The sequence below is a fragment of the Providencia sp. PROV189 genome, from assembly GCF_028480065.1.
Taxonomy (GTDB): Bacteria; Pseudomonadota; Gammaproteobacteria; order Enterobacterales; family Enterobacteriaceae; genus Providencia; species Providencia stuartii.
Genome location: NZ_JAMPOG010000010.1, coordinates 1 through 57,671, shown reverse-complemented (window position 1 = coordinate 57,671; position 57,671 = coordinate 1). Strand labels below are relative to the sequence as shown.

Below are 57,671 nucleotides of genomic sequence, written 5' to 3'. Positions count from 1 at the left end.
TCAAAAGCATGTTCTTCAAAGGCTTGTATGGCAAATTCATTAAATGCAGTTAGAAAGACAATATAAGGCCTATCTTCAGGGTCGAGCATGCGTACCATTTCAAGGCCCGTAATACGTGGCATCTGAATATCAAGAAACACGACATCGGGCTTCTTTTTATGGATAACACTGATCGCCTCAATGGCATTGGCACACTCATCCATAATTTCAATATCATCATGCTCTTCCAACAAACAGCGTACATTTTCCCGCGCAAGTGGTTCATCATCAACAATCAATACATTCATAGAAATTTAATCATTTTATTCTGTTAGCCTATAAGGCAGACGTAATTGCACTCGCGTAAACTGTTCAGGTTCATATTCCACGCTAACGCCATATTGTTCGCCATATTTTAGGCGTAGACGTTTATCAACTAGGCTCATGCCTAATCCATCGTTCTGAGCTGTGGGTTGATAAAGACCTGCATTATCTTCTATCTCAATATAAACCTGTTCACAGCGTATATAACTTCTAATTGTAATATATCCAGTGTCTAATAACTGTGAGGTGCCGTGTTTAATTGCATTTTCAACGATCGGTTGTAGGGAAAAGGCAGGTAACTCTACTTGTCTTAATGCTTCAGGGATATCCAGCTCTATCTGTAATTTCTCACAAAAGCGTGCTTTCTCAATTTGTAAGTAAGCATTTACATGCTCTAACTCTTCGCCAAGCGTTGCATTTTGTTCCGGACGCTTAAGGTTATTACGAAAGAAGGTGGAAATATATTGCACTAGCTGACCCGCTTGTTGGCTGTCTCTGCGAATAACGGCTTGTAGCGTATTGAGGACATTAAATAAGAAGTGAGGGTTTACTTGCGCGTGAAGTAGCTTCACTTCGGATTGTAGTAATGATTGTTTATTGCGTTCATATTGCCCAGCAAGGATTTGTGCCGAAAATAGACTCGCAATGCCTTCACCCAATGTACGGTTGATAGAGCTAAATAAACGGTTTTTGGCCTCATACAGTTTAATTGTACCAATAACGCGTTCGTTCTCTCCCCTAAGTGGGATCACCAGTGCAGACCCGAGCTTACATGTTGGGCTTAACGAACATTTATAGGGGGTTTCATTACCATCGGCATACACCACCTCGTTATTATCAATTGCTCGGCGCGATTGTTCTGAAGCTATGGGGGTTCCGGGGCAATGGTGATCGGCTCCTATCCCAATAAAAGCTAATATTTTTTCTCTATCGGTGATGGCGACCGCACCAATTTCTAGCTCTTGATAGATAATTTTAGCCACTTTCATACTGTTATCGGTATTGAAACCTTTACGTAAAATACCATCTGTGCAGAGGGCTATTTTTAGGGCCTGTGCGGAGAATGCGGTTGTGTATTTTTCTACGATAGCGCGGCGATCGAGTAAAATCCGAATAAACATCGCGGCACCAATCGTGTTGGCAATGACCATCGGGGCGGCAATACTTTTGACCAGTTCCAGTGCTTCGCCGAAAGGGCGGGCAAGTAATAGGATGATCAGCATCTGAATAATTTCGGCCACAAAGGTAACGCAACTGGCGGTGAGAGGATTAAATATTTTATTGATCTGACCGCGTTTCATATAGTAGCGGTGGACTAAGCCACCAATTAGCCCTTCCACGATGGTGGAGACCATACAACTGAAGGCGGTCATGCCGCCGAGTGAGTAACGGTGTAATCCTCCCGTGAAGCCAACAGCAAACCCAACCGCGGGGCCACCAAGTAATCCACCAAGGACAGAGCCAATGGCGCGTGTATTTGCTATTGAGTCGTTAATGTGTAACCCAAAATAGGTTCCCATGATGCAGAAAACCGAGAAAATGAGATAGCACATCACTTTATGGGGTAAGCGAATGGTCACTTTTAATAATGGAATAACAAGGGGGGTTTTACTGAGCGCCCATGCAATGACCAAATAAACGCACATCTGCTGTAGTAGTAGCAGAATGAGATCAAACTCGTACATAAAGGTTTCCAGTTGGTGGCGTCTTAACAGGGCAATTGTAACGTAAGCGGCTGATTTGATAATAGCGATTTGGTCAAAGTTAACTTTTCTTTATTTGACATAAGGGGCAAGTCACTTCAATATTATATATCCCCCTTCTATTTGTGACCTTGCGCACAAATTTATTAACGCTGTATCGGCAATTACTGCGATAATTTTATAGCCATAGTTTCCTCCGTGATTATTTAGGGTTTTACTAATAATGAAAAAAAGAACAATAGCACTGATTTTGTTGATGCTGATTTTGATAGCGGCGGCACTTTTCCATTCTCACAATCAATTTTTGCTATTACAAGGTGAAGTTGATGCACCCGAAGTCATGGTCACATCTAAGGCTAAAGGTCGTGTTATTGAGCGTCATGTTGAGCGTGGGGATGATGTTAAAAAGGGGCAGTTATTATTGACCTTAGAAAGCCCTGAGCTAACAGCGCAATACGCTGCCTTGAAAGCCGCAAGAGATCAAGCAAAGGCACAGTTAGCACAATCGCTCCATGGCACTCGCGAAGAGACGATCCGTCACCTGCAAGCCTCATTGGCACAAGCCAATTCACAATACCAAAATGCGTCTCGTGAATACCAACGCTTAAGTAATTTATCGGCTAAAGGCTATGTTTCAGCCAATGAGCTTGATAATGCGCGTAAAGCGAAAGAAGTTGCTTTTCAGCAAGTTCAAGGGGCAAAAGCGCAGCTTGAAGAAGCTAAGAATGGTGATCGCATTGAATTGCGTCAAAAATATGAGGCGGCGCTGAATGAAGCTGAACAAAAACTCGCGGAGCTTCAAGTCCAATTAGATGATTTACAAGTGAAAGCGCCAGTGGATGGGGAAATCGGTCCAATTCCCGCAGAAGTAGGGGAAATTTTCAATGCGGGCAGCCCGCTTTTGACCATGGTGCGTATACCGCAGTCTTACTTTATCTATAACTTACGTGAAGACATTCTTGTCGATGTGAAAAAAGGCGATAGAGTTCAGCTTGATGTGCCTGCATTAGGCGATAAAAAAATCGAAGCTGAGGTGCGTTATATTGCGCCAAAAGGGGATTACGCAACAAAAAGGGCAACACGTGCAACAGGGGATTTTGACTTGAAAACCTTTGAGGTTCGTTTGTATCCAGTAGAGCCTGTTGACGGCTTAAGGCCTGGAATGAGCGTGCTATGGCGCTGGGATAAATAAAAGGCGCGAGTATGAGATTAAAATTCGCTTGGCATGGTTTTGAGCATGCATTCAGTCGAGAAACACAAGCCGCTATTCGTAGTCCGGTTTTTCACTGGTTAAGCTGGTTGTTTCCATTAATGTTATTCACGTTAGTTAGTGCTAACTTCTCAGAAGGAACGTTGATGGATTTGCCTGTTTCAGTGGTGGATAATGACAGAAGCCCCGTTTCCCGACAAATTATCCGGGATCTCAATGCTGGACCCCATGCTGACGTTAAAGCGATTGATAATAATCTTAATACATCGTTAAAACGATTAGCCAGTGCACAGGATTATGCGCTGCTGTACGTGCCGACTAATTTTGAGGCCGATGCATTACGGGGGCGTCAACCTGAGCTACGCATGTACTATAACGCGCTGTTTTATGCGTCAGGGAGCTATGCAATCCAAGACTTTAGTGGGCTGGTGGCTGAGCTAAATGCCAAATATCGAACTCAGTTGGCAGGTTCGATGGGGAAAGCATTACCACCGCTCGCTCAAGTGACCCTCTCTTATGACAGTTTATTTAACCCTAGTGGTAGTTATATTTATTATCAGCAATTTGCGGCTACCATTCATATGCTACAACTGTTTGTGGTGACCTGTACGATTTACACATTATCACGTAGTTCTATCTTACAAAGCGTGAAGCCTTTCGGTATGGCGGTCTTAGGGAAAATGGCTCCTTATACGCTATTTTTTACGACACTGTTAGTGGTTGAACTTGCGGCTTTGGTCAGTATTTTTGATGCTAAGGTTGTGGGGAATCCCCTCTATATGATAATGGTGGGCTTTTTCTATGTAATAGCGGCACAAAGTATTGGGCTACTGCTATTTAGCTTTACTTCAAGTGCGATTATGGCTTACAGCTTGATAGGGATGCTAGTGAGTATTGCACTCGCTTTCTCCGGTATGGCTGTACCGGAATTATCCATGATTTTACCTGCGCAGATTATTTCCAATATCGAGCCATTAACTCATACACTCAATGCGATGTTTGATATTTTCCTACGTGAGATCTCATTTAAACGTATTGTGGAAGTGTGTCTATTTTTGCTGATTTATCCAATAGTGACGGCATTTTTGATCCGTAAGCGCTTGCCGAAACGTATTGCGGCACAAGGAGGGGAGCTGTAATGCAAATGTATTTTGCGACTTTCCGTAAGGTGCTGATTGGCATGTTAGATAAGCCAATGTGGTTATTATTGATCGTTTCACTGTGTGTGATGAGTTTGGTGTATGCGAAACCCGTCTTGTGGGATCTGCCTGTTGCAGTCATCGATCAGGATCATAGTGTGGCAAGTCGGGCACTTATCCGCGATTTGGATGCGGCGCCTAAAGTTAAATTACACAGCTATGACAATTTGGAACAAGCTCGTAAGGATATGATTAATCGGCAGCTTTTTGCCATTATTATTATCCCGACAGACTTTGAAAAATTCCTGCTAAATGGGAAAAATATCACTATCCCCGTTTATGGTGATGCGACAAACCGTTTAGCAAGTGGTCAGATCCAGCAAGAGCTAATGAGTGCGTATCAAACGTTATTAAATAGCTATAACACCCAATTACTCATCAACTCAGGATTTAGTCAAGAGCAAGCGAACGTCATTATTACACCAATACGTAGTTTAACAGAGCCGTTATATAACCCGGGTGTAAGCTTTGCCGCGATTGTGTTTCCTGGGTTGTTAGTGATGTTGTTACAACACTCCTTGCTGATTGCTTGTGTTCGCGTGAGTATTGCTATCCGCGGTACACCGAAAGGTAAACCACCATTAGCGGTGTATTTGGGGGCGCTATCGGCCTTGATACCGATCTGGCTATTTTTATCGACCGTCTTTTTTGCATTATGGCCGTGGATCTTAGGCTATCGTCAAGAGGCGCCATTGTATCAATTGTGGATGCTCACTTTTCCCTTCTTGCTTGCCGTAATTGGGTTAGGGAAGTTGGTCACTGAGTGTTTGCGTAGTGTCGAGATGATTTATCTGACATTAGCGTTTATTACAACACCTGTCTTTTACATGTCCGGTACGATATGGCCCTTACAAGCCATGCCTGAATGGGTACGAATGATTGCTTCGGCTTTACCATCAACATGGGCAACGAGTGCCATGGCGGGTATCAATCAAATGGGGCTACCTTTTAGTGGCGTCTTGATGGATATTGTGATGATGTTAGTGCTCGGTGTGATTTATACCGTAATTGGTGTCTTAATTGGCATGTTGCGTGATGGTGAATTACGTCAGATTTCTCATATTATTCATCGTTGGCGTAAACAACATCATAATTAATATTATTCTTCTGGCGTGTTTGATTGTCAGAAAATAAAAAACGATGGCAGTTGGTGGTAGCCAGCTGCAACACCACTAATCATTTTGCTCTCAATATTATTATCTTTATCTGTTTGGTATTCTTACTTAAATATAAGTATTTTTAACATTAGATAAGAAAAATCCATTATTGGTTTATTCGTGACAGGATTGTCATCATCAATTAATCGTTTAGACCTCATGCAGTTATTCTATTATTAATAAAGCGACTTATTTGATACTACTACTCTATCATGCTCAGTAAAAAATGAATCATTAGATCATAGTCTCTAGATAAAAGTAAAATGCACTGAATTATTTATAATCTCTTTATTTTTGAAAAAGGTTAAGCTACATTTATTCCTTTTTCACGGAAATATAATTTCATGGATTTTACAGCTATACTTTCTGCTCTACTCTCCTTTATTAGTTATTTTGCAATTGGTGCTGTTATGGTACTTGCATTCCTCTTTATTTATACACGTATATCGCGTCATAATGAATGGGTATTAATTAAACAGAATAATACCGCCGCTGGCCTTGCATTTATTGGTGCGATGCTAGGTTATATCACTCCGTTATCGAGTGCGATTTCTCATTCTATTAGTATTCTTGACTGTATAATATGGGGTGTTATTGCATTATTAGTTCAATTGCTTGTTCTTGGCGCAACAAAAATCTATATGCCAAAAATCAGTGAAAAAATAGAGCAAAATAATATATCCGCAGGCCTCTTTTTAGGTGGAACATCACTTGGATTTGGTATTTTGAATGCAGTAAGCATGAGCTATTAATGAATAATGATGTTCTATGAAAAATAAAAATAAAATCAAAAGAAAACAGCGTAAGTATAATAAGGCTCAAGAGGGGCCTGAATTAAAGCGTATTGGCCTTGATGTAAAAGATGAACCACGCAAAGGCGCTAATATACTTACGTTGGCAATTATGGGAGGAGCCGTTTTTTTGGGGTTACGCAGTTGCAGTGACGAATCACCAACACCCAAAATAACGATTTTCAAGGGGCTTAATGATTGTGAGCTTGCAGGTTATACCAACTCTTTTTGTAAACAAAAACAAGAAGAAGCACAACAAGAATTGAATAGAAGCATGGCGATTTACAATCGATTAGTTGATTGTGAATATCATTATGGGAAAGATAACTGTGTTTTAGTTCATCGTGCCCTTAATATAAGAGAATATCAGCAATGCTTATTACAATCAAAGCCAGAATATTGCGATAGCATACAGCGTGATGTTTATGGCCCCAAATTGGCTGGTTTTGCGCTTAATGAATTTCCGCAGCCAGCAAGTAGTAGTCATACAACCAGCTCTTACTCAGGCTCTCATTACTATTTTTCACGAGTTCGTCCATTTTATCGCGCTAAAAATGAACCGAATATTTATCATGAGCTAGGTTCATCCGATAAATGGGTTGCTGATGGTTCGAATAGGCTAAAGCCTGCGAAATATAGTAATAATTCGACTAAAACAACATCAAGAGGGGGCTTTGGGCATAAATCGGGGAGTAGAGGTGGTTAATTATGTTACGAATACCTGTAAAGCCACGCGAAGATTTAGTGCGAATTACGCAAGATTATGGTTTTGACTTCCATATTATCGACAATGAAATTTATTGGGATGAATCGCATGCTTATTGTTTTACATTAGCGCAAATTGAATCTGGCATCGAAGACCCAACCGAAGAGTTGCACCAAATGTGCTTAGAAGTAGTCAATTCTGCTATCAATGATGAACGTATTTTAGAAGCATTAGCCATACCTGAATTATATTGGGATGCGATTGCAAATAGTTGGCGAAATAATAAATCATCACTGTATGGGCGAATGGATTTTTCATGGAATGGATATCAGCCTGCAAAGTTGCTGGAATATAATGCAGATACCCCGACATCACTTTATGAATCGGCATTTTTTCAATGGCAATGGTTATCTGACATGACAGATAGAGGTATGCTTCCTGCAAATGCCGATCAATTTAATTCGATACAGGAAAAGCTTATCCAGCGTTTTTTATTGTGGCGCAATGAGCACCCTTTTTATTTTTGTTGCTGTGAAGGCTCCATTGAAGATAGAGGAACTGTTTTATATTTGGAAGATTGTGCGCGTCAAGCAGGGCTACAGACACAATTTATTTATGTGGAAGACATCGGATTAGGCTTAGGTGGTGTTTTTACGGATTTACAAGATCAAATTATTCACCAAGGCTTTAAATTATATCCATATGAATGGATGTTCCAAGATGATTATGGTCCGGTACTACGTAGTGAACGAACAGAATGGGTAGAACCTTTATGGAAATCCATTTTAAGTAATAAAGGACTATTACCGTTATTATGGCGTTTTTTTCCTAATCACCCTAACTTACTTCCTGCCTATTTTGCGGATGAGCAGAGCGATATTGTGGGAAAATTAAAACAGGATATGGGGAAAGCGTGGCAAGGGTTTACGACAAAGCCATTATTTTCACGGGAAGGCGCTAATGTTTCATTATTTTTTAATAATGAGCAAGAAGTGATCACGCAAGAATTAGGGATGTATGCTCAGGAGCCTAGAATTTATCAGGCGAGTGCTTTTTTGCCTAAATTCGGTAATGACTACACTTTAATTGGGAGCTGGGTGGTGGGGGATGCCCCAGCAGGGATAGGTATACGTGAAGATAACTCTTTAATCACAAAAGATACTTCTAGGTTTGTTCCTCACTATATTATGAATGAGTGAGTGTGAGGTAATGCTGTGAACCGTGCAATTTATTCATTTTTCAAAAATAAAATCAATGAGATGCTTTAGGATGAATACACAGCGGGAAGCTGGTGTTTGCTCCCGCTTTTTATCCAATGGCGCTGATTGATATTGCGGCTAAGGCAGCATTTCTAATCCTGCCACTTGCCTCCAATAACCATTACAACTCTTGTCATTGATGACCAGTGGCGCTTCTCCGGTTTGATTCGCTTTAAATTGCTCCAATATGTCTAGAGACTCAATGTTCTCCGGCGAAATACGTACAATATCAACCAAATCAATCATAGATGTTTGCTCATTACCTAGGTTGTAGCAATAGCCACTTTGTGTCTGTAACCCGTTGAGAGTAAACACTTGCTGTTGTTCTTGAGAGAACACCTTTCGCCCCTGAGGATAGTGAATGCAGCAAGTTTCACAATCATCTTTGGCACGATTTTCTGAACGGGCAGTAAAACAGCGAGCAGAGTAGGCCAGCGGTAAATGACCATAACTCATCACTTCTACTTCAAATTTGCCACGTATCCCCAATTCATCGCATTGATTGAGTAAATTGATCAACCAGTCACGAGAAAGCTCTACAGGCATACACCAACGCTGCATGCCTTGGCGTAATAATATATTGAGGGTCTGTGCGTTATAACAATTCAAACCATGACCAGCAATAAAAGGAAGATGGCGCTCAGTGAGCATATTGACGACACCAAAGTCATGGGCTTCAACCAAAAAATCGCCATTATCAACGAGTTTACTCATTTCTTTAAGTTCGGAAGGTGCCTGCAATAGCGCTAATGTACTTAAGATAATCTGCTTGCCACTTAGCGCTAGCGTTTTTGCTAATTCAATCCAATCAGCCGGCTTCATTTCACGGCGCTTGCTACAAACCGTCTCACCAAGATAAATAATATCGGCTTCACTTTGTGCTGCTTGCTGATAAAAATCATATAGCTCTTGTTTAGGCCAGTAATAAAGAACTGACCCTAATGCATACTTCATCATCTATTCCTTATTATTGCCATTTACGATGATAAGCGCCTAATGTGGTTTGGCTGCCTTCAGAAAGCCCACCCAGTACTTTTATCCATTGTGGATCTGCAATAAATTGCTCTGGGTTTGCATGATATGTATCGATAGCTTTTCGCCAGATGCGTGTCACTTCGGTGACGTAAGCAGGGCTGCGCTGGCGGCCTTCAATTTTGACCGAGGCGATATTCGCCGCCATTAGGTCTGGTAGTAATTCGATGGTATTGAGGCTAGTTGGCTCTTCGAGTACATGATATCGATGGTCATCCACCAAATAACGCCCTTTACAGAGAGTGGGGTAGCCTGCATTTTCATGACTTTGGTAGCGATCAATAAGCACTTCATTTAAGCGTGACTCCATGCCATGAGGCGTTTGTTGCCAACGAACGAAACGCGCGGGCGAGCATGCCCCAACAGTATTGGGGGATTCACCCGTTAAATAGGAAGAGAGATAGCAGCGTCCTTCCGCCATAATACATAGGCTACCAAAAGCAAAGACTTCTAAGGGGACAGGGCTACTTTTAGCGAGTTGTTTGACTTGATGAATAGATAGAACCCGAGGCAGTACAATCCGATGAACATTAAAATTGCGGGCATAAAAGCGAATCGCTTCGGTGTTGGTTGCTGAAGCTTGAACGGAGACATGACGTTCAATATGAGGGTATCGGTGTGCAGCATACTCAAGCATCGCGAGATCGGCAAGGATCAGGGCATCAGCCCCTAGCGAAGCCGCAAGATCGACCGAATCTTTCCAACGTTGAAAGCCATCTGGGTGAGCAAATGTATTGATAGCAATATGAAGTTTACGCTGATGTTGATGTATGTAGCGCTCTGCTTCTTGCAATTTTTTTTCAGTAAAGTTGAGTCCAGCAAAATGGCGTGCGTTAGTATCATTTTTCAAGCCAATATAAACCGCATCGGCACCGTTATCGACAGCGGCTTTAAGGGCCGGTAAGTTGCCTGCTGGGCAGAGTAATTCCATGGTATCTGTTCCAGTTTAAATTTTCGACAACTTAGCATTCTAGTCAACTCATGCGATGTAAATTTTGATTTAAGGCATTGAATTGGCTGTTGGCTATCTGTTTTTGTGGCTTATGAGGTCATGACTCCATGAGCTTTTTGGCATAATAAAAAATAAATGCTGGCGAGAAGTGTAAACCTTGATATAGGATCAAGTGAGTACTTATTTTCTCTGGCATGATAGGACTATTCTATTATTGAGTATGTCGATATAAATGCCTGTTCTAATACTGATTTGCTACCGAGAGGCCGTAGCTGATGCTGGGGTGTGTATTTAACGGGCAGGCAATTGATACGGGAGTCAGTGCTGTGTTAGCTAAAATTCGTTCTCAACTTATTTCAAAAGGGCCTTCATTATTGAAGTTACCTTTAAAAGTGACCCCATTTGCAGTGCAGCGTCAAGTACTTGAGCAGTTACTGAGCTGGCAGTTTCGTGAATCGGTCAAAGAAGGGGAATTGGATTTTCTCGAAGGGAAATGGCTGAAAGTTGAAGTCAGTGACCTTGATTTAGTCTGGTTCATTAGTTTGCAAAATGGCATGTTAATTGTGCGTAATCAAGAGCAAGCCGATGTCAGTGTCTGTGCTACAGCCAATGACTTGATCCTTATCGCGGCGCGTAAAGAAGATCCTGATACGCTGTTTTTTCAGCGCCGTTTGGTCATTGAAGGTGACACCGAATTAGGGCTGTATGTAAAAAACCTTATGGATGCTTTTGAGCTAGACAATATGCCGACACCCCTGCGTTTTGCATTACTACAATTGGCCGACTTGATTAAAACGACTCAACAAAATGAGGACACAGAGCATAAAGGCTCCGTGGTTGCCTCATGCTAATTCGTGTTGAAATTCCTGTCGATGCTATGGGGATCGATAAGTTACTGCGTGACACTTTCCCGACGGAAGCAGAAGCCGATCTGGTACAAAAGCTACGAGAAGACGGCTTATTGACTCTGGGTGTTGTTGCCACGAATGACAACGGCGAAGTGATCGGTTATGTCGGCTTTACACCTGTCGATGTCAACAATGAAGACGTTCAATGGGTTGGCCTTGCACCGCTTGCAGTGAGTAAAGCGCACCAAAAACAAGGCATTGGTGGGCAACTTATTTATGAAGGGCTAGATAGTCTTAATGAGTTTGGCTATGGTGCGGTTGTGGTATTAGGAGATAGCAACTATTACCGCCGTTTTGGCTTTGAACCTGCCTCAAAATATGAAGTTTTCAGCCAGTGGCCTGAATTGCAAGAGCATTTTATGATTTGTGGGCTAGAAAATGGCAGCTTGAGTGATCACAAAGGGCAGGTGACTTACTCTTCACACTTTGATGTATTCTGATGCATTAAGTAATCAAGGATATTAATGGGCTGGTCAATAACCAGCCTTTCTTTGGCGGCTTTACTCAGTTGTTTTATCTGATATTCCAATCTTGACGCGGTAGCGCGATCCCCGGCTAAACAATCAAATACTAGCGTGAGCGGCATTTTCCCCTTCAATGCTTTTGCGCCTTTTCCCTCTTTATGTTGGGTAAAGCGGCGCGAGACATCTGTGGTGATTCCACAATATAACCTGTTATTTTTCTCTCTAATTAGGTAAATGTACCAGTTTTTCTGCGTAGACATTTTATTTTGTTGCCCTATTTTTGACTTTCTGTGCTGAAATTTAAGGGGAAATAATTCATAAATAGACTAAAAATCTCGCGAACAAGGATAGCCATAACTTATTAAATTATAAATAAAAAATGACACATTAAAGTCATAAATTTGTAACCTAAAGCGTGGTTTTGATTCAAAATATTTGAACTATAACAGCAAAATTAGCTAATTTTCATCGTAACTAAAAGAGCATAATATGATCCATATCACAGGGGGAGAACAAAAATCCCTGATAAAAATGAATATACAATGAGGAAAACATTATGAAAAAATCAACATTAGTCGCTGCAACTTTGGCTTTAAGTGCTATTTCATTTGGTTCAATGGCTGCTGAAGAAGTTCAACATTCTAGCCAACCAGCTGCGGGTTATGTTTCTGTATCAGGTGCTGTTAGTGTTAATGACCTGACTGAAAAGTTAGCCAAAAAAGCTGATGAAGCTGGTGCAACTTCATTCCGTGTTATCTCAGCTGGCGGTGAAAACTCAATGAATGGTGTTGCTGCAATCTATAAATAATTTATAGTACCTAGCAAATGTAATACCAAACGTTCAGAACAGCTTAAGCACGCTCAGCGATAGGATGTACATATTCAAAGAGCGTGTTCTGAACGGTCAATATGGGCTTTTGCTATGAATGATGAACACGCCTTACAACATATCCAACGTTACTTTTCTCGCCAACACGTCTTTTCTCTATTTACTTGCCACGGCAATGATATCTGGCCTGCCAGTTGTTATTATGCATTTGATGCTAAGTCGATGAGTTTATTCTTTATGACCGATCCTGCTTCACGCCATGGTCAACTGATGACTGAAAATCCTCACGTCGCAGGGACTGTCTCTGCCCAAACGAAAGTGGTTAGCCAAATCCAAGGGCTACAATTTATTGGGCAAGTGATAGCGCTGGATGGGAGCTTACGACAGCAAGCCCATCAATTTTATTGTCGTCGCTTCCCTGTGGCATTGACGGCAAAACTGCCTGTATGGCGTTTGGAGTTACAAGAAGTCAAAATGGTCAATAATAAATTGGGTTTTGGCAGCAAGCTCTATTGGTCTAGAAATCGCTAGCGTAATTTATGGATCACTTGATTACTGCTTCCTCGCCAAAGTAACGCGGGGTCATGCAGCGCTTTTACAAATTTCCCATCAACCAGTACATTGATCAAACTCACCACCTTATGTTGCTCGGCGGTCAGTTCGGCAAATTGATAGCCTGTCCATAGCCAAATGTCTTTATCTGGACAAACGGTTTTTACACGTTTAACCAACTGAAAGATCGCTGATAAGTTAGCGGGATGTAGTGGATCCCCGCCGGAAAGGGATAAACCTTGCCGACGGATACGGGTATCTTGTAAGTCTTGAATGATCCTATCTTCCATTTCCTGAGTGAATGGAATACCGGAATCGAGGCGCCATGTGCTTTGGTTATAACATCCTCGGCATTGATGAACACATCCTGAGACGAACAGTGTGCAACGCGTGCCTGGACCATTCACGACATCAACAGGGTAATATTGATGATAATTCATACTATTAACCTAACTGCCCATTACCTAGGTGTTTGATACGTCGCTTCACTTCTTCTTGCTTGCCTGCATTAAATGGGCGTGCATCAGGGCTGCCAAGGTAACCACATACTCGGCGGATCACTGAGACACGGTTAGTATCATGGTTACCACAACGAGGGCAAACAAAGCCTTTACTGGTACAGTTAAACTCACCCGTAAATCCACACTCATAACATTCGTCTATGGGCGTATTTGTTCCATAATATGGAACATGCTCATAACTGTAATCCCAAACATCTTCGAGCGCTTTGAGGTTATGCTGCAAATTAGGATACTCGCCATAGCAGATAAAGCCCCCATTTGCGATGGCAGGGTAAGGCTGTTCAAAGTCTATTTTGTCGTATGGGTTCACGCGTTTTTCAACATCAAGATGGAAGCTATTTGTGTAGTAGCCTTTGTCTGTCACACCAGCTATTACGCCAAATTCAGCAGTATCAAGGCGGCAAAAACGATCACATAAGTTTTCACTAGGTGTACTGTACAGGCTAAAACCATAGCCAGTTTCTGCTTTCCACTCATCTGTTGCTTGGCGTAGGCGGTTAACAATCGCGATGGCTTTTTCCCTTAAGTGCTCACTGTCGTAAACATGGTTTTGCGTACCAAATAGTGCATTGATGGTCTCATGTAGCCCGATATAGCCGAGCGAAATTGAGGCTCGACCCTTTTTAAAGATTTCTGCAACGCTATCATCAGCGGCTAATCTTACACCGCAAGCCCCCTCCATATAGAGAATTGGCGCGACACGTGCTTTGACGTTTTCAAGGCGTGCGATCCGTGTCATAAGGGCTTTTTTAGCAATAGATAAACGTGCTTCTAACAGTTGCCAAAATGCGTCTTCATTGCCTTGTGCTTCAATGGCAATGCGAGGCAAATTAAGGCTGATCACCCCTAAATTATTGCGACCATCATGAATTTGTTGCCCCGCTTCTTCGTAGACCCCTAAGAAGCTACGGCAGCCCATGGGGGTTTTAAACGATCCGGTCACTTTAACAACTTGGTCATAATTAAGGATATCGGGGTACATGCGCTTGCTAGCACATTCAAGGGCTAACTGTTTGATATCATAGTTAGGATCACCAAATTGGTGGTTTAACCCTTTTTTAATAGCAAAGACCAATTTAGGGAATACGGCTGTTTTACGATTTTTGCCTAAACCTGCAATACGATTTTTCAAGATGGATTGTTGGATTAAGCGCGCTTCTTTCGAGGTGCCAAGACCAAAACCAAAGGTGACAAAGGGGGTTTGCCCATTCGCGGTATGCAATGTATTGACTTCATATTCTAGGGATTGGAAAGCATCATAGCACTCTTTTTCTGTTTGGCAGTCAGCATAACCTTGAGCATCATTGATCCCCCACGTTTCAGCCGTTTTAAGATGTTTTTCATAGCTGATGCGTACATAAGGAGCCAGAATTTCATCGATGCGATTAATCGTCGTACCACCATAAATATGGCTAGCAACTTGCGCAATGATTTGTGCAGTCACGGCGGTTGCTGTTGAAATTGATTTTGGTGGTTCGATCTCTGCATTGCCCATTTTAAACCCTTGCGTAAGCATGCCTTCAAGATCGATCAACATACAGTTAAACATCGGGAAAAAGGGGGCATAATCAAGGTCGTGATAGTGTATTTCTCCTCGTTCATGAGCGATAACGACATCACGAGGCAAAATATGTTGTTTGGCATAGTGCTTAGCCACAATACCAGCAAGTAAATCACGTTGAGTCGGGATCACTTTACTGTCTTTATTGGCATTTTCATTAAGCAGTGAAACGTTGCTTTGTTCGATAAGGCCGCGAATATCATGGGTAAGCTGGCTGCGTTTTTCGCGAGCACTATCCCTATCATGGCGATATTCAATATAGGCTCGAGCGAGGTCTTTATAAGGGCCTGACATTAGTTGATTTTCAACGGCGTCTTGGATCTCTCGAATATCGACTTTTTCACGGTTGCCAAGTTGCTCTGTGACCGTTGTAGCAACTTGAAGGCAATAGTCATCATCCTGAATATTCACAGCCGCTGATGCACGTTTTATTGCCTCTTGAATTCTTTGGAAGTCAAAGTTCACTTGGCAACCATCTCGTTTAATCACAACCGTTTTCACTGAAATGCTCCTTGTTGAGTTATCCACAACCTTAAACCTAGCGATAAGTTTCCGCTGCATGTGCGAAGGGAATGTGGATAAAACTGTGAATAAATACTATATGTAGTGTTTGATTATGTAATTAAAGCACAATATATAGTTTATTGCTCTTTTTTAGCTATCGATAATTTGATCCACAACAAGGAAAAAAATAAATTGTATGAATATCAAAAGCGGAGGAGATGAAAAATAAAAACGCCCCTAATTATTTAGGATGATGGCAACCTTGAGCACGTGATAGGTTTTCGAACAAATGGTTCTTTCCAACAGCGAGATATATCGAACGGTGACCTAAGTTGTGTCATTACTGCAATTGGCAACTTAAATGAGACTCTCCTATGCCATCATCATTGGATGAATGGAATATCACGCTCCCCCTGAACTGGCTTATGCTCTTTCCCGCGGAAGAAGCCATATTTCCCACTTTTTGCCGTTCAAGAGCTAGCGCATTTCTGACAAGATTTGGCGGGTTATATAGGCAAAGTGGCCAGCAAAACTGCGGGCCAAATTATTTTGTTGACCATTATCAGAGCATAGGCGTGGCTCTGGATATTAATATCCAGTTGATAATCGATTAGTCGTATTGTCGATGGAGGATTTGAGTCGGTGAAGATTTTGAGGATAGGGCTTTGATAAGGGTATTGTTGGCATTTAAAGAGCGCTGATATGCGATGATGAGTAATATTTTTATTTCACTGTTAAAAAACAATAAATTATCATTAAATAAATTTAATAGCGAAAATCGATAACGCATTTAATGAGTAATTAAGGTGAGTTATATTGTATTTAATGGGTTACACCTATGTTTATTATGGGTGTTCTTAGAGTGTGTCTAAGTTTATGAGTATTTTTTCTATTTTTTAATGGCGCCAAAAAATAAGCAATATTGAGGTTTTTTGTTTTATTATTGAAAAAAATAAAGCTATATCTCTTATAAAAATATCAAAATAATTAAATATGTAACAAAATGAAAATAGCGTTAAATAAAATCAACATACTCTCATTAAGAATAAGACATTGTTTGGAGATTTATATGATTTTGATTATCATGATTTATTGTAATCCATTGATATATAGGAACCAAATTAATATTTGGTTATGTCGATGCCATTAATAACAAATATTTAATAGTTATCACCTATCGAAATATGGAGACTTATCGTTAAAAACGTATTTACTCTAAATGGGGTTGGTTCTATATTCGCCATCAATTTATTATTTCAAAAATATCAAAATAATAGTTTTATTTTATGAATTTTTATTTGAGAAACTAAATTTAATATGGCAATAAAAATTCATTAAATATAAATATTGAGATTGTTTAAATAAAATAAGTTAGTGTAATTATTTCACGGAATGTTAATAATTAAATGTTAGATGTTTCTCCTATTTTAAGCCGATGAAATCAGTAATTAATATTTTAATTCCGGATACTATGCTCAACATTTTCGGGGAAATCTAACAGAATTTATTCTGTTCAGTCATGGTTAACTATGACGGCAAAATGTCAAATTAATTAATTCTATTTTAAGATTATATATAAATAAATTATATGGGTTAGCCTTAGCCTATAAGGAACTATTTGTCTCTTAGATATGGATAAGGGATAGGTAGCAGCAGGGACGGTGTTTTTATTAATGATGTAACCTTTGCTTTATCAACAAAAAATGAAATTAACACTCTTCAATTTATGTGTGGTGACTGGTTTCTATTGTCTTTTTACTAGAAAGGAAAAATAAATGAAATTAACAAAATTAGCAGTTGCAACTGTATTTGCGGCGTCTGTTGTGTCATTTAGCGCAATGGCGGATAACACCGGAACGATTAACTTTGTGGGTACAGTTGTGAACACGCCTTGTAATATCGAGCAGTCTTCTCTGAAACAAACCGTTGATTTCGGTCAGCTGTCTCGTAAAGCGTTGGAAAGTGGTAAGCCTGCGGAAGCAGAGTTCGAGATCAAATTCACCGGTTGTGACTTTGCTAACTTTGGTAAAGATACTGAAGGTAACCCTGTTGCGGTGAAATCAATGGAACTCGTGTTTACTGGCCAAAGCTATGCAGATAAAGGCAACACGCTGCTGGCAACTTCCGCGGGGAATTCGAACAACCTCGGTATTTTGATTGATGGTTTTGAGTTCGGTAAAGCCACAGACGTTCTCCCTCGTATTGCCAACACAAATGGTGAAAATACTTTAATTTTTAAAGCATTGGCGAAAGCGGTTGATACCACTAAAGATGTTGCGGAAGGGCGATTCAGCGCCATCTCTAACTTCCGTATCACGTACCAGTAAGTCGATACATTGACCGTCAGTGAACGCTGGCGGCCAAGGGGCTCACGAAGAGGGGTAAAGTGCAATCTCGCCCTCTTCGTCTTCTCAATCGAAAGTCAATAAATTGATTTTCTTCATGGAGTTAACAACCTCTAACGACTGCCGTCAAACAGTATTTGTTTGTTAACAGTCATAACACAGGTGGATTTTTTTACTGTCTGCAAGGGAGAAACGGGTGGCTGTTTATCAACGCATGAGTTTGCAAACAACAGGGATCCTCTTTTCGCTGATTTTGGGGGGCACATCGGCTTTTGGCGCCAACGAGGTGGGCATGCGCCATGAAGGTGTCACTCAACTGGTTGGCAGTGTGATCTCAACACCATGCTCGATTGTGATGTCAAATCGCGACCAAACGGTCGATTTTTCGTCGTTAACGTTGACGATGCTCTCAACCGCCGTGGCGCGTGAACAACAAACACGCCCTTTTGACATTGAGCTTCGTGACTGTGGCAGTGTGTACAGCACCCTTGACAGTAAAACATGGACAATACGTTTTGACGGGCAAGGGGCCGATAATATCGACGCATTTGCCTTGCAAGGGCCTTCTCAGGGGTTGGGCGTATCCGTGCTGGATAACACGAAAAATATCGTGATCCCTGGGGAAACCTATCCTTTGTTTGACAGTGTGTTACGGCAAGGTCAATCGGGGCAAACCCTCTTTTTGCGCTATTTTTTACGGCTCGAGCTGACAGGAAAGCCGCTACAAGCAGGACGTTATCACGGGCTGGTTCGTTTTTTTATCGATTATCAATAAAGCACAGAAGCACGTCTTCAATGATGACATTGAGGAGGCATTCTTGCTGTCTTTGGGATGGTACAGAGCATGATGTTCAAACTTAGCAAAGTCAGGCAGGCCGTTTTATTGGCGGTGAGCGTCAGTGCATGCACGGTGTCTGCAACAGAGTTCAATACTGACGTATTGGATGCGGAAGATATGCAAAACGTCGATATGAGCCAATTTTCCGTTGCGGGTTATGTACCTCCCGGAGACTATGTGTTAACCGTGTTTGTTAACGGCCAGCGCTTAGGGGCGCCTCGTGATATCACGGTCTTAGCACAACATGCCATTTGCATACCGGCGAACTTACTGGATCTGATTGGCCTGAAAGATTCGGCAAAACAAAAAGTCACCCTTTCCGAGGCGGGGCAGTGCCTTGATTTTTCCGCGTTAACTGGGGTGAAATCGACGGTTGAATTGTCCACACTCTCACTGAAAATCACCATTCCCCAGTTATGGATGGAATACCGTGATCCAAACTGGACACCCCCGGCGTTATGGGAAGAGGGGGTGAATGGTGCCTTTGTGGATTATAGCGCCAATGCGTCTGTCATCGAAGAAAGTCGCGGGAGCAAACGGGTCTATTTATCCACCAATGGTACAACAGGTCTTAACCTCGGTGCTTGGCGTTTTCGTGGTGACTATAACGCGAACTACCAAAAACAGCACGGTGGCAGCAACCCCCAAGAAACCCACCGTTTTGATTTTAGCCGGCTGTATGCGTTTACCTCCTTGAAGAAATTAGCCTCTATTTTGACCATTGGGGAAAACTACTTCTATTCTGATGTGTTTGAGTCATGGCAATACAGTGGTATCGCCCTCGAAAGTGACGACCGCATGTTACCGCCTAAATTGGTGGGGTACGCGCCGGAAATTATTGGCGTGGCGAACACGAATGCCACGGTGATTGTGCGTAGCCAAGACCGCGTGATCTTAGAAACCACGGTGCCCCCGGGGCCGTTTCGCATTCAGACCTTGGACAGCGGCGTACGAGGGGTGCTCGATGTCACTGTGCGTGAAGAAAATGGCGAAGAGAAAACATTTAGTCTCAACACCGCCTCACTGCCTTATTTAACCCGCCCGGGGCGCATTATTTATAAGTTAGTGGCGGGTAAAACGCGCTATGACGGTCATCGCCTAACTGGTAAGCCGGTGATCAGCGGCGAGTTGTCTTATGGGTTATCTAATGCGTGGTCACTGTATGGGGGGACGCAACTGAATGGGGATTACCAAACCGCAGCGATAGGGATTGGACGAGACTTGTTTGCATTTGGGGCATTGTCACTCGATATGACGCAGTCTTTTGCCCGCTTTACCCATCACACGCTGCAAGGCCGCTCCTATCGCCTCAACTATGCAAAGTCATTTGATGAGTTACGCACGGATATTACCTTTGCAGGGTATCGATTTGCCGATAGAGATTACCGCACATTAAGCCAATTTATAGATCAAAGCCGTAGCGGTCATGTGGCGCGTGTGGCAAAAGAAAACTACCAAATCTATCTGAACAAGTATTTTGATAATTTCAGTTTATCGTTGAATTATCAATACAGTACTTATTGGCAAGATAAACCGCAAACGCAATATGGTTTATACGCCAGTACCAATATCAGCATACCTAGGCTATCGCAGCAAGATGCCAATATTTCATTATCGGCGACGCGTACCGAGCGTGATAACGGCTATAAAGATGATGCTATCAACCTGTATTTAACGGTTCCTCTGTATCGCGGGCACAATATCACCTTCTCCGAACGCTATTCACGTGCCGGTGAGTATAACCAATATAGCCACAGTGTCGGGTATAGCGGCTATAGCGATCGTGATAATTACAGCCTGAATGTGGGGTATAACCACGGACAGCATATGCAGAGTCAGTCGAGTTTCAGTGGCTATTATTCACGGGATCTGTCGCAGGCTAACTTATCCACGAACGTCAGTTATGTGCCACAACAATATCGCAGTTTTGGCGCCTCGATTAACAGTGGGATCACGGCGACGGCTCACGGGATAGCACTGCACCGTTCAGCAAATGGCGATACCCGCTTAATGATTGAAACACCGGGGGTGGGGGATGTGCCACTGGACAGTGGCGTCATCAAAACCAACCGTTTTGGGATTGCGGTTATTCCTAACGTGAACAGTTACCGTAAATCGACGGCGTCGATTAACACCAGTCAGCTGCCAGAGAATTTAGAAACGTTACAGTCAACGACCGACATTACCTTAACCAAAGGCGCGATAGGTTACCGCCGTTTATCGGTGATGAAAGGGGAAAAACTGTTCGCCATCGTATCGTTGAGTGATGGCAAAAATCCCCCGTTTGGGGCCAGTGTGCGCAATGCTGACAACCGTGAATTGGGCATTGTGGGTGAAGAGGGGGTGACGTGGTTGGTCGGTATTTCCCCTCAAGAAATCCTGTCTGTTTATTGGGCCGGAAAGAAGCAGTGTGAATTACGCATGCCTGACAATGTCACGTCATTATCCAGCATGTTATTGCTGCCTTGCGCTGCGCCCGCGCTGTCAACGGCAAATGTAACGCCAGCAAAATAAGTCTTTTATTCGTTTTATGAGGTCAATGATGTTGAATTTAGGTCAAAGATTATGCCATATGTGGGTGGGTATCGCGGTATTTGTCTCAATGAGTGCCTACAGCGCAGTCACATTAGATAGAACACGCATCATTTTTCCGGGAACGGAAAAATCGATTAACGTCACCATTTCGAACGATAACCCTGAAGAAGCTTACTTAGCCCAAAGTTGGATTGAAGATTTACAGGGGAATAAGCTCACCAAAGGGGCTATTTTGGCGACGCCGCCGTTGCAACGCATTGAGCCCATGAGCAACAGTTTAGTGCGTTTAAGCACGACGCCGGCACTGAGCCAATTGCCACAAGATCGTGAGTCGGTGTTTTACTTCAATTTGCGTGAAGTGCCCCCTAAATCCACCGATGGCAATACCTTACAAATTGCCTTGCAATCACGGGTCAAACTGTTTTATCGACCGGCCAGTATTTTACCTGAATCGGACACTAAGTGGGCGCATCAAGTCACATTAACAAAGATAGCGAAAGGTTATCGCATCAATAATACCACGCCATTTCACTTAACGGTGATTGGGCTAGGGAACAGTCAAGCCGCGGCTGAGCACAATTCATTTGATGTGGTTATGGTGCCGCCTAAGTCAACACAGGATGTGGTATCCCCCGCACTGTCCACACCGTATCTGACGTACATCAATGATTATGGTGGTAAGCCCACGCTGGCATTTCGTTGCCAAGGTGAGACTTGCACGGTAACGGGTGAGCCGTAATTTTCAGCGTATGAGCGAACGGGAAAGGACGATGCGTAAACACAACATGTTCATCAAAACAGCCGGGTACAACGCGGTACTGTTTGTTCTTGGCAGTGTCTTGAGCCAATGGGCGATGGCTAATAGCCCTGTGGCGAATACACCGGTTAATCAATCGGACTACGAACCGCAGCATCAAGGCCAAATACAGGTGAGTGCCACGCTATTTAATGCCCCCTGCAATTTGTCGTTAGATAACACGCTGCGTTTGATTGGGTGTGGCGCGGGAAACAAGTACCAAGAAATGGCGGTGTTTAATGCAGCAGCCAATACCCCAGCGAGTGTGCGGCTTTACGATGTACAACGCGGGGTGTTTTCAGTGCGTTACCCGCTGTCTTTGCTAAATGGGGATAATCCAATCGACCTACCGACATGGATGAAAGATGGGCACACGGTGCGTTTAGAGGTGAGCTATGAATAGGGCAGCAAAGTATATTTGGCTGTTTTCGGTGGCGCTTTTCGGGGGAGCTTCTCAGGTACGCGCGGCCAATAGCTTAGATATTGAGTTGAGTGGTGAGCTGGTCAACACGGCATGCCAAGTGGCAGCCGGCTCTCTCCATCAGAAAATCACACTGTATAACTTGCGTTGGCAATTGATTAATGAAAATGGCACCAGCGCGGTGACGCCCTTTACCATTGCCATCGATAAGTGTAGTGCAACGGATTTACAAAAAAGTATTCAATTAACGTGGAAAAGCAGCGAATTAGTCACGATTGGCGGTGAGAGTTTTTTAACCACCAAAGGCGACAGTGGGGTCGTCTTGGGGCTGGTCGATCATGATGAAAAACCCCTTGTGTGGAATAAGCCGATGACGATGGGTGATGTCAGTGTGGTTGACGGCTTACAACAATTTGATTTTGGTGTTTTTGTCCGTAAACCCGCCACTGGCGAAGCTAATGTGGGCGATTTTTCCGGGATCGTGACCTTTCAGGTGGAGTACGAATAGTGATAAGACTGAATAAGCTCAAACAGCCTCTCGGGTTACTCCTGTTATTGACCGTATTAGAGAGCCACGCTGACGTTTTGGTGGATGTGACCGCTACCATGGTAGATCCCGCTTGTAATATTCGCAGTGAAAACAGCAGCTCACCGCTGAAAATTGGTTTCGGCACACTTAACCCAAACTCACTGAATACATCGGCGGCAGTGAACGATTTTTCACTCTATATCACGGGGTGTAATTTCAACAATACGTTAGCTATCGTGTTGAGCCCTAAAGGGGACAGCAGCGTGTTATATAACGGGAAAAATATTTTAGCGACCAGTATCAATGGGCTGGGTATTGATTTTAAAGAGGTGACGGGCGGCACGGTGCGTGCATTGGAAGTGAGTAAAAAGCAACGAATTTACCCCGAACGGGTGGACGCGACATTGTACCGCATGGATTTACAAGCGCAATTAGTGAGTACGGTGCCGATCAATCAATTGGCTCTGGGGAAATTTACGTCAACCGTCACCCTTTCTGTGACTTATCATTAGTAGGATCATGATTATGTTGAACTTAAAAGGCATTATTCTTACACACGGGTTGCAGTCTTTTAAAAAAAAGAAAATCGGCTGGGGGGGCATTGCATCAGGCGGTTTATTACTTCCCTCGATTGCCCTAGCAAACTATGCACCGATGATCCAAAACCCAAATGATGGCTATTTGATCACACTGGCGAGTAATAGCGCAATCGTTTCGACGCCTGTCACCGGCTCTGATGGTAAAAATTATTATCGTGTGGGGGAGCCGATAGTGATTAGTAGCATTGACTCAGCGGTTAAAGCAACGGGAGCGGCAAAATGTATTGGTAGAACTTGGGGGGGAACAAGTACGAGGATTATTGGTAGTGATAGTGCTTACCACAGGCTATTCATGTATGTCCCTGAAGCCGCTACGATAGAAGGCAAACCAGGTTATCGCATCAATAGTAACGTCGTGATGACCGTTGAGAGTAGAATGCTTAATTGGATCAATATTACGGGAGCTGGAGTTTGTGCGAATGCTTCGAGTACAGCGATGATAGCGTCGGCATCTAATTTTGGAGTACAGTTTCCCATCACCGTAACATTTTATATTAATGAGCGCATTATTGATGGTCAGGTGATGATTGCTGCTATGCCTCTTGGGGGGTATGTACGTGCATTTATGAACCCTAAAGTACCGCCAATCTATACATCTTGGCCATTAGAGGAAACAACGGTTCCAATGCGCTTACTCTCTTCAACATTAAATGTGGGCTCATCGTGTAATACCACCACGACCACTGGGCAAGCGGGGACAGTAAACTTACGGCATGGACACTTAAACACATTAAATTACGATAGTGTTGTCACTGAACAAGTGACTTATAACTGCAAGTTCGCTATTCCAACAAATGTCAGGTTACGCCTTGATTATGCAACAGACAATGACCCACAGAAACGTTTACCAATGACGAGTAGCCAAAATAGTAATCATAAAATCTACAGTAACTTGACCATGACCGATGAAACAACGGGTCAAACGGGTAAAGATTTTAAAATTGAGATTAAAGACCTAAGAACAATTAAAATTACGAGTCATATCCAAGGAACAAATGCCGCCGCGGGGGATTATAAAGGTTCGGCTTGGTTGATAGCGACATTTGATTAATTGTTTATGTTTTTTCTCGATAAGATAAAAGTAAGTTAATAAACGGCCTTGATAAAATATCAAAGCCGTTTATTGACAGGGGCAGGAAATGAGAAAATCTTCCTTAGCTAATTTTGAATATTTCATCAATATCAGCCCCCTAAGGGGATAACTGTTTTTTTTTCAGCGCTAATTAATAGCCAGTCATCACTGACTGTTAATTGCCAATTCATCAAGAGTACTATTTAACTATTGTAACTTTACCATCAATAATGGATAGATAAGGCGTTGTTGTAAAGATTTCACCATCTGCATATTTTTATAATTATAAAATGCAATATTTAACTTGGTGATAGTTTTAGTCTAGAAAGAACAATGGGTTATCAATAATTAATAGCTTCCTACAACTGTGTATTACTGATTAATTCTTTTTGAATTTTGCTATTTTTAGCATTGGATTTAAACTAACCCTCTTTAACAGTTGTCTCTTGCTCTGCTAATAATGTCTATTCTTCATTAATGGGGAGGGAGTGGACATGGGTCTATCATCATTTGTGTAGGGCCATGTTTAACATGGCCCGAGTTTGAATTACTAATGAGGCTTATTGATGTTTAAAGTATTATTATCTAGAAATAATAAATTTTTCACCATCAAAGCGTAATTTCGGATTAATACCAATAGACTGACCAGACTCTAAATCTTTAAAAGCGATTGGTGACTTAAAAACTGAAATAACACGATTATCAAGGTATTTAGAGATCTTACTATTACTAGAAATATTGAGTGGTTTTAACTGATACTGCTCTTTGTCGAAAAGCTCAGAAAAACCAAGGGAGTTATAATATGATTCAACGCTCCCTCCATCTGCGGAACTTGACTCTTCTAACATCTCATTAAACAATAATTTTATTTTTTTCTCATCTTGTCGGTTAAAAGCATCCCATATTTCGGTATAAATCTCTTTTAATTTAGCTTGCTGTTCAAGAGGGAGGTCATTAAAAAATTTAATGTTATCATTAAATTGGTATGATGTAGTCCACTTCCAAGCTGGAAAGTCTTCTCTGATATTAAATTGTTGAGTCATTCTATAGTACTTATTATTCTTATCAACGAATTCAACCTTTAAATCATCCGCTAGTTCTCCCCAGTTAATGTTCGAATTTTTATAGTGAGATGCTTTTTTTATGTTAAAATCAATATCTTCGTTTGGTCTGTAACTAATAAGTGAAATATGGTTTAACTTATCACTTTCAAATCTATCTCTAGCTAGAAACTCAAAATTACACTCGGTACCTGTAGTGAAGATTTCGCGATTTTTATTTAGTGAAAGTAATACGATTCTGATTTTGTTGTTTTTTTCTTTAAGAAAGGAGCCAATACCAAATGTAGTATTGAATTTATTCATATCAGAATTATATATCAGCATTACATCATTAACATATAGTTCCATCCCACATTGATTTAAATCAATACCTATTTTATAGTCATATTTTTTTAGTTCATTATCATGCATTTTTGTGGCAGCAACATTAGATGAAATGAAGATCAACATTAATAATAGTATTTTCTTAATCATAATTTACCCGTTAAAATGATAAATAGGTATCGTACCTTCAGCCTTAGGAGCGAGAACTATATCTTCTGGGAGAAATTCCCATTTAAATTTATTGGTAGTAGAACCTGTTAATTGACTTGTTCATTTCCCACTATACCAGCTTTAACCTCAAATTTATAATTGAATTTAAGTTACGGTTAAACCGATCCTATTTTTATCCACCACTAACCTAAAGTTAATACTGCCACTAAATTCCCCTTCTAATTTAGAAGTGAGCTTCATTTCATTATCAAAAGTTAGTTTTAATCCGCTGTCTAAGAGCCGAGCTTCAATGAAAAGGCCTTGTATAGCCATTCAAGTCTGGCTTATTGCGTGATTCCTCTTTTTCTTCCATATGCAGACAGAACTTACGCCATTTTTCTCCAGTTCCTGTACGAGTGAAAACAACATTAATAATATCAATTCATAATCCTAAACCAATAAGTGGTCCGAAGGAGAAGTCAAAGGGGTTGTTGTTAGCATTGTAATTAATATCGCTAATAGATATTTTCTAATGCTCGATTATATTTTAATACATTGATATATAAGTGAATTATTTTTAGATAATCAAGGGTGACTCTAAAGATAAACCTCAATAGCATATTATTTGAGCAATACTTATTATCCTTTGTGATGGCTTTAATTGCCAATCCCATTGAATACAAAAAGACCCCCAATAATTGGTTGCCCAGTTATTGGAGGTCACTTCAAGTCACGCCTTTAAATCAAAAGGGTTATTGTTTGATTAAATCAAACTTAGCTAAATACTCCCCCCAATCAGCTAGGCCTTGAAATTCAAACCCGACACTCTGATAAAAGTGGTGTGCACCCACGTTATCGGTGTGATAGCCAATCATAATGGCAGGAATATTATCCTTATTTGATGACTTTATCTCATCAATTAATAAAAGCATGGCCTGCAAACCATAGCCTTGACGCTGATGAGATTCATCTATCATAAAGCGATAAATCCAATAATTCCCATCGTCAGGGTCAATGCCATACATGACTAACCCAACGAGTGTTTCTTGATGCTGGATCCCTTTAACGATAAACCGTGGTAAGAATTGGACTTCGGCAATTGAATATAAATTGGAAGCAATAAATTGTGATTGTTCCTCTGATACTTGCAAATCAGCACAATCTTCCCAGTTATCTTGATTCAGCTCAACAAGTGTTACCATTAACTTCTCCTTTTTAGAGAAGTAAACCTTCTCTAAATTATGAATGAATAGAATATGCAGTGAATTTATTTAGATTGTTTTTACGCATGGTAACCCCCTTAGTGAAATTGATGGCATAGCCGAATTGGCAATTTAAAATGCGGCTCAAATATGCCGGAATGGTGATGAAATAACAAGATAGTGCACAAAATATTTTATTGTGCTGGTAGGAAATACATTGGGGCATTGATAAAAAAACCTGCCAATTTTATTTAGCAGGTTTTCCAATGATAGATAAATTATTTACGAACAGCGATCGCTTCGATCTCGATTTTTACATCTTTCGGTAAACGGGCAACTTCAACGCAAGAGCGCGCTGGGAATGGTGCATTATGCTGCTTGAAAAACTCTTCATAAGTTGCATTTACGGTTGCGAAATCGTTCAAATCTTTCACAAATACCGTGGTTTTCACGATATTGGCAGCGCTAAGGCCTGCTTTTTCTAAGATAGCTGCCACGTTTGCGAGTGATTGACGAGTTTGTGCCGCGATATCTTCAGGCACTTCACCTGTTTTTGGATCAACAGGGATCTGGCCAGATGTAATGACCATACTGCCTAAGTCAACACCTTGAACATAAGGGCCAATAGCTGCCGGTGCGTTTTCTGTACTGATTTCGTATGACATAAATACTCCGTTTAATCAGGTAAAAAAGTGGTAACTTTCGCTTATAGAAGTTCAGTATAAAGCTTTGAAGCTCACATACAAAGCCGTGGCCACACGAATCTCATTTATTGGTTATTAATAACGGCGTCTCTGTCGAACTCTTTTTCACAAAATTTACAGGTTAGCGCCACTTCTTTGCCCATTTTTTTCACCTTAAAGCTACTAGACACCGGCTCATTATGGCTAATACAGTTACTATTTGGGCAAATCAATACATTGTCGATATATTCAGGTAATCGTAACTCTAATTTTTCAACCACTTGGTAGTCTTCGATACGATTAACGGTTGCTTCTGGTGCATACATCGCTAATTGGTTGGCTTGCTCTGGTGTCAAAAAAGTATTTTCGATTTTGATTAAATCTTTTTTCCCCAAGTTATTCGAGGGTAAATTTAAACCGATGGTAATGCGCTCATCTGTTAAGGTGAGTTTAAATAGACTCAATAGCTTAAAACCAATTTGAGCAGGAATATGGTCGATGACAGTGCCACAACTAATTGCTTCAACTTGTAATTTATGATCGTGTGTCATGATGTGTTTCTCCTCAGATGGTCAATTCTTTATTTAAAACCAGAGACAACAAAGCTTGCCTTGCGAAAATGCCGTTACCCGCTTGTTGGAAATAGTAGGCGTAAGGGGTCTTATCAACATCAACAGTGATTTCATCAACGCGCGGTAATGGGTGTAAAACTTTAAGATTGGGTTTGGCATCTTGTAAATCTGTGGCACGGAGTACAAATTGCGCTTTGACATTGGCATATTCAGACGGGTCTAAACGTTCTTTCTGTACTCGTGTCATATAAAGGATATCCAACTCAGGCAGCACTTCATCAATATTGTTATGTAAGCTGTATGTGGAGCCTTTTTCTTCAAGAAGATGCAGGATATGGATTGGCATAGATAGCGCTTCTGGCGCAATAAAATAAAAGTGATTGCCTTCAAATTTAGAGAGGGCTTGTGTCAGTGAATGGACTGTTCTGCCGTATTTTAAATCACCCACCATTGCGACTTGTAGGTTTTCAAGACGACCTTGGGTTTCTTGGATAGTAAAGAGGTCGAGTAGTGTTTGTGTTGGATGTTGGTTTGAACCATCACCAGCATTGATAATGGGAATTTCCCCCGCAAATTGGCTGGCTAAGCGTGCAGCACCTTCTTGTGGGTGGCGCATCACGATAGCATCGACATATTGGCTGATCACCGAAATGGTATCTGCGAGTGTTTCACCTTTTTTCCCCAGTGACGTGTTGGTGCTGTCAGAAAACCCCACAACAGATGCTCCTAGGCGGTGAATTGCGGTCTCAAAGGATAAACGTGTGCGAGTCGACGCTTCGAAGAAACAACTGGCGATGACTTTATGTTTTAAAAATTCTGGCTGAGGTTGCTGTTTTAGGGAGGCAGCCACTTTGAGCACAAGTTCAAGGTCGGTGCGATCTAAATCATTAATTGAGATTATGTCGCGTAGGTATAGAGGGTTCGGCATCGTTGTTCTCCTGTGTCAGCAAGACGTATAAGGTGAAAGGCCAAAAAAAAGCCCCTCAATGAGGGGCTTTTCTTGAAATACGGAGGGGAAAAACAGGCTGTCCAGACCGCCAGAAGGCAGTGCAGTGGAGGTGTTCTTTGAAACAAATAGAGCAACAGCGTTCATGTTTTCTCCCGGCAAATTGTGGCGCATTATACGCGTGTCTTTTCATGACGCAAGCGTTTGCATACAGAAAAATAGATTTTTTTGCGTCTAAGTCCACTTACGTTTCCAGTTATTTTGTATAAAAACAGTCAAATCAGAGAGATATTTGTCATTGACTGAGTCGCTTAGCGAGTCGTTCTAATTTAACCATCAATAACACCCTGACCTTTATCTAAAATATCAGGCTCATACATCTGCCACCATGCTTTTTCTTTGAGGTAAATTTCGTTAAACGGATCACCCTTTTGGGGTAGCAATAAATCCGTCACTCCATTAGGACTGCCTTTTTCTATCCGCAACCACGGCTGACCATGATTATATTTCGGAGAAGGTAAGAGTTGCAGAGGTGCTGGAGATTGCGCTAACACCGACATTATGCGCATAGCACTCATGCCCAGCACTAATCCCATCGGCATCGAATGCTCCCCAAGAGCTGCCAAGAAGAGACAGCTCGAATAAATTGATATTTTTTGAGTTTTTACGGAGTATCGGTGCATATTCAATAAACCAACGATAATTCGTCGAGCGATGAACCGACATACCGTGTTCGGCCAGCATATCACTGACTTTAGTGACATGACTTTTCCTAAAGAAGCGAGCAATGACCTTAATGTCGTTCACTTCGACAATTTTTGCAACAAGCCCACAAAAAGTGCAGTTTATCCTATAATCAACGCATCGAATACTCGACCGTCTCCTTTCACTTAAATCCAAGTTTCTTGATATTTATTCGAGGATTAAGCTTGTGTCGACCCTCTAGTGACAACTTTTAACGTAACGAACTGTTTTTCTATGATTTGTGGATTATTTGATATTTTTTCTAATAGCATTTTGATAGCGATTTCCCCTATGTATTGAGTCGGAATTTGTACGGTAGATAATTCTGGGTTCAAATAGCTGCAAAGATCTGTGTCATTGAATCCTATTACTGCCACATCGTTAGGAATATGAATGTTCAGGTGTTTTGCTGCCCGATAGATAGCGCCTGCTAAAATATCGTCATCACAAAAAACAATATTGGGTTTTTGCTGCAGTAATATCTCTGCATTCTCAGTTGATTGCGCGAGATTGAATGATGAATACACGATATGCTTAGATTTTTCTGGATTTTCTAATGAATTGAATTGCTGATCAAAAAGTTCATGCCGCGTTAAGAAGTGTTGCCTTGGAAGATCAGTTCTAAAAGAACCAACTCTGAATCGTTTCATTTTACTTGCAATGTAAAATATAGATTCGATCGCTTTTTTTACCTCTAAGCAAATATCGTTGTTTTTTTCGTCATCAGACTCAATAAATATCAGTTTTTCTCGGTAATATCTTAATAATTCGATGTTTTTCTTGTCACATGAGTAAATTATACCGCCACTGATAAGCTTACTTTGAAATAATGATATTAGATGCTCATGCCATTGTTTGTTAGCATAACTATCTAAAAGAATTAAAGAATAACCAGATTTGGTTGCGAAAATTTCTGCTGCATGAACAACTTTTGCAAAATAAGGTTGCTGAATATCTGGGACAATAAAGGCGATAGTCTTAGAATTCCCACTGCGTAAAACTTGCGCATTAATATTGGGATGATAACCAAGTTCTTTTGCAACGCTGAGAATTTTTTCGCGCGTTTTATCAGATACTCTGCCATGATAACGACCACTGAATACGAGAGATACTGTTGATTGTGATACATTCGCTAAACGGGCGACATCTTTGCTATTAACCGTAGACATTTTCTCTCCAACAATAAAAAACATAATCAATAGATAAATAATAATATATTCTTATATCAAATAGGTAATGACCGCATGTATTAATACTAAGGGATAAAACCTATTTGAGCCTACTAATTTATCAGCATTCTTCAATGATATGATCACCATCAAGTCATACGTATAACCTATTGTGAAGTACATCACTTTATTCTTACTAGTTAGTGAGTATATTAATTGAACATGATAAGCGTTTATGGGATAGACTGTGATTAATTTAAGTTAAAAATATTTTTAAGTGCAATGCCTCGGCTCCCATAATAAATAAGTGTATTTATATATTATTTCGTGAGGTAAAAAGACTATCATGAGTATAATCACTCGATTAAAAATAGTTTCATTTTTACAGTTTTTCATATGGGCTCTTGGTTAGTTACCTTTGCATCATATATGCTCAATACCCTTCATTTTAAAGGTGGGGATGTAGGGTTAATATTTAGCACACTAGGAATAGCATCATTATGCTCACCTATTTTAATCGGTCTAATAGCAGATAAAATCAACAATAGAAAATTAGTTTATGTCACAACTCATTTGATATCAGCATTTTTTCTAATTCTAATGGCGCATAGTTCTTCATTTAGCTTACTTTTTTTAATGACATTGTTTCATCTTCTTTTTTATATGCCAACAATGTCGATATGCAATAGCATAATTTTTGAAACTATTGGTAAGGAAAAATTAAATTCAGAAGAATATTTTCCTAAAATTAGAGTGTATGGGACGGTTGGGTTTATATCCGCAATGTGGATAATTAGTTTATTGGAATTAGAAACTAGCTATTATCAACTGTACATTGCTGCAATTGCTTCTGTTATTTTGAGTATTTATTCTATTGTTTTTATCTCAATAAATAATCACAGTAAATCTGTAATAGATGCCCCTCATGCTTTTGAATTTAGCGACTTAAAAATTCTATTTGGAAAGCCTCAAGTGGTTGTTTTTCTGTTTTTTTCTATGCTCTTAGGATCTGTTTTACAGATCACAAATACATTAGGCGTACCTTTTTTACAAGACCTTTCTGAATTACCTGAAGCCAAAAATTCAATTTTTTCAGCGCATCCGACAATATTCTTATCAATATCGCAATTTTCTGAGGTCTTTTTTATATTGCTACTCCCATTGTTATTAAGGCACATAAAAATAGAGAAAATTTTATTACTAAGTATGATTGCGTGGATATTACGTTTTGGATTATTTGCTTATGGCGATTTTACATATATAGGAACCATGGTGTTATTTCTTTCTATGATAATTTATGGTTGTGCATTTGATTTTTTTAATATATCTGGTTCTTTATTTTTGGAAAAAGAAATAACCCCGGAATTTCGATCTACCGCGCAAGGTGTATTTACTACATTGGTTAATGGTTTTGGTACTTTTTTAGGGGCAATACTGAGTGGTTGGGTATTAGACCTTAATACAACGAATGGTGTTGTTGATTGGAAAATGTTCTGGATTATATTCACTAGTTATACGCTTGTATTTACACTAGCTTATGTGGTCTATCTGATTTTTACAAAAAACAATGTTAAAAAAATTCATGTTTAATAAAAATGTAAAATTTTTGAGGTATATATTATGTTAGATATCGATCAGTACTCTATTCAAGATATGAGTTTGGCAGAACTTGGGATGAAGCGTATCAATTGGGCAAAAACACATATGCCTATTATGAAGCATTTAATAAAAAGACTTGAACAGGAACAGCCTTTTAAAGGAATGACTATTGGCATTTGTTTGCATGTTGAAGCGAAAACAGGAGTATGGCTTGAAGCTTTAACAAAAGGTGGCGCAAGAATTGCCATTACAGGCTCTCCTGGTTCGACACAGGATGAAACAGCCGCAGCATTGGTTAAGTATATGAATGTCAGTGTTTTTGCGAGAAGAAACGAGTCATTTGAGGATCATATTACCTATTGTAAAAAGGTATTAGAAATGAACCCTTGCATCATTGCTGATAATGGCGCTGATTTGCATGAACTAGTCCTGACTGATCCTAAATTTAAGTCGTTACAAAAGACAATTATTGGTGCAACTGAAGAGACAACAACAGGGGCAAATCGTTTACGAGAAAACTTTGTTTCTCAACTTTGGCCAACACTCATTATTAATGATACTCAGTCTAAGCGAATTATAGAAAACAGATATGGCGTCGGTTCATCAGTTGTTGAAAGTATTGCTCATGCGACTAATGTGATGATACACGGTAAAAAGGTTGTCGTTATCGGATATGGATATTGTGGTTCTGGTGTAGCGCAGCGCTTCAGAGGAATGGGGGCTCATGTTACTGTTGTTGACACAAATCCACTGACTCGGTTGGAGGCACATTTAGAAGGTTTTCAGACCGCGGAACTTTTGGATACTTTGTGTGATGCTGATTTTGTTGTCAGTGTAGTGGGACGAGATAACATACTGACCTCGAAGCATTTTACGGCAATGAAAGATAATGTCATTGTGGCAAATGCAGGGCACTTTCAACGTGAAGTTGATATAAAAGCGCTGAATTCCATCACATCTAGTTGCGAAGACGTCACGCCTAATATCAACAGATACCAACTGAAAACAGGTAAAAATATATTTTTAATGTCTGATGCAAATTTAGTCAATTTATCCGCAGGTAATGGTAATCCTATTGAAGTGATGGATTTAGGACTGGCGCTACAAACATTAAGCTTAGAAAAAATAGCACTCAGTAGTAAAACATTAAAAAATATCCCACAACCAGTTCCTTTTGATATAGAAATGAAAGTGGCGCAACTCGCCTGTGATAATTGGATCACGCATTAATTTGAGTCAAGGTGTAATGACTTAATAAACATTAATGTTTAGTGCAAAACAATTATTATAATAAATTAATTTTGAGATAATAATATGAAGAGAATATTTCTTGGTTCATTATTAATAAGCGTTTTAATCTCATCATCGTATGCTGATAATTTAGTTGAGGTTAATATACTCAGTACATCAGATATCCATTCTTTTATTAGTGATGATAACTATTACAGTAATACTAAAAGCGAAAATTATGGTTTGATATCATGGATAGGCACTATTGAAAAGTTTAGACGTGACCATAAAAATACTTATTTAGTTGATACTGGCGATCTTTTATCAGGAAACCCAATCGGTAATCATGTCATTAAACGTTATAATCAGAATGATGCCTATTATAATATTTCTCCTATTATATGCAGCTTGAATGCCCTAAATTATGATGTCGCAACTCCAGGTAATCATGATTTTGATAATGGCGTTGATTTTTTAAAGAAGTCTTATTCAGGTGCAAACTTTCCTGTGGTTTTAAGTAATGTTATTGATAAAGAAAAACAGGAAAGCCTTTATCCTGAGTATATTATAAAAGAAAAAAATGTAATCGATGACGTAGGTAAAAATCACTTATTGAAAATTGCTTACATAGGCTTGGTTCCTCCGCAAACAATGCTTTTTAATAAAAGTAAACTGGAAAATAAAATTATATTTTTTGATATGCTAGAATCTGCCAATAGCGCAGCAGATAAGGCTAGAAAGGATGGTGCAGATCTTGTAATTGCTTTATCCCATTCAGGGATTGATGTATCACCAATTGAATATGGAATGGAGAATGTAGCATATTATCTTGCAAGAAATCCAAATATTGATGGTATTTTATTTGGTCATACTCATGAAATATTTCCTTCTAAAAAAACGATAGCGCATGAAAATATTAATATTGAATCAGGAAAAATATTTGATAAGCCAGCCGCACAACCAGGGAAATGGGGGGAGTCAGTATCTGCAATAACCTTTAACCTTGAAAAAAAGAATGGGCAATGGCTTATAAAAAGTAGTAAAGGTTATCAGTTAGAAAAAAGTGATGTGCCTGCTGCGGAAAATACTATTAAAAGTGTATTATCATGTATAAATGATACAGAAATAGACTTAAAAAAAGATTTAGATAAGGAGGTCAGTCTTGATCAATTTAAAATTGATAATAATTTTAATTTAATAGGAAATGAAAGTTTAACAACACTCCTTGTTGATTCAATTCATGATTATATGAAAAATTACACAAATGAAAATGATAAGCTGCTTGTTTCTATTTCACCTTCTTTTTCATTAAATGACGATAATTATATCATTGATATACAGGATAGAAAGCTTACGAATAGAGACTTAAATCAAATTTTCTACCCTGCTTATTTATCCGCCTTAAGAGTAAATAAACAGCAGATAATTGAATGGTTAGAAATGAGCTCAAATATATACAACTCCCCTGATGGTGACTCTACTCCTTTGATAAATAATCAGTTTCATAGTTTTCTATTTTACCCAATAATAGGGTTGACATATGATGTAAATATTAGCAATCAGCCGTTATACGATTTGTCTGGTAAGCGGAATGAACAGGTGAAAAAAGGAAGGATATCTAATATTCGTTATAATGGTATAGAAATAACGGACGAAGATTCCTTTATTATTGTTGCTAGTAAATATGCGCCTTTTTTTCAAAATAATAAAGATAGCCCTTATTTAGATATTGGAAATGAAAGAAATATTGATATTTTCAGTAAATATATTTCCTCACACCATGAATATTCTAAACCTAAAAATAATTATCGCATAATTTCTGACTTACCAGTACAAATGCATTTAGTATTACCGCATTACACAGACAAGTCAGCGACGTTCTTATGGAATAATCAATATGAACTGAAGTTGAATAGCCAAGATAAAAAGTGGATGACTTACCAAATAAAAATAAGCAAATGACATTTGGAGACTATTTTAGGTCGTTGAGAATGGCTAAGGTAGTCTCCATTTTTAGTTGACCGTTACAGCTTACCTGTATTTAAAGTTTTTGGTTGCCGTTCGGTCGGATACTATTGGATTGCGAGTGATGATTTAGCGGCGGGTGGTCGCCTTGGCTCATGGATGGCGCTACAAAATGTCATTGAATTGGGTATCGATTCAGTTGCCCATTGCATTAAGGTTGATGATGCGGCACCGGGTATTGAAGAAGGGCGTAATGCGGGCATGTGGAGTGTTGGTCTTGCTTTATCAGGTAATGAGTTTGGTAAAACATGGGATGAATATCAAAGCATGTCAGCCGATGACACCACACAATTACGCCAGCAAGCAGCTAATAAATTATTTACTGCGGGGGCGCATTATGTGATAGGGACATTAGCTGAGCTACCTGATCTTATAGAGAAGATAAATATTCGACTGGCTAATGGCGAAAGACCTTAAGTCACCGTATCGCCGATTTCAATTAGGCTGAGTTCGAGTCTGTGCGATATTGTGGTGCCTATTACCTCAACTTTTATGAGTAGGCACCACCGACCTAAGCCACTCAATTAAATAACACCACAAGGTAATTCAGGTGCTAATGTTGCAACCATTACCGCTTTGATTGTGTGTAAACGGTTTTCTGCTTCATCGAACACAATGCTGTAAGGGGATTCAAAAACCTCTTCCGTGACTTCCAAACCTCCCCACATATCAAACTCTTTAGCGAGTTGTGCGCCAAGGGTAGTATCTTCATTATGAAATGCAGGTAAACAATGTAGGAATTTGACATCTGGGTTACCAGTGAGCTTAATGACATCCATATTCACTTGATATGGCTTAAGTAAATGAATTCGTTCAGCCCAGACTGCTTTTGCTTCACCCATTGACACCCAAACGTCGGTATACAGGAAATCTGCACCTTTGACCCCTTCAGCGACATCCTCAGTGAGCGTGATTTTCCCTCCCGTTTTCAGTGCCGCTTTTTGGCAAATTTCAACTAATTCAGCTTCCGGCCAGCAACTTTTTGGTGCAACTAAACGTACGTCCATCCCCGTCAGTGCGGCGGCTTCTAGCATGGAGTTCCCCATGTTGTTACGCGCATCGCCTAAATAAGCAAATTTAATTTCGGATAGAGGCTTGTTCGGTTGATGTTCTCGGATAGTGAGTAAGTCGGCTAATAACTGTGTGGGATGGAATTCATTCGTTAATCCATTCCATACAGGCACTCCCGAATGTGTTGCTAAGGTTTCAACCGTTGACTGACTAAACCCCCGATATTGAATACCATCATACATCCGACCAAGCACTCTCGCGGTATCTTTCATGGTCTCTTTATGCCCGATTTGACTACCGGAAGGGCCAAGGTAAGTCACTCTAGCTCCTTGATCAAACGCTCCAACTTCAAAGGCGCAGCGTGTGCGTGTAGAGTCTTTTTCAAAGATAAGGGCAATATTTTTACCCGCGAGTAGCGGTTTTTCGAGGCCAGCTTTCTTCTGTGCTTTCAGCCATGCTGACAGTTTCAATAATGAATGAATTTCGTTAGGTGTAAAATCAAGTAACCTAAGAAAATGCTTTTTATAGAAGGGGTTCATAAAATTCAGCCTTTTTTATTTGAATTAATATTCAATTTATATTCATAAAAATTCAAAATCAACCCCCAATAGAAAAGAAATTATTCATTCAGGTATGGTGTCACTGGCAGCCCTATGGGAGAATGGCCTAGAGACTAGCGATAATGAAAAAAGAGGTGTGGATATGGTGGATAAAGCTGAGTTAGAGGCACAATACGAAGAAACGCGTCTAATTATTGAAGAGTTACTGGAAGATGGCAGTGATCCTGATGCATTGTATGCAATTGAACACCATTTCTCAGCAGACAATTTTGAACTACTAGAAAAAGCAGCAGTAGAAGCCTTTAAATTAGGTTATGAAGTCACTGATGCGGAAGAGCTGGAAGTCGAAAATGGTGTGACGCTAATGTGTTGTGATGTGATCAGCGAAAGTGCACTTAATGCAGAGTTGATCGATGCGCAAGTTGAACAGTTGATGAAGTTAGCTGAAAAATTAGGTATCAACTATGATGGTTGGGGAACTTACTTTGAAGACCCTGATGCTGAATATGATGACGAAGACGAAGACGGCGAAGAAGGTGGAGAACGTTTCCATTAATTCGGCAAAGGCTGTAATTTAAACCGTGTAATTGCCTGCTTTTGATATGTTGATCCTAACAACAAAGCAGGCACATGATGACCGAAAAATAGTTAACGATTCAATCCATATCCTAAATAACTGGCTAACATGGCATATCTATCTTAGTCAGCCAGCTATCAATAAACCTTTCTTAAGCTGGATCTGCTGGGTACCCTGCTGTACTGAGTGCGGTACGGAAAATACTTTCATCAATACGGCTGTTGATCTGCACTTTTTTCGTCGCAGGGTCTGCTTCAACCTGTGCTTGCGCATCAATATCTAATACCACTTTTTTGATTGATTTCGCGCAGCCATCACAAGCCATTTTTGGGATAGTTAAATTAATCATTTTTACACTCCTATTATCAATACGTTAATCAATATAAAGCTTCCCCCTATTGGAAGGTCAATCAATTTTTTACCATACGCATTGAGAAATTATCGAATCGACGATTTTTAGCTGGCGGCGTCTCATCGCGCTTTGTTGGGTTCACTAAATTTTCAATGATCGGACAATCAGGTTTACTGTCGCCATGGCAATGTTGAGTCAGTGTTTCTAATGTTTTAGCGATAGCTTGTAGTTCATTGATTTTTCTTTTTAGCTCGGAAAGATGGGTGAGTGCCATCGCCTTAACATCGGCGCTAGTGCGTTCTCTATCCCGCCATAAGTACAGTAAAACAGAAATTTGTTCAGTGGAAAAACCGAGTGCTCGAGCGCGGCGGATAAGATTAAAGCTATCGACATCGGATTGATTGTAATAACGGTATCCTGCATCGGTACGCTTAGCCTTGGGGAGCAAACCTGTTTGTTCATAATAACGGATCATTTTTGCTGAGATACCAGAAAGTTTGGCTGCTTGACCAATATTCATAATTTTACCTCTCCAACAGTATGATACCCCTTGAAACAAGGTGCTTATGACTTCTCTTTTGCCCGTTTAAGAGCGGCGATAATGTTTGGTTTTTGTGAGGCAAAAGTGCCGTAAAATAGATGCTCTCCAATTAGGGTAATTGGCGCGACACGTACGCCAGTACGCGCCTTCGCCTCGGCCATAATTTGTGGGTCGGTCAGATCCCGCTCGTCAAATGTAAGTTGCTCTTTAACCAACCACTCTTTGAGCAATTGGCAATCGGGGCAGGTGGGGGTGGTGTAAATTGTAATTTTAGGTTGAGATGTCAGCGCCATCATGTTCTCCTTTCGATTGGTATAGCCAGACCTGAGCAAGGCCTGGCTTGTCGATTGTTTATTGAGTGATGCCTTCTTTCATCGGTGCTTGGAAGCGTTTAAGACGTAAGGCGTTACCTAATACAAAGACGCTAGAAAGAGCCATTGCCGCCGCCGCTAAAATCGGTGAAAGCAAAGTGCCATTAATTGGGTACAGTAAGCCTGCTGCCACTGGGATCAAGAGCGCGTTATAAGCGAACGCCCAAAATAGGTTTTGTTTTATATTACGGATAGTCGCTTGGCTTAAGGCAATTGCATCGACAACACCACGCAAGTCACCTGACATCAAGACCACATCTGCCGCTTCAATGGCGACGTCTGTTCCCGTACCGATAGCCAACCCAACATCGGCTTCGGCAAGTGCAGGAGCATCGTTAATACCATCTCCCACAAAGGCGACTTTATTGCCATTACTACGGAACTGTTTTAGTGCTGCGACTTTGCCGTCAGGCAGTACTTCGGCAGCCACTTCATCAATACCGAGTTGCTTAGCGATTGCAGCAGCCGTTGCCGCATTATCACCGGTGATCATCGCCACTTTTAAGCCTAATGAATGTAAGGCTTTAATCGCTTCTGGGGTGGTCTCTTTTATTGGGTCAGCAACGGCAATAATTGCTGCTAAACGCCCATCAATTGCCGCATACAGCGGGCTTTTGCCTTGTTCGCCTAAACGTAATGCGGTTGGTTGGAAATGGCTCACTTCTAAGCCGAGTTGTTTCATAAAGCGGTCTGCCCCGACAGAAACTGAACGGCCTCCTACTTTCGCTGAAACACCAAACCCAGGTACAGCTTCAAACTCTTCGATTGCGGCAAATGAAATCCCTTTTTCTTTTGCGGCAGCCACAATGGCTTCGGCTATCGGATGCTCGGAGCGGGTTTCAATCGCAGCAACTAAGGCTAAAACTTCATCATATTCAAATCCTTCTGCTGGAACGAGATCGGTTAATTCAGGGCGACCTTTTGTTAACGTACCAGTTTTATCCAGAGCGACGACACTGACATCACGCAGAGCTTGTAAGGCTTCACCTTTACGGAAAAGAACACCTAATTCCGCTGCACGACCAGTACCGACCATAATAGATGTTGGTGTCGCAAGACCCATCGCACACGGACATGCAATAATCAATACCGCAACGGCGTTGATCAGAGCAAAGGTAAGCGCAGGATCTGGGCCAAAAATCAACCAAATAAAGAAAGTGATAACTGCACCTGCCATGACCGCTGGCACAAACCACATCGTGACTTTATCCACTAATGCTTGGATTGGTAGTTTGGATCCTTGCGCTTCTTCAACTAAGCGAATAATTTGTGCTAATACGGTGTTTGAACCAATTTGGGTCACACGGAAACTGAATGCCCCTGTTTTATTGATAGTACCGCCGACAACCTCAGAGCCTATTTCTTTTGAGACAGGAACCGGTTCACCGGTGATCATGCTTTCATCGACATAAGAAGCCCCTTCGATAACAACACCATCAACAGGAATTTTTTCACCCGGACGAACGAAAACAATGTCGTCGGTGGCGACTTCATCGAGTGGAATTTCGATCATTTTGCCATCACGTTCCACTCGTGCTGTTTTGGCTTGTAAGCCAACAAGGCGTTTAATGGCTTGAGACGTCTTCCCTTTTGCTCGCGCCTCCAATGTGCGACCAAGCAGAATTAATGTCACGATAACGACCGCGGCTTCGAAATACACATTCGCAGTGCCAACGGGCAGAATTTGTGGCATAAAGGTGGCAACAACGGAATAGCCGTAAGCGGCTGCCGTACCGACTGCAACCAGTGAGTTCATATCCGGTGCAGCACGCAGCAACGCGGGAACCCCTTTTTGGAAAAAGCGCAAGCCTGGGCCGAATAAAACGAGAGTGGCTAACACAAATTGGATATACCAATTGAGTTGCTGACCGAGAGTATTTGCAACCCAATGATGAATACCCGGAATAAAGTGAGAGCCCATTTCAATAATAAATACTGGTAGCGTAAATATTGCGGCAGTAAATAGTGAACGGCGCAGTGAACGCTCCTCTTGTTCACGACGTTCATCCGCTTGCTCATTCACATTAGTGCTGGCATCGGATAAGCGACGAGGCTTATAACCGGCTTGAACAACGGCAGCTTCTAAGTCAGCGGCAGTGACGGCTCCAGACAAATGGCGAATGCGAGCGCGCTCGGTGGCTAAATTGACACTCGCTTCAATAACACCGGGTATTTGAGTAAGTGCTTTTTCAACACGACCAACACAAGATGCACACGTCATCTCTTCAATGGCTAATTCTGTGATTTCTTCTCTGACTTTATAGCCTGAACTTTCAATCGCACGGATCGCGGCGTCTACATCAACATGCTCTTTAAATGTAATGTCTGCACGTTCAGTTGCTAAGTTCACGACGGCGGTATCAATATTATCGACCGCTTTTAAGGCACGTTCGACACGGCCTACACAGGATGCACAGGTCATTCCTTCGACTGGTAAACTCAGCCTATTGGCTGAAGATTGAGATAGATTCGTAGTCATTGATTTACCCTCTTAAGTATCATCATGCGTAAAGCCTAACGTTTACCTTAAGGGGAAGGTCAAGCATTTTTTTTATTATTATGTTCAAAAAAGAGATAGCCACAGTCAAATGTAACTATCTCTTTGTTTTATATGCAATATAATAGGTTTGTATTATGAGTTCGCTAAACTATCGTTGTTTAGCGAACTGTTTTTGAGGTCGATTATGGGGATTTTTTACCCGCTAATTTACGTATCATCATGTAGAAAACAGGGGTTAATAGTAAACCAAATAGCGTTACACCTAGCATGCCGAAGAACACCGCAACCCCCACGGCTTGTCTCATCTCTGAACCCGCTCCCGTCGCTAAAACAAGCGGGATCACGCCAGCAATAAAGGCAAAGGATGTCATCAAAATAGGGCGTAATCGTAGATGAGCGGCTTCTGATACGGCGGCTAAAGGATCTTTTCCTTGTTTCTCTTGGGCGATCGCAAATTCAACAATCAAAATCGCATTTTTTGCAGCAAGGCCGACCAGCACAATGAAAGCGATTTGTGTGAAGATATTATTATCTCCATTGAGCAACCATACGCCGGCAATAGCAGAAAGTAGAGCCATTGGCGCGATTAATAGTACAGAGAATGGTAATGACCAACTGTTATATTGAGCAGCCAAGATCAAGAAAGCAAATAGCACTGCTAATGGGAAAATATAGAGTGCTGAATTACCCGCTAACTGCTCTTGATAGGTTAGATCTGTCCATTCAAAGCTCATGCCTTCGGGCAATGTTTCACGTAAGATCTTCTCCATCGCATCAGTGGCTTGTCCTGAAGTAAAGCCAGGAGCCGCGTTGCCGGTGATATCGACAGAAGGGTAACCGTTATAGTGGATCACGCGATCAGGGCCATTTGTACGGGTAATCGTCACTAAGCTACTCAGAGGGATCATCTCCCCATGCTTATTACGTACCTTGATGAGTTCAATATCTTTAGGATCCATTCTAAAGGGCGTATCTGCTTGCACAATGACGCGATAGGTTCGACCAAAACGATTGAAATCATTGACGTAGAGTGATCCCAAATTAATCTGTAATGCATCAAAGATATCGGTGAGCGTAACACCTTGCGCTTTGGCTTTTTCGCGATCAATATCCACATCGATTTGTGGCGAATTGGTCTGGAAACTTGCCATCATGCCAGTTAATTCGGGAGCTTGCATTGCTTTCATCAACACTTGCTCTTGCACTTGCGCTAACGCATCAAAGCCAAGATCAACCCTATCTTCTATTTGTACCTTAAAGCCCCCCATCGAACCCAAGCCGGGAACCGGAGGTGGAGGGAATATGCCAACAAAACCATCCGGTATTTGACTAAATTTACCCATTAGGCGTTCGGCGATGGCATTTGCTGATAGTGAAGGATCAGTACGCTCATCAAACGGTTTGAGCATTGCAAACATGAGTGCTGAATTCGGTAAGTTAACGGGGCCATTTACAGAGAGGCCAGGGAACGCTACCACGTTTTCAACACCAGGCTCCATCAGTGCGAGGCGTGACATCTCTTTCACAACCGCTTCTGTTCTATCGAGAGAAGCACCCGAAGGCAATTGCGCGACGCCAATTAAGTAATATTTATCCTGTGCAGGAACAAAGCCATTAGGAACCACTTTAAACCCGAGTGCGGTTAGCCCAACAAAGCCAAGATATAGCACAAGAATAATTAAACTTCCTCGTATGCAGCGGCGTACAATCTGAACGTATTTGTTGGATAATGCATTGAAAAAGAGATTAAATTTAGCGAAAAAGCGACTAAATATCGCATTGATAATGCGAGTCAACCAGTCTGGTTTGCTATTTTTATCATGGGGCTTCAGTAAGATAGCACTGAGAGCAGGAGATAAGGTCAATGAGTTAATCGCAGAAATAATCGTTGAAATCACGATCGTTAATGAAAATTGTCGATAAAACTCACCTTGTAAACCGGATAAAAATGCGGTTGGAATAAAAACAGCCGCTAATACTGATGTAATGGCAATAATAGGGCCTGTGACCTCTTCCATCGCTTTAAAGGCGGCTTCTTTTGGTGTTAATCCTTCCGAGATATGCCTTTCAACGTTTTCAACGACGACTATCGCGTCATCCACCACTATCCCTATTGAGATAACTAAACCGAATAGCGATAGTGTATTGAGAGAAAAGCCGAATAGGTACATAAAGGCAAATGTTCCCACGAGTGATACGGGAACAGCTACTAACGGAATGATTGATGCTCGCCAACTTTGTAAAAAGAGCACCACGACAATAACCACTAATATGGTGGCTTCAAGTAAGGTGATAGCGACCGATTTTAGTGAGGCGCTGACAAAAATAGTTGGATCGTAGGCAATTTTATAGTCGATCCCTTCGATAAAGTTAGCCTGTAAACGAGCCATGGTTTCTCGTACCGACTCTGCCACTTCCAACGCATTTGCTCCGGGGCTCATGACAATCTGTAAGCCAACCGCGTTTTGCCCATTCAGTAAGCTGCGAAGTGAATAATTATCGGCACCTAGCTCTAATCGAGCGACATCTTTTAAATAGGTCGACTGCCCATCTTCGCCTGTTTGAATAATAATATTGCCAAATTGCTCTTCGGTTGTGAGTCGACCAAGTGCATTGACGCTGATTTGAAATGAGGACGTTGAGTTCGGCTGCTGCCCAATCGAACCTGTAGCGACTTGAATATTTTGTTCGCGAATAGCCGTAACGATATCATTTGCCGTTAAGCCTAATGATGCGACTTTTGTGGGATCAATCCATGCTCGCATCGCATATTCACCTTCCCCCCAAACTAATGCGCTGGCAACACCGGGTAATCTAGCAATTTCATCACGTACATTGAGTAAAGCGTAATTAGAGACAAACAGTGGGTCATAGACATTATTGGGTGAGTACATATGGACGACCATTAGGACATCCGGTGACGTTTTTTCCGTTGTGACGCCAATTTGTTGAACTTCTTGAGGCAAGCGAGGAATGACGCGCGAAACTAAGTTTTGCACTTGAATTTGTGCAATATCGGGGTCGACATCTTGCCTAAAAGAGATGGTCAGTACCATTTTTCCATCGGTCGACATTTGCGAGCTCATATAGAGCATGCCTTCTACCCCATTAACCGCTTGTTCGATGGGGGAGGCCACCGTATCAGCAATCACCTTGGGTGTTGCACCTGGATAACTGGCGATAACCTGAACCGTAGGGGGAGTCACGGATGGATATTCGCTTAGGGGCAATTTATAAAAGCTCAAAATCCCTGCTATCAATATAAATATTGATAAGACCATGGCAAAGATAGGGCGCTGTATAAAGAAACGGGGAAAATTCATTATCTGTTTTCCTCTATTTCATCTGAAGGTTGATGTTGAGTTTGGTGAGGCTCTTTTGTTGATGAAGGCTCCATTGAGGTGTATTCAGGCATCACCGCCATACCCGGTCTAACAAGGCCTTTAATAATGACCTTTTCACCCGCTGTTAAACCCTCATTGATCACTCTAAGGCCATCAACTAGGGCACCTAACTGGACAGGGCGATATTCAGCTTGGTTATTGTTATCAAGAACCAAGACATAGTTTTGCCCTTGATTAGAGCCGATTGCTTGGTCATCAATTAAAATGGTGGTTTTTTTAGGACCGGTAGGAAGTTGTGCACGAATAAAAGCGCCGGGAATCAGTTTCCCCTCTTTGTTAGCAACGACGGCGCGCACTTTTACTGTGCCTGTTGTCCGCTCTATTTGGTTACCAACAAAATTCAGGCTTCCTAAATAGTGGGTACTTTTTTCATTCGGTAATTGTATGGTAACGGGCGGTAATGTGGCCTTAGTATTGCTTATTGTTGATGATTGTAACCCCGCTAATTGATGAAAAGTGGCTTCATCAATATCAAAATAAGCATATATTGGGTCAATTGAAACAATCGTAGTTAAACGTGTTGCACTACTGGTGTCGCCACCAGTCACTAGGTTCCCTTCAGTAATAAAGGCTCTATCGACTCGGCCTGCAATAGGGGAACGAATTTGCGTATAAGATAAATTGAGTTTGGCGGATTCTACCGCGGCTTTTGCTGATTTTACTTGTGCATTATTTGCGGTCAGCGTGGATAAGGCATCATCATAATCTTTCCGCGAAACGGCACCTTTATTTACTAATCCTTTGAGGCGTTGGTAATTTCTACTAGCTTGAGCCGCTAAGGCTTCTGCTTGGCTTAATTTTCCCTCAGCCTCAAGTAAGGCGATTTGAAATGGATGAGGGTCGATTTGGAAGAGTAAATCGCCTTTTTTAACCAGTTGCCCTTCAGGAACGTCTACAGAATTAATCCGTCCACCCACGCGAGAGCGTAAATCAACCGTTTTGGGTGAAGCTAAGTAGCCTGTAAATTCAGAAAAAGGAGTCATTTCCCGTTGGATCACTTCCGCGACAGGCACTTTAGGGAGCATCGTAGAACTTGTCGTTTCGGGTTTATTATCATTATTAGCATCTTGTGCGATAGCGAGGCCGCTTATCCCCATAGCCACAACAAATGTCGCATATATTCCGATTTTCATCTTCATAATAAACTTTACCTAATTAATTGATTTCATTGTTAGCTTTAATGTTGAATAACCAATGTTGTGTAAGGGTAAAGGTTACAGTAGTTGTAAGGTCAACAGTTTTAATGCAAGCAGGTGTGGGAATATATTGAAGGACAGTGTTTACGTTTATTTTTAATTAAACAAATTGAATACTCTCAATAAGGTTATCTTAGAGATAGATATAAAAATAAGTTTGCAAAAGCCAAATAAGTTATTGACCTTGTATCTACTTTAAGGTTTTTAATATTCATCATTAATTAAAACACGGACATAAATAAGGATTAATGATGAAAAAGATTATCGCTTTATTTGTATTAAGCCTAGTTAGTTATCAAGGCGTCGCTGCAAATAATCAAACATATTCTCAACAGGCATCAAGTAAGGTTACTGAGAATTATTTATCTGTAGATACGCATAAAAAAATACTCAGCTCAGCCACATTTATTGGTGATGCGAGTTTATCATCAATAGAAACGCAAGCTCAGGAAACGGCAAAAAAGATAGGGGCGAGTAGTTATAAAATTGTTGGAGCAAGTGGCGAAACTAAACTCCGAGGACATGTTATATTTTATCAATAAAATCCTTTGATTTTATAAGGAGATGAGCGATGAGTCATCACACCATTAGAGAAAATGTGATACAAGATATTCTTTTATGGATTGATATGAATGTGGATAAGCCACTGAATATTGCGGAAATCTCTCATAGGGCTGGCTATTCAAAATGGTATTTTCAACGTATTTTTAAAAATACCGTGGGCGTCAGCTTAGGGCAATATCTTTTAATTAATAGGCTATTAAAGGTGTCATCTGATTTGAAACAGACAAATGACAAGATTATTGATATTGCTTTTAGATACGGTTTTGATGGACAGCAAGGGTTAACAAGAGCTTTTAAGCGTAAATTGAAAGTAACCCCTGCTAAATATAGGAGAGAAACCGCACTCAGGTACCATGCGTAGTATAGCGTATTTTGATAACAATCGTGTCATAAAGTATTAAGCCTAGCTAGCCAGCTAGATAATGCAATAAACTAAAAATTGTTGGTCTAGCGGCTAGCTGAATAGGTTAACCTTTGATGGTTTTACTTTTAATTTGTTGAAATAAAAAAATTAAATAAGAAAAATAATCAAATCATCGTTTTTCTTGACCTTACAATAATGGTAAGGATTAGCATTATTGAAAATTTAAAATAACCTATCTCTGTTTTTAGGTGGAAGAATATGAAAATAGGTGAAGTATCAAAATTATTCAATATTCCAAGAGAGACAATACGGTTTTATGAAAAAGAGGGCCTAATCGTTCCTCCGAATAGAAATGATAATAACTATCGCAGTTACAGTGAAAACCATATTGAACGACTCCGTTTTATAAAAAATTGCCGTAGTCTTAATATGTCTCATCGTGAAATAAAAAAACTATTAGATCTGGTGGATAATAATAGTGATGATTGTGAGCTCGTTGAGGGCGTGATTAACTCACATCTATTTAATATTAGAGAAAATATCGAAAAGCTGAAAAAGCTCGAAAGAGAATTGATTATCTTACAAGATCATAGCAATGAAATGAATAGCAATCATAAGTGTGGGATAATAAAAAACTTATTATCTAAAGAGATTTGATCTTTAACGTTATACGATTTTCTATCTATATAGGTAATAAGGATAGCAGCTTGGCTATCCTTATGGAGACTGTGATTACAGTGCTTTTAGCATACGGATTTCACAATCGCTGTGGCCTGTATTGCCGAGTGGCTCATCGATAAATTCAAAGCCTAATTTCTCATACAGTTTAATGGCTGCTTGTAAATCTGCGGTTGTTTCTAGGTAGCAGCGTGTATAACCTTGTGCTTTAGCAAACTCTAATGACATTAGTACAATCTGCTTAGCGACCCCTTTACCTCTTAATACCGAAGAGAGATACATTTTTTGTAGCTCGGCTGTGTCATTATCACCGCCAGCTAATTGTGATATGCCACCACCACCGACAATTTTACCGTCCATTTCAACGACCCAGTAAGCACTACGAGGCTTGCTATAGACTTCATAGAGCGTATCTAAAATAGGATCGGCTACCGCAAAACCTTTATCAGCCGTTAAGCCATGTTCTGCTGAAACTTCACGGATAACCGCGGCAATCCCCGCATTATCTTTTTGTTCGATTAAACGAATAGTGTGGGTTGTTGTATTTGTTGTCATGAGAAACTCTCTTTATTTATTGTTTTGTACTACTCAGTGAGAGAGAACCAGAAGGGAACTTCAATCTGAGATCTGCGAACGCAGTCGTATCATAATAATCGATTAATTAACGTGGGTATAGGGTTCGGGATTGATTTACTTATTTAGATAGGTGTTCTAATAAAAAACCCCTATTGGCGAACCAATAAGGGTTTTAAGTCAGTGTGAAAGAGGCAGATTATAGCGACGCAATGGTCACTTTTTGTGCTTCTAACTTACCTTTAGCTTCAATGTTAGCCGCTAGGCGCTCGCGCTCTTTCTCAACAACGGCAGCAGGTGCACGGCTGACAAAACCTTCATTAGCGAGTTTGCTTTCAATAGACTCAATCTCTTTGAGTACTTTCTCTAACTCTTTATCCAAACGCGCTAACTCGGCATCTTTATCAATCAGGCCTGCCATTGGGATCAATAGCTCAGTACCGCTAACCAGTTTTGTCACAGAAACTGGCGCTTCTTCACCGTCTGTCAGTACCGTGATACTTGCAAGGCGTGCCATGGATTTAATAAAGTTTTGGTTTTCTGCAACGCGACGTTTCGCATCTTCAGAAGCACCACGCAGTAATACATCTAGTGGTTTACCCGGCGAAATATTCATTTCGGCACGAATATTACGGACAGCAATGATAGCTTCTTTGATCCATTCCAAATCACTCAGTGCTTGCTCGTCCACTTTAGCTGCATCAAATTCAGGGAATGGTTGTAGCATGATGGTATCTGCATCAATCCCTTTGACAACTTTCACACGTTGCCAGATAGTTTCCGTGATAAATGGAATAATAGGGTGTGCTAAACGTAATAGCGCTTCTAATACTTCGATCAGCGTGAAACGTGCTGCACGAGCTTGCGCTTCATTACCTTTGTGAACAGCAGGTTTTGATAGCTCCAAGTACCAGTCACAGAATTCGTTCCAAGTGAAGTCATACAAAATACCCGCGGCAATATCATAACGATGGGTATCGAGGGCTTCACGGTACGCTTTGATGGTTTGGTTGAACTGAGCCATGATCCAGCGATCAGCCAAAGAGAAGCTCATTTCACCACCGTTCTGACCACAGTCTTGATTTTCTGTGTTCATTAGGACAAAGCGGCTTGCGTTCCATAATTTATTACAGAAGTTGCGGTAGCCAGACAGACGTTTCATATCCCAGTTGATATCTCGGCCTGTTGAGGCAAGCGCCGCTAAGGTAAAGCGTAGTGCGTCAGTACCATGTGCTTCAATACCGTTTGGATACTCTTTGCGAGTACGCTTGGCAATTTTTTCAGCCAATTGTGGCTGCATCATATTGCCAGTACGTTTCTCAAGCAGATCTTCTAACGAAATACCGTCGATCATGTCCAGAGGGTCGATAACGTTCCCTTTGGATTTAGACATTTTTTGGCCTTCTTCATCACGGATCAAACCCGTCATATAAACGGTTTTGAACGGTACTTGCGGTACGCCGTTCTCATCTTTAATGAAGTGCATGGTCATCATGATCATGCGGGCTATCCAGAAGAAAATAATGTCGAAACCACTGACCAACACATCGGTAGGATGGAACGTTTTCAGTGCTTCGGTATTTTCAGGCCAGCCTAATGTTGAGAAGGTCCATAAACCAGAAGAGAACCAAGTATCCAATACGTCTTCGTCTTGGCGCAGTGCAATCTCTGCCCCCAAGTTGTTTTCACGACGAACTTCATCTTCATCGCGACCCACATAGACATTACCTTTGTCGTCATACCATGCAGGAATACGATGACCCCACCACAATTGGCGAGAGATACACCAATCTTGGATATCACGCATCCAAGAGTAATACATATTTTCGTATTGGCGAGGTACGAATTGAATACGACCATCTTCAACCGCTTTAATGGCATCTTCTGCTAGCGGCTTAGTACGAACATACCATTGGTCAGTTAGCATTGGCTCGATAACGACGCCACCGCGGTCACCATAAGGCACTGTTAAGTCATGCGGCTTAACTTCAACCAATAAACCTAACTGCTCAAATTCCGCGACAATCGCTTTACGTGCAGCAAAACGCTCCATACCACGGTAAGCTTCTGGGATTTCACTGCTATATGCGGTTGATGGATTACCGTGAGTATCAAAGACTTCTGCTTCACTACGGACATTACCATCTAAATCCATCATGTTGATCATAATGAGCTGATGACGTTTACCGACTTCATAGTCATTAAAGTCATGAGCAGGGGTAATTTTCACGCAGCCGGTGCCTTTTTCCATGTCGGCGTGTTCGTCACCGACAATTGGAATACGGCGATTGACGATTGGAAGAATAATTTCTTTACCAATTAAATCTTTATAACGGGGATCTTCTGGGTTAACCGCCACACCAGTATCACCCAGCATAGTTTCTGGGCGTGTGGTTGCGACAACCAGATAATCTTTACCTTCGGCTGTTTTTGCACCATCTGCAAGTGGATAGCGTAAATGCCACATGGAGCCTTTGATTTCACGGTTTTCGACTTCCAAATCAGAAATCGCAGTGTGGAGTTTAGGATCCCAGTTAACGAGGCGTTTACCACGATAAATTAAGTTATCTTTATAAAGACGAACGAAGGCTTCTTTAACGGCTTTTGATAGGCCTTCATCCATTGTGAAGCGCTCGCGCTCCCAATCAACAGAGTCACCTAAACGGCGCATTTGTTGTGAAATGGTGCCACCAGACTCTGCTTTCCATTGCCAAATTTTGTCAATAAACGCATCGCGGCCGTAATCGTGACGAGTTTTGTTCTCTTCAGCCGCGATCTTACGTTCAACAACCATTTGGGTTGCGATACCAGCATGGTCAGTACCTGTTTGCCACAGCGTATTTTTACCTTGCATGCGTTGGTAACGGATCATGGTATCCATAATCGTTTGCTGGAAAGCATGCCCCATATGCAGGCTACCTGTGACGTTTGGTGGTGGAATAACGACACAGAAACTTTCTTTGCTAGTATCCCCGTTTGGTTTGAAATAACCGCTTTTTTCCCAATGAGCATAGCGTGCTTGCTCTATTTCAGCGGGATTATAAGTTTTATCGAGCGAAGGCTCGGCAATCGCATTATCTGGTTTCTTATCCATTTTTATATCGTATTCAGTTAGTTGGCGGCGTCGCCATAGTCAAATTGAAGCCGACGCTGCGGTAAATTTTATACCGTTCACGCGCCAACTGTTTTAAAGTTTCATCAATAGGCACAAAGTCTATCACTTCATGGAATGCAGTGGCAAAGTCTGCAAACTGGCTCTGAAGATTGATCAGAATATCGCGTTGGGCATTTCCACGTTTCCCCGGCCAGCAAATTTCAATCGGTGCGCCATAACGAGGCCCTTCACCAGCAAGGTTATGAGGCACGAACTGATGAGGATCTCTTTGCCAAAGTGACTCATCCAGTTTTTCTGCTTGCTCAGCGGTTTCACACGCGACTAAAACACGCTTACCATCACGCCACATTTGCGCCGCAAGTTCGCAAGCAAGCCATTCATGGGCTTCTAACTCTACTTGCGGCGATGGTTGTTCAAGCAAATAAAAGGTGGCGTTTTTCATCTCTTTCTTTATGGAATAGAAAAATGTTATGCAAAAAGGGTATTGCGACAGGCAATACCCTGAAATGAAGATGGGGCTATTTTAGCGTATCGCACTCTTGAGTGCTATATACTCGTCATAGTTCAAGTTGCAACACCAATTTGACTCGCTACACCTTGAGCTATTTAGCGTCTAGACCCATGACACGAGTTACAACGCAATGGTCTGTAACTCGCGTCATTATAGGACATCAATTAAGACTAATCGTCGCCGTTCAGGCCAGCGCGGTTCAGTAAGAACTGTGACAACAATGACACAGGACGGCCTGTTGCGCCTTTTGCTTTACCTGAACGCCATGCTGTACCAGCAATATCCAAGTGCGCCCAATTGTATTTGGTCGCAAAACGAGCGAGGAAGCAGCCCGCAGTAATTGCACCCGCAGGACGACCACCTGTATTGGCTAAGTCAGCAAAATTAGAGCTGATTTGCTCATAGTATTCATCAGCTAACGGTAAGCGCCATGCACGGTCACCCGCTTGCTCAGAAGCGTTTAATAACTCATGAGCCAGAGGGTTGTGGTTTGACATTAAGCCAGTGTAATGGCTACCTAACGCAATCACACAAGCCCCTGTCAATGTGGCGATATCGATAACCAATTCCGGCTCAAAACGCTCGACATAGGTGAGGGTATCACATAGCACTAAACGACCTTCGGCGTCAGTATTAAGTACTTCAACCGTTTGCCCTGACATCGTGGTGAGGATATCACCTGGGCGATAGGCTCGTCCTCCTGGCATATTTTCACAGCCAGCCAGCACACCGACCACGTTGATTGGCAATTGCAATTCGGTGATAAAACGCATCACACCGTAAACCGTTGCAGCACCGCACATGTCATATTTCATTTCATCCATGCTATCTGCTGGCTTGATAGAAATACCACCTGAGTCAAATGTGAGGCCTTTACCGACTAATACAATAGGTTTCGCTTCAGGATCAGGGTTACCTTTGTACTCCATGATAGACATCAGCGATTCATTTTGTGAGCCTTGACCAACAGCGAGGTAAGCATTCATGCCTAGCTCTTTCATCTGCTCTTCACCGATAACACGTGTTGTCAGCCTATTTTCAGAAATGTCAGCTAATTGACGTGCTTGTGATGCTAAATATGCCGCATTACAAATGTTTGGTGGCATGTTGCTGAGATCTTTCGCTGCCTTAACACCGGACGCAATGGCGAGTCCATGGGCGATAGCACGCTCACCGCTCGTTAATTCACGGCGTGTTGGCACATTGAAAACCAACTTACGCAGTGGACGGCGATGTTCCGTTTTATTGCTTTTCAATTGATCAAAGACGTAGAGCGACTCTTTTGCCGTTTCAACAGCTTGACGTACTTTCCAATAATTATTACGGCCTTTAACGTGTAACTCAGTTAAAAAACAGACGGCTTCCATTGAACCAGTTTCATTCAATGTGCTGATTGTTTTCTGAATAATCTGTTTGAATTGACGCTCATCTAGCTCACGTTCTTTACCACAGCCGATGAGTAGAATACGTTCAGACAGGATATTTGGTACATGATGGAGTAGTAGGGATTGCCCTACTTTACCTTCAAGTTCCCCGCGGCGCAGCAGGGCGCTGATATATCCGTCACTTATTTTGTCCAGCTGTTCAGCTATAGGGGACAGACGGCGTGGTTCAAAGACTCCGACAACGATACATGCGCTACGTTGTTTTTCCGGGCTACCACTTTTTACACTAAACTCCATGCGTTCTCCTGAATCTTAAAGACAAAGGCCCATGCTCCCGCTAAAATTAGCGTTACAGCATAATCTACCTCATAGAGAATGAACTCTTTATGTTAAACTGAGCAGATATCTGGTATTTCAATAATATTAAGCATGTTCTGATTGGGTAATCAGTATAGAGAATGCTTTTATATCATTCTAGTCATACAATGAGCCAGAGTATATGTTAACAAATGGTAGATATTGAACGAACTTAGCCATTTTCCACCCAAAAGACAAGTTTTCACAGGCGTATAAGCGTGATCATTATTAGATATTTGGTACGGGAGACCCTGAAAAGTCAGCTAGCTATCCTTTTTGTGCTAATGTTGATTTTTTTTAGTCAGAAGTCCATCGATATTCTCGGGGCTGCTGTTCAGGGAAATATTCCTTCAGATTTAGTATTACCGTTACTGGGATTGGGCGTGCCTGAAATGGCGCAATTGATCCTCCCTTTAAGCCTATTTCTTGGGCTACTGATGACATACAGCAAACTGTACACCGAAAGTGAAATTACGGTGATGCATGCATGCGGACTCGGGAAAAGCGTTCTGGTTAAGGCCGCTCTGGTGCTTGCAACGTTGACCGCATTGGTCGCAATAGGCAATATTGCGTGGATGCTTCCTTGGTCGTCGCAATATCAAGAACAGGTGCTGGCAGACGCTAAAGCTAACCCTGGGCTAGCTGCCATGGTGGAAGGGCAATTCAAAACCACCAAAGATAGAAACATCGTATTGTATATTGGCGACGTCAAAGGTAATGACTTTAAAAATGTCTTCTTAGCACAATTGCGCGCCACTAATGAACAGCGCCCATCGGTAGTGGTCGCCGATAGTGGCTATATGCGAGAAGATGCCGATGGCCGACAAATTGTGGTATTGGATGAAGGAACTCGCTACGAAGGAACGGCATTATTACGTGATTTCCGCATCACCGACTTTAAAAATTATCAGGCGGTTATTGATCACAAACCAAGTGATGCCCGCAATGATAGAGTCGAACAAAAAAATATGCTTCAGTTATGGAAGGCGAATGACTTTGATTCCAATGCAGAATTCCATTGGCGCTTGACGATTGTCTTCTCGGTGGTGGTGATGGCATTAATGGTAGTGCCGCTGAGTGAAGTGAACCCTCGTCAAGGGCGGGTATTGAGCATGCTGCCAGCCATGTTGCTGTATCTTATTTTCTTCCTATTACAAAGTACATTGCGTAATAGCGCAGAAAAAGGGGATGTTGATCCGAAATATGCAATGTGGGCAGTTAACTTAGGGTATCTGGCTTTAGCGATTATCCTAAACGTATGGAATACCGTGCCAATGCGCCGTTTACGCGTCAAATTTAATAGAGGGGCTGCCTGATGTTTGGTGTTTTAGACAGGTACATTGGACGAACCATCCTCAACTCTATTTTAATGACCTTGTTTATGTTGGTGTCCCTTTCAGGGATCATCAAATTTGTCGAGCAACTACGTAAAGTTGGTGATGGTGAATATACGACCCTAGGCGCTGGGGTATTTACGTTATTAACGATCCCAAAAGATATCGATATTTTCTTTCCGATGGCGGCGCTGCTCGGAGCGTTACTAGGGTTAGGTGCTTTAGCATCACGTAGTGAGCTGGTGGTTATGCAAGCTTCTGGCTTTACACGCTTGCAAATTGCACTGTCCGTGATGAAAACAGCGATCCCTCTGGTTATTGTGGCGATGTTGATTGGCGAATGGGTTGCCCCAAGCGCAGATCAATGGGCGAGAAATTATCGCGCAGAAAAAATTGTGGGTAACTCATTAGTTGTGACAGATGAAGGGATGTGGGCGAAAGATGGCCCTGATTTTATTCATATTCAACGCGTCTCTGATACCACATCGATTCAAGAAGTGTCTATCTACCGCTTTAATGAGCAGCATAAGTTAACATCGGTGATGTTTGCTTCAAGCGGCGCTTATGACAAAGACAATCAATTGTGGGTGTTGTCTCAAGTTGATGAGTCTATTTTAAGTAGTGAGAAAAAAATTACGGGCTCCCAGCGCTTAACTTATGAGTGGAAAACGAATCTGACACCCGAAAAACTCGGTATCGTTTCCTTGAGTGCAGACTCCCTTTCGATTCGCGGGCTTTATCAATATATCGCTTACTTAAAAGAGAGTGGGCAGGTAGCCGCAGTCTATGAATTGAGTATGTGGAAAAAGATCTTAGCGCCTCTATCCGCAGCAGTGATGATGTTTATGGCCGTTTCATTTATCTTCGGTCCATTACGTACTGTACCGATGGGGGTACGTGTCGTCTCTGGGATTGTTGGTGGCTTCCTGTTTTATGTCCTAAATGAAGGGTTTGGTAAGTGGAGTTTGGTCTACTCGATACCGCCTATTATTGCGGCGTTACTACCAAGCGTCCTATTCCTTGGGGTCAGTATTGTCTTGCTGGTGAAACGTAAGTAAGCCAATTTTAAAATCGATAATATTCCAATAAGCCATCGTATTGAGTAATGCGGTGGCTTATTTATTTGTATTAAACCAATCAATACTTGAAAGGCTCAGGGAGAGTTGGATGAGTAATAAAAATTCTAATTTTGAGTAAGTTACCAATAAATCGATTACCTAGCTCACTTATTTTGGCATTTAATTTATTTTCTTGAGGATGGAAAATAGGGTGTGCTTTTTTATTGCCAGTAGCTGCTTTCACGATATTCTCGTGCGTGATGCCATAAAACCCCATTACAGGGAGTTTTAATTGATTGGCCATGACTTGTGCATTTGAGAATCGCCCCCCTTCAGCACTATGACAACTGCATAGTTTTATAAGCGAAGGGCTCTGTTTTATGCCTTTAATTTTATCCGCTAGCAGCGCATGGCAATTGGCGTTAGTCACTTTCGCAAAAGTGCCATCTCGCATTTGCAGCAACCCTTTTTCACCATGCGTTTTAATAATAATTGATGACATAAAATTCTCTCCTTGAATTGTTTATGTCACTAGTATTGCGATGAATATGTCTTGGTGCTTGCAAAAACCAATGATTGATAGTTATACAGTAAGAACAGTATTAATAAGCCATCAATATAATATAAAAAGATTTGTGCCGTGATGCGTGCTGTCACTCTATTAAATAGGTTCTTACTGGTTATTATCGTGATCACAAAGGATAAAAATTAAGCGGGTAAGCACTGTTA

The 57,671-nt window shown here is 41.3% G+C and carries 55 protein-coding genes and 2 pseudogenes (1 of these 57 running past the window's edge); 28 read left to right on the top strand and 29 right to left on the bottom strand.

Annotation, left to right across the window (positions count from 1 at the left end):
* A protein-coding gene (gene btsR, locus PR833_RS08285; RefSeq protein ID WP_014657331.1) for a two-component system response regulator BtsR crosses the window boundary here: on the bottom strand, positions 1-287 show its 5' portion. It extends 430 nt beyond the left edge of the window; 287 of the gene's 717 nt are visible here — the first part of the coding sequence; its start codon is at positions 285-287; its stop codon lies beyond the left edge, outside the window.
* 15 nt (positions 288-302) lie between these two features.
* Entirely contained in the window at positions 303-1,988 is a 1,686-nt protein-coding gene (locus tag PR833_RS08280; protein ID WP_004915834.1) for a sensor histidine kinase, read from the bottom strand.
* Between the two features lie 241 nt (positions 1,989-2,229).
* Here PR833_RS08280 and PR833_RS08275 point away from each other — a divergent pair, with 241 nt between their 5' ends.
* The 6 genes from PR833_RS08275 (at position 2,230) to PR833_RS08250 (ending at position 8,268) form a co-directional block, all read left to right on the top strand.
* Positions 2,230-3,198, top strand: a complete 969-nt coding sequence (locus PR833_RS08275; protein ID WP_272526023.1) for an HlyD family secretion protein — start codon at positions 2,230-2,232, stop codon at positions 3,196-3,198.
* Positions 3,199-3,209: 11 nt separating this feature from the next.
* Positions 3,210-4,355 (top strand): ABC transporter permease, encoded by a 1,146-nt coding sequence (locus PR833_RS08270; protein WP_004915838.1) that lies wholly within the window; start codon positions 3,210-3,212, stop codon positions 4,353-4,355.
* Positions 4,355-5,512: an ABC transporter permease gene (locus PR833_RS08265; RefSeq protein ID WP_004915840.1), complete on the top strand. Its 1,158-nt coding sequence runs from the start codon at positions 4,355-4,357 to the stop codon at positions 5,510-5,512. Before PR833_RS08270 ends, PR833_RS08265 begins: the two co-directional genes overlap by 1 nt.
* Before the next feature lie 404 nt (positions 5,513-5,916).
* On the top strand, positions 5,917-6,324 hold the full coding sequence (locus PR833_RS08260) for a DUF350 domain-containing protein (RefSeq protein WP_004915844.1): 408 nt from the start codon (positions 5,917-5,919) through the stop codon (positions 6,322-6,324).
* Positions 6,325-6,340: 16 nt separating this feature from the next.
* Positions 6,341-7,069: a DUF1190 domain-containing protein gene (locus tag PR833_RS08255; protein WP_004915846.1), complete on the top strand. Its 729-nt coding sequence runs from the start codon at positions 6,341-6,343 to the stop codon at positions 7,067-7,069.
* Positions 7,070-7,071: 2 nt separating this feature from the next.
* Entirely contained in the window at positions 7,072-8,268 is a 1,197-nt protein-coding gene (locus tag PR833_RS08250; protein ID WP_121874803.1) for a glutathionylspermidine synthase family protein, read from the top strand.
* A 138-nt stretch (positions 8,269-8,406) separates the two neighbouring features.
* Here the strand turns inward: PR833_RS08250 and PR833_RS08245 are convergent, their stop codons facing one another.
* Positions 8,407-9,282, bottom strand: coding sequence for a U32 family peptidase (locus PR833_RS08245; RefSeq protein ID WP_272526037.1), 876 nt, complete (start codon positions 9,280-9,282; stop codon positions 8,407-8,409).
* A 13-nt stretch (positions 9,283-9,295) separates the two neighbouring features.
* Positions 9,296-10,291, bottom strand: a complete 996-nt coding sequence (ubiU, locus tag PR833_RS08240; protein WP_004915849.1) for a ubiquinone anaerobic biosynthesis protein UbiU — start codon at positions 10,289-10,291, stop codon at positions 9,296-9,298.
* 347 nt (positions 10,292-10,638) lie between these two features.
* On the opposite strand from ubiU, the gene ubiT reads away from it, so the two are divergent.
* On the top strand, positions 10,639-11,163 hold the full coding sequence (ubiT, locus tag PR833_RS08235) for a ubiquinone anaerobic biosynthesis accessory factor UbiT (protein WP_014657334.1): 525 nt from the start codon (positions 10,639-10,641) through the stop codon (positions 11,161-11,163).
* Complete coding sequence (locus PR833_RS08230; protein WP_036942691.1) at positions 11,157-11,660, top strand: GNAT family N-acetyltransferase; 504 nt, start codon at positions 11,157-11,159, stop codon at positions 11,658-11,660. The genes ubiT and PR833_RS08230 overlap by 7 nt, the downstream gene beginning before the upstream one ends.
* On the opposite strand, the gene PR833_RS08225 is transcribed toward PR833_RS08230, so the two are convergent.
* Positions 11,633-11,944 carry a GIY-YIG nuclease family protein gene (locus PR833_RS08225; RefSeq protein ID WP_036942694.1) on the bottom strand — a complete coding sequence of 104 codons (312 nt, stop codon included), beginning with the start codon at positions 11,942-11,944 and terminating at the stop codon, positions 11,633-11,635. The genes PR833_RS08230 and PR833_RS08225 overlap by 28 nt on opposite strands.
* A gap of 296 nt (positions 11,945-12,240) precedes the next feature.
* Between PR833_RS08225 and PR833_RS08220 the strand changes: the two genes are divergently transcribed.
* Positions 12,241-12,492, top strand: coding sequence for a DUF1471 domain-containing protein (locus tag PR833_RS08220; protein WP_004915853.1), 252 nt, complete (start codon positions 12,241-12,243; stop codon positions 12,490-12,492).
* A 114-nt stretch (positions 12,493-12,606) separates the two neighbouring features.
* Positions 12,607-13,044, top strand: coding sequence for a YhbP family protein (locus PR833_RS08215; protein ID WP_004915855.1), 438 nt, complete (start codon positions 12,607-12,609; stop codon positions 13,042-13,044).
* On the opposite strand, the gene nrdG is transcribed toward PR833_RS08215, so the two are convergent.
* Both nrdG and nrdD read right to left on the bottom strand, forming a co-directional pair.
* The gene (gene nrdG, locus PR833_RS08210) at positions 13,041-13,505 is read right to left on the bottom strand and encodes an anaerobic ribonucleoside-triphosphate reductase-activating protein (protein WP_014657338.1); all 465 of its coding nucleotides are present in this window, start codon (positions 13,503-13,505) and stop codon (positions 13,041-13,043) included. The genes PR833_RS08215 and nrdG overlap by 4 nt on opposite strands.
* 4 nt (positions 13,506-13,509) lie before the next feature.
* Positions 13,510-15,648, bottom strand: a complete 2,139-nt coding sequence (gene nrdD / locus PR833_RS08205) for an anaerobic ribonucleoside-triphosphate reductase (protein WP_014657339.1) — start codon at positions 15,646-15,648, stop codon at positions 13,510-13,512.
* A gap of 1,778 nt (positions 15,649-17,426) precedes the next feature.
* Here nrdD and PR833_RS08200 point away from each other — a divergent pair.
* The 8 genes from PR833_RS08200 (at position 17,427) to PR833_RS08165 (ending at position 24,765) form a co-directional block, all read left to right on the top strand.
* On the top strand, positions 17,427-17,978 hold the full coding sequence (locus PR833_RS08200) for a fimbrial protein (protein ID WP_004915868.1): 552 nt from the start codon (positions 17,427-17,429) through the stop codon (positions 17,976-17,978).
* A 214-nt stretch (positions 17,979-18,192) separates the two neighbouring features.
* A complete protein-coding gene (locus PR833_RS08195) occupies positions 18,193-18,771 on the top strand; it encodes a fimbrial protein (RefSeq protein WP_272526022.1) in 579 nt (192 codons plus the stop codon).
* Between the two features lie 57 nt (positions 18,772-18,828).
* Positions 18,829-21,348, top strand: a complete 2,520-nt coding sequence (locus tag PR833_RS08190; protein ID WP_272526021.1) for a fimbria/pilus outer membrane usher protein — start codon at positions 18,829-18,831, stop codon at positions 21,346-21,348.
* 28 nt (positions 21,349-21,376) lie between these two features.
* Positions 21,377-22,108, top strand: coding sequence for a fimbrial biogenesis chaperone (locus PR833_RS08185; RefSeq protein WP_014657341.1), 732 nt, complete (start codon positions 21,377-21,379; stop codon positions 22,106-22,108).
* A 31-nt stretch (positions 22,109-22,139) separates the two neighbouring features.
* Entirely contained in the window at positions 22,140-22,568 is a 429-nt protein-coding gene (locus tag PR833_RS08180; RefSeq protein ID WP_014657342.1) for a hypothetical protein, read from the top strand.
* Positions 22,561-23,094 carry a fimbrial protein gene (locus PR833_RS08175; RefSeq protein ID WP_004915879.1) on the top strand — a complete coding sequence of 178 codons (534 nt, stop codon included), beginning with the start codon at positions 22,561-22,563 and terminating at the stop codon, positions 23,092-23,094. Before PR833_RS08180 ends, PR833_RS08175 begins: the two co-directional genes overlap by 8 nt.
* Positions 23,094-23,627 carry a fimbrial protein gene (locus PR833_RS08170; protein WP_036942707.1) on the top strand — a complete coding sequence of 178 codons (534 nt, stop codon included), beginning with the start codon at positions 23,094-23,096 and terminating at the stop codon, positions 23,625-23,627. Before PR833_RS08175 ends, PR833_RS08170 begins: the two co-directional genes overlap by 1 nt.
* Positions 23,628-23,640: 13 nt before the next feature.
* Positions 23,641-24,765 (top strand): adhesin, encoded by a 1,125-nt coding sequence (locus tag PR833_RS08165; RefSeq protein ID WP_306169839.1) that lies wholly within the window; start codon positions 23,641-23,643, stop codon positions 24,763-24,765.
* Between the two features lie 602 nt (positions 24,766-25,367).
* Here PR833_RS08165 and PR833_RS08160 read toward each other — a convergent pair.
* From PR833_RS08160 to PR833_RS08115, 10 genes and pseudogenes are all read right to left on the bottom strand, one after another.
* Positions 25,368-26,321 carry a hypothetical protein gene (locus tag PR833_RS08160; protein WP_272526020.1) on the bottom strand — a complete coding sequence of 318 codons (954 nt, stop codon included), beginning with the start codon at positions 26,319-26,321 and terminating at the stop codon, positions 25,368-25,370.
* Positions 26,322-26,486: 165 nt separating this feature from the next.
* Complete coding sequence (locus tag PR833_RS08155) at positions 26,487-26,654, bottom strand: hypothetical protein (protein WP_004915890.1); 168 nt, start codon at positions 26,652-26,654, stop codon at positions 26,487-26,489.
* 419 nt (positions 26,655-27,073) lie between these two features.
* Positions 27,074-27,523 (bottom strand): GNAT family N-acetyltransferase, encoded by a 450-nt coding sequence (locus PR833_RS08150; protein ID WP_004915894.1) that lies wholly within the window; start codon positions 27,521-27,523, stop codon positions 27,074-27,076.
* Positions 27,524-27,801: 278 nt separating this feature from the next.
* Positions 27,802-28,188: a 2-iminobutanoate/2-iminopropanoate deaminase gene (ridA, locus tag PR833_RS08145; RefSeq protein WP_004915899.1), complete on the bottom strand. Its 387-nt coding sequence runs from the start codon at positions 28,186-28,188 to the stop codon at positions 27,802-27,804.
* A 104-nt stretch (positions 28,189-28,292) separates the two neighbouring features.
* The gene (gene pyrI, locus PR833_RS08140; RefSeq protein WP_004915901.1) at positions 28,293-28,757 is read right to left on the bottom strand and encodes an aspartate carbamoyltransferase regulatory subunit; all 465 of its coding nucleotides are present in this window, start codon (positions 28,755-28,757) and stop codon (positions 28,293-28,295) included.
* 13 nt (positions 28,758-28,770) lie between these two features.
* Positions 28,771-29,706 carry an aspartate carbamoyltransferase gene (pyrB, locus tag PR833_RS08135; RefSeq protein WP_272526019.1) on the bottom strand — a complete coding sequence of 312 codons (936 nt, stop codon included), beginning with the start codon at positions 29,704-29,706 and terminating at the stop codon, positions 28,771-28,773.
* Positions 29,707-29,721: 15 nt separating this feature from the next.
* On the bottom strand, positions 29,722-29,871 hold the full coding sequence (locus tag PR833_RS08130) for a hypothetical protein (RefSeq protein WP_004915905.1): 150 nt from the start codon (positions 29,869-29,871) through the stop codon (positions 29,722-29,724).
* 182 nt (positions 29,872-30,053) lie between these two features.
* Positions 30,054-30,326, bottom strand: coding sequence for a hypothetical protein (locus PR833_RS08125; protein ID WP_036942716.1), 273 nt, complete (start codon positions 30,324-30,326; stop codon positions 30,054-30,056).
* A 14-nt stretch (positions 30,327-30,340) separates the two neighbouring features.
* Positions 30,341-30,477, bottom strand: a pseudogene (locus tag PR833_RS08120) (IS6 family transposase); the annotation flags it as partial.
* A gap of 170 nt (positions 30,478-30,647) precedes the next feature.
* Positions 30,648-31,637 (bottom strand): LacI family DNA-binding transcriptional regulator, encoded by a 990-nt coding sequence (locus PR833_RS08115; RefSeq protein ID WP_105874313.1) that lies wholly within the window; start codon positions 31,635-31,637, stop codon positions 30,648-30,650.
* A gap of 396 nt (positions 31,638-32,033) precedes the next feature.
* Between PR833_RS08115 and PR833_RS08110 the strand changes: the two genes are divergently transcribed.
* The 4 genes and pseudogenes from PR833_RS08110 to PR833_RS08095 all read left to right on the top strand — a co-directional run.
* Positions 32,034-33,227 (top strand): MFS transporter, encoded by a 1,194-nt coding sequence (locus PR833_RS08110; protein ID WP_272526018.1) that lies wholly within the window; start codon positions 32,034-32,036, stop codon positions 33,225-33,227.
* Positions 33,228-33,257: 30 nt separating this feature from the next.
* A complete protein-coding gene (locus PR833_RS08105; RefSeq protein WP_004915914.1) occupies positions 33,258-34,466 on the top strand; it encodes an adenosylhomocysteinase in 1,209 nt (402 codons plus the stop codon).
* 84 nt (positions 34,467-34,550) lie between these two features.
* On the top strand, positions 34,551-36,428 hold the full coding sequence (locus PR833_RS08100) for a metallophosphoesterase (protein WP_272526017.1): 1,878 nt from the start codon (positions 34,551-34,553) through the stop codon (positions 36,426-36,428).
* A gap of 111 nt (positions 36,429-36,539) precedes the next feature.
* Positions 36,540-36,908, top strand: a pseudogene (locus tag PR833_RS08095) (HAD-IA family hydrolase); the annotation flags it as partial.
* A gap of 107 nt (positions 36,909-37,015) precedes the next feature.
* Here the strand turns inward: PR833_RS08095 and argF are convergent.
* Positions 37,016-38,041, bottom strand: coding sequence for an ornithine carbamoyltransferase (argF, locus tag PR833_RS08090; protein WP_154598893.1), 1,026 nt, complete (start codon positions 38,039-38,041; stop codon positions 37,016-37,018).
* 163 nt (positions 38,042-38,204) lie between these two features.
* Here argF and rraB point away from each other — a divergent pair, with 163 nt between their 5' ends.
* On the top strand, positions 38,205-38,618 hold the full coding sequence (gene rraB / locus PR833_RS08085; RefSeq protein WP_036944087.1) for a ribonuclease E inhibitor RraB: 414 nt from the start codon (positions 38,205-38,207) through the stop codon (positions 38,616-38,618).
* A gap of 172 nt (positions 38,619-38,790) precedes the next feature.
* Here rraB and PR833_RS08080 read toward each other — a convergent pair whose 3' ends face one another.
* From PR833_RS08080 to PR833_RS08055, 6 genes are all read right to left on the bottom strand, one after another.
* Positions 38,791-38,988, bottom strand: a complete 198-nt coding sequence (locus PR833_RS08080) for a heavy-metal-associated domain-containing protein (RefSeq protein WP_004915936.1) — start codon at positions 38,986-38,988, stop codon at positions 38,791-38,793.
* A gap of 61 nt (positions 38,989-39,049) precedes the next feature.
* Entirely contained in the window at positions 39,050-39,511 is a 462-nt protein-coding gene (cueR, locus tag PR833_RS08075) for a Cu(I)-responsive transcriptional regulator (RefSeq protein WP_004915938.1), read from the bottom strand.
* A 44-nt stretch (positions 39,512-39,555) separates the two neighbouring features.
* Positions 39,556-39,828 (bottom strand): glutaredoxin family protein, encoded by a 273-nt coding sequence (locus tag PR833_RS08070; protein WP_004915940.1) that lies wholly within the window; start codon positions 39,826-39,828, stop codon positions 39,556-39,558.
* Between the two features lie 55 nt (positions 39,829-39,883).
* A complete protein-coding gene (locus PR833_RS08065) occupies positions 39,884-42,382 on the bottom strand; it encodes a heavy metal translocating P-type ATPase (RefSeq protein WP_036942728.1) in 2,499 nt (832 codons plus the stop codon).
* A gap of 203 nt (positions 42,383-42,585) precedes the next feature.
* Positions 42,586-45,726: an efflux RND transporter permease subunit gene (locus PR833_RS08060; RefSeq protein WP_272526016.1), complete on the bottom strand. Its 3,141-nt coding sequence runs from the start codon at positions 45,724-45,726 to the stop codon at positions 42,586-42,588.
* Positions 45,726-46,946 (bottom strand): efflux RND transporter periplasmic adaptor subunit, encoded by a 1,221-nt coding sequence (locus tag PR833_RS08055; protein WP_004915947.1) that lies wholly within the window; start codon positions 46,944-46,946, stop codon positions 45,726-45,728. Before PR833_RS08055 ends, PR833_RS08060 begins: the two co-directional genes overlap by 1 nt.
* A gap of 308 nt (positions 46,947-47,254) precedes the next feature.
* Between PR833_RS08055 and PR833_RS08050 the strand changes: the two genes are divergently transcribed.
* The 3 genes from PR833_RS08050 (at position 47,255) to PR833_RS08040 (ending at position 48,588) form a co-directional block, all read left to right on the top strand.
* Positions 47,255-47,545 carry a YdgH/BhsA/McbA-like domain containing protein gene (locus PR833_RS08050; RefSeq protein ID WP_223854648.1) on the top strand — a complete coding sequence of 97 codons (291 nt, stop codon included), beginning with the start codon at positions 47,255-47,257 and terminating at the stop codon, positions 47,543-47,545.
* Positions 47,546-47,574: 29 nt separating this feature from the next.
* A complete protein-coding gene (locus PR833_RS08045; RefSeq protein ID WP_004915952.1) occupies positions 47,575-47,928 on the top strand; it encodes a helix-turn-helix domain-containing protein in 354 nt (117 codons plus the stop codon).
* Positions 47,929-48,189: 261 nt separating this feature from the next.
* Positions 48,190-48,588 carry a MerR family transcriptional regulator gene (locus PR833_RS08040; protein ID WP_004915954.1) on the top strand — a complete coding sequence of 133 codons (399 nt, stop codon included), beginning with the start codon at positions 48,190-48,192 and terminating at the stop codon, positions 48,586-48,588.
* Positions 48,589-48,663: 75 nt separating this feature from the next.
* On the opposite strand, the gene PR833_RS08035 is transcribed toward PR833_RS08040, so the two are convergent.
* The 4 genes from PR833_RS08035 to pepA all read right to left on the bottom strand — a co-directional run bounded on the left by PR833_RS08035 (position 48,664) and on the right by pepA (position 54,490).
* A complete protein-coding gene (locus PR833_RS08035) occupies positions 48,664-49,164 on the bottom strand; it encodes a GNAT family N-acetyltransferase (protein ID WP_154625917.1) in 501 nt (166 codons plus the stop codon).
* 217 nt (positions 49,165-49,381) lie between these two features.
* On the bottom strand, positions 49,382-52,276 hold the full coding sequence (locus tag PR833_RS08030) for a valine--tRNA ligase (protein WP_154625918.1): 2,895 nt from the start codon (positions 52,274-52,276) through the stop codon (positions 49,382-49,384).
* A 13-nt stretch (positions 52,277-52,289) separates the two neighbouring features.
* Positions 52,290-52,739, bottom strand: a complete 450-nt coding sequence (locus tag PR833_RS08025; protein WP_004915959.1) for a DNA polymerase III subunit chi — start codon at positions 52,737-52,739, stop codon at positions 52,290-52,292.
* 239 nt (positions 52,740-52,978) lie between these two features.
* Positions 52,979-54,490: a leucyl aminopeptidase gene (gene pepA / locus PR833_RS08020; protein ID WP_004915960.1), complete on the bottom strand. Its 1,512-nt coding sequence runs from the start codon at positions 54,488-54,490 to the stop codon at positions 52,979-52,981.
* A 278-nt stretch (positions 54,491-54,768) separates the two neighbouring features.
* Between pepA and lptF the strand changes: the two genes are divergently transcribed.
* Together lptF and lptG are read left to right on the top strand one after the other, a co-directional pair.
* Positions 54,769-55,866 carry an LPS export ABC transporter permease LptF gene (lptF, locus tag PR833_RS08015; protein ID WP_004915961.1) on the top strand — a complete coding sequence of 366 codons (1,098 nt, stop codon included), beginning with the start codon at positions 54,769-54,771 and terminating at the stop codon, positions 55,864-55,866.
* On the top strand, positions 55,866-56,942 hold the full coding sequence (gene lptG / locus PR833_RS08010) for an LPS export ABC transporter permease LptG (RefSeq protein ID WP_004915962.1): 1,077 nt from the start codon (positions 55,866-55,868) through the stop codon (positions 56,940-56,942). The genes lptF and lptG overlap by 1 nt, the downstream gene beginning before the upstream one ends.
* Positions 56,943-57,021: 79 nt before the next feature.
* Here lptG and PR833_RS08005 read toward each other — a convergent pair whose 3' ends face one another.
* Positions 57,022-57,444: a hypothetical protein gene (locus PR833_RS08005; RefSeq protein ID WP_004915963.1), complete on the bottom strand. Its 423-nt coding sequence runs from the start codon at positions 57,442-57,444 to the stop codon at positions 57,022-57,024.
* Positions 57,445-57,671 lie beyond the last annotated feature (227 nt).

What these genes read in the sequence shown, in the direction of transcription:
- PR833_RS08280 (WP_004915834.1), bottom strand. Translation starts at nt 1,988, where the DNA reads ATGTACGAGTTTGATCTCATTCTGCTACTACTACAGCAGATGTGCGTT.
- PR833_RS08275 (WP_272526023.1), top strand. Translation starts at nt 2,230, where the DNA reads ATGAAAAAAAGAACAATAGCACTGATTTTGTTGATGCTGATTTTGATA.
- PR833_RS08270 (WP_004915838.1), top strand. Translation starts at nt 3,210, where the DNA reads ATGAGATTAAAATTCGCTTGGCATGGTTTTGAGCATGCATTCAGTCGA.
- PR833_RS08265 (WP_004915840.1), top strand. Translation starts at nt 4,355, where the DNA reads ATGCAAATGTATTTTGCGACTTTCCGTAAGGTGCTGATTGGCATGTTA.
- PR833_RS08260 (WP_004915844.1), top strand. Translation starts at nt 5,917, where the DNA reads ATGGATTTTACAGCTATACTTTCTGCTCTACTCTCCTTTATTAGTTAT.
- PR833_RS08255 (WP_004915846.1), top strand. Translation starts at nt 6,341, where the DNA reads ATGAAAAATAAAAATAAAATCAAAAGAAAACAGCGTAAGTATAATAAG.
- PR833_RS08250 (WP_121874803.1), top strand. Translation starts at nt 7,072, where the DNA reads ATGTTACGAATACCTGTAAAGCCACGCGAAGATTTAGTGCGAATTACG.
- PR833_RS08245 (WP_272526037.1), bottom strand. Translation starts at nt 9,282, where the DNA reads ATGAAGTATGCATTAGGGTCAGTTCTTTATTACTGGCCTAAACAAGAG.
- ubiU (WP_004915849.1), bottom strand. Translation starts at nt 10,291, where the DNA reads ATGGAATTACTCTGCCCAGCAGGCAACTTACCGGCCCTTAAAGCCGCT.
- PR833_RS08230 (WP_036942691.1), top strand. Translation starts at nt 11,157, where the DNA reads ATGCTAATTCGTGTTGAAATTCCTGTCGATGCTATGGGGATCGATAAG.
- PR833_RS08225 (WP_036942694.1), bottom strand. Translation starts at nt 11,944, where the DNA reads ATGTCTACGCAGAAAAACTGGTACATTTACCTAATTAGAGAGAAAAAT.
- PR833_RS08220 (WP_004915853.1), top strand. Translation starts at nt 12,241, where the DNA reads ATGAAAAAATCAACATTAGTCGCTGCAACTTTGGCTTTAAGTGCTATT.
- PR833_RS08215 (WP_004915855.1), top strand. Translation starts at nt 12,607, where the DNA reads ATGAATGATGAACACGCCTTACAACATATCCAACGTTACTTTTCTCGC.
- nrdG (WP_014657338.1), bottom strand. Translation starts at nt 13,505, where the DNA reads ATGAATTATCATCAATATTACCCTGTTGATGTCGTGAATGGTCCAGGC.
- PR833_RS08200 (WP_004915868.1), top strand. Translation starts at nt 17,427, where the DNA reads ATGAAATTAACAAAATTAGCAGTTGCAACTGTATTTGCGGCGTCTGTT.
- PR833_RS08190 (WP_272526021.1), top strand. Translation starts at nt 18,829, where the DNA reads ATGGTACAGAGCATGATGTTCAAACTTAGCAAAGTCAGGCAGGCCGTT.
- PR833_RS08185 (WP_014657341.1), top strand. Translation starts at nt 21,377, where the DNA reads ATGTTGAATTTAGGTCAAAGATTATGCCATATGTGGGTGGGTATCGCG.
- PR833_RS08180 (WP_014657342.1), top strand. Translation starts at nt 22,140, where the DNA reads ATGCGTAAACACAACATGTTCATCAAAACAGCCGGGTACAACGCGGTA.
- PR833_RS08175 (WP_004915879.1), top strand. Translation starts at nt 22,561, where the DNA reads ATGAATAGGGCAGCAAAGTATATTTGGCTGTTTTCGGTGGCGCTTTTC.
- PR833_RS08165 (WP_306169839.1), top strand. Translation starts at nt 23,641, where the DNA reads ATGTTGAACTTAAAAGGCATTATTCTTACACACGGGTTGCAGTCTTTT.
- PR833_RS08160 (WP_272526020.1), bottom strand. Translation starts at nt 26,321, where the DNA reads ATGATTAAGAAAATACTATTATTAATGTTGATCTTCATTTCATCTAAT.
- PR833_RS08155 (WP_004915890.1), bottom strand. Translation starts at nt 26,654, where the DNA reads ATGGCTATACAAGGCCTTTTCATTGAAGCTCGGCTCTTAGACAGCGGA.
- PR833_RS08150 (WP_004915894.1), bottom strand. Translation starts at nt 27,523, where the DNA reads ATGGTAACACTTGTTGAGCTGAATCAAGATAACTGGGAAGATTGTGCT.
- ridA (WP_004915899.1), bottom strand. Translation starts at nt 28,188, where the DNA reads ATGTCATACGAAATCAGTACAGAAAACGCACCGGCAGCTATTGGCCCT.
- pyrI (WP_004915901.1), bottom strand. Translation starts at nt 28,757, where the DNA reads ATGACACACGATCATAAATTACAAGTTGAAGCAATTAGTTGTGGCACT.
- pyrB (WP_272526019.1), bottom strand. Translation starts at nt 29,706, where the DNA reads ATGCCGAACCCTCTATACCTACGCGACATAATCTCAATTAATGATTTA.
- PR833_RS08130 (WP_004915905.1), bottom strand. Translation starts at nt 29,871, where the DNA reads ATGAACGCTGTTGCTCTATTTGTTTCAAAGAACACCTCCACTGCACTG.
- PR833_RS08125 (WP_036942716.1), bottom strand. Translation starts at nt 30,326, where the DNA reads ATGCCGATGGGATTAGTGCTGGGCATGAGTGCTATGCGCATAATGTCG.
- PR833_RS08115 (WP_105874313.1), bottom strand. Translation starts at nt 31,637, where the DNA reads ATGTCTACGGTTAATAGCAAAGATGTCGCCCGTTTAGCGAATGTATCA.
- PR833_RS08110 (WP_272526018.1), top strand. Translation starts at nt 32,034, where the DNA reads ATGGGCTCTTGGTTAGTTACCTTTGCATCATATATGCTCAATACCCTT.
- PR833_RS08105 (WP_004915914.1), top strand. Translation starts at nt 33,258, where the DNA reads ATGTTAGATATCGATCAGTACTCTATTCAAGATATGAGTTTGGCAGAA.
- PR833_RS08100 (WP_272526017.1), top strand. Translation starts at nt 34,551, where the DNA reads ATGAAGAGAATATTTCTTGGTTCATTATTAATAAGCGTTTTAATCTCA.
- argF (WP_154598893.1), bottom strand. Translation starts at nt 38,041, where the DNA reads ATGAACCCCTTCTATAAAAAGCATTTTCTTAGGTTACTTGATTTTACA.
- rraB (WP_036944087.1), top strand. Translation starts at nt 38,205, where the DNA reads ATGGTGGATAAAGCTGAGTTAGAGGCACAATACGAAGAAACGCGTCTA.
- PR833_RS08080 (WP_004915936.1), bottom strand. Translation starts at nt 38,988, where the DNA reads ATGATTAATTTAACTATCCCAAAAATGGCTTGTGATGGCTGCGCGAAA.
- cueR (WP_004915938.1), bottom strand. Translation starts at nt 39,511, where the DNA reads ATGAATATTGGTCAAGCAGCCAAACTTTCTGGTATCTCAGCAAAAATG.
- PR833_RS08070 (WP_004915940.1), bottom strand. Translation starts at nt 39,828, where the DNA reads ATGATGGCGCTGACATCTCAACCTAAAATTACAATTTACACCACCCCC.
- PR833_RS08065 (WP_036942728.1), bottom strand. Translation starts at nt 42,382, where the DNA reads ATGACTACGAATCTATCTCAATCTTCAGCCAATAGGCTGAGTTTACCA.
- PR833_RS08060 (WP_272526016.1), bottom strand. Translation starts at nt 45,726, where the DNA reads ATGAATTTTCCCCGTTTCTTTATACAGCGCCCTATCTTTGCCATGGTC.
- PR833_RS08055 (WP_004915947.1), bottom strand. Translation starts at nt 46,946, where the DNA reads ATGAAGATGAAAATCGGAATATATGCGACATTTGTTGTGGCTATGGGG.
- PR833_RS08050 (WP_223854648.1), top strand. Translation starts at nt 47,255, where the DNA reads ATGAAAAAGATTATCGCTTTATTTGTATTAAGCCTAGTTAGTTATCAA.
- PR833_RS08045 (WP_004915952.1), top strand. Translation starts at nt 47,575, where the DNA reads ATGAGTCATCACACCATTAGAGAAAATGTGATACAAGATATTCTTTTA.
- PR833_RS08040 (WP_004915954.1), top strand. Translation starts at nt 48,190, where the DNA reads ATGAAAATAGGTGAAGTATCAAAATTATTCAATATTCCAAGAGAGACA.
- PR833_RS08035 (WP_154625917.1), bottom strand. Translation starts at nt 49,164, where the DNA reads ATGACAACAAATACAACAACCCACACTATTCGTTTAATCGAACAAAAA.
- PR833_RS08030 (WP_154625918.1), bottom strand. Translation starts at nt 52,276, where the DNA reads ATGGATAAGAAACCAGATAATGCGATTGCCGAGCCTTCGCTCGATAAA.
- PR833_RS08025 (WP_004915959.1), bottom strand. Translation starts at nt 52,739, where the DNA reads ATGAAAAACGCCACCTTTTATTTGCTTGAACAACCATCGCCGCAAGTA.
- pepA (WP_004915960.1), bottom strand. Translation starts at nt 54,490, where the DNA reads ATGGAGTTTAGTGTAAAAAGTGGTAGCCCGGAAAAACAACGTAGCGCA.
- lptG (WP_004915962.1), top strand. Translation starts at nt 55,866, where the DNA reads ATGTTTGGTGTTTTAGACAGGTACATTGGACGAACCATCCTCAACTCT.
- PR833_RS08005 (WP_004915963.1), bottom strand. Translation starts at nt 57,444, where the DNA reads ATGTCATCAATTATTATTAAAACGCATGGTGAAAAAGGGTTGCTGCAA.